At 43.1% G+C, this 57,671-nt stretch carries 40 protein-coding genes (1 of these 40 running past the window's edge); 20 read left to right on the forward strand and 20 right to left on the reverse strand.

Annotation, left to right across the window (positions count from 1 at the left end):
- Positions 1-236 precede the first annotated feature (236 nt).
- The 9 genes from der to T530_RS0104985 all read left to right on the forward strand — a co-directional run bounded on the left by der (position 237) and on the right by T530_RS0104985 (position 10,704).
- Positions 237-1,655: a ribosome biogenesis GTPase Der gene (gene der, locus T530_RS0104945; RefSeq protein ID WP_027728074.1), complete on the forward strand. Its 1,419-nt coding sequence runs from the start codon at positions 237-239 to the stop codon at positions 1,653-1,655.
- Between the two features lie 7 nt (positions 1,656-1,662).
- Positions 1,663-1,983, forward strand: coding sequence for a MerR family transcriptional regulator (locus tag T530_RS0104950; protein WP_027728075.1), 321 nt, complete (start codon positions 1,663-1,665; stop codon positions 1,981-1,983).
- The gene (locus T530_RS0104955; protein WP_027728076.1) at positions 1,980-3,263 is read left to right on the forward strand and encodes a small ribosomal subunit Rsm22 family protein; all 1,284 of its coding nucleotides are present in this window, start codon (positions 1,980-1,982) and stop codon (positions 3,261-3,263) included. The genes T530_RS0104950 and T530_RS0104955 overlap by 4 nt, the downstream gene beginning before the upstream one ends.
- Positions 3,264-3,633: 370 nt before the next feature.
- A complete protein-coding gene (locus tag T530_RS0104960) occupies positions 3,634-4,719 on the forward strand; it encodes a 6-phosphofructokinase (protein WP_027728077.1) in 1,086 nt (361 codons plus the stop codon).
- 18 nt (positions 4,720-4,737) lie between these two features.
- Positions 4,738-5,643 carry an alpha-hydroxy-acid oxidizing protein gene (locus T530_RS0104965; protein ID WP_027728078.1) on the forward strand — a complete coding sequence of 302 codons (906 nt, stop codon included), beginning with the start codon at positions 4,738-4,740 and terminating at the stop codon, positions 5,641-5,643.
- Between the two features lie 45 nt (positions 5,644-5,688).
- Entirely contained in the window at positions 5,689-6,000 is a 312-nt protein-coding gene (gatC, locus tag T530_RS0104970; RefSeq protein WP_027728079.1) for an Asp-tRNA(Asn)/Glu-tRNA(Gln) amidotransferase subunit GatC, read from the forward strand.
- Between the two features lie 2 nt (positions 6,001-6,002).
- On the forward strand, positions 6,003-7,499 hold the full coding sequence (gene gatA, locus T530_RS0104975) for an Asp-tRNA(Asn)/Glu-tRNA(Gln) amidotransferase subunit GatA (RefSeq protein ID WP_027728080.1): 1,497 nt from the start codon (positions 6,003-6,005) through the stop codon (positions 7,497-7,499).
- A 125-nt stretch (positions 7,500-7,624) separates the two neighbouring features.
- Positions 7,625-8,719: a 30S ribosomal protein S1 gene (locus T530_RS0104980; RefSeq protein ID WP_027728081.1), complete on the forward strand. Its 1,095-nt coding sequence runs from the start codon at positions 7,625-7,627 to the stop codon at positions 8,717-8,719.
- A 140-nt stretch (positions 8,720-8,859) separates the two neighbouring features.
- Positions 8,860-10,704 (forward strand): phosphoenolpyruvate carboxykinase (GTP), encoded by a 1,845-nt coding sequence (locus T530_RS0104985; protein WP_027728082.1) that lies wholly within the window; start codon positions 8,860-8,862, stop codon positions 10,702-10,704.
- Between the two features lie 425 nt (positions 10,705-11,129).
- On the opposite strand, the gene T530_RS0104990 is transcribed toward T530_RS0104985, so the two are convergent.
- Positions 11,130-11,963: a hypothetical protein gene (locus T530_RS0104990; RefSeq protein WP_027728083.1), complete on the reverse strand. Its 834-nt coding sequence runs from the start codon at positions 11,961-11,963 to the stop codon at positions 11,130-11,132.
- A gap of 163 nt (positions 11,964-12,126) precedes the next feature.
- Here T530_RS0104990 and T530_RS0104995 point away from each other — a divergent pair, with 163 nt between their 5' ends.
- Positions 12,127-13,284, forward strand: coding sequence for an ABC transporter substrate-binding protein (locus T530_RS0104995; protein WP_027728084.1), 1,158 nt, complete (start codon positions 12,127-12,129; stop codon positions 13,282-13,284).
- Positions 13,285-13,337: 53 nt separating this feature from the next.
- Here T530_RS0104995 and T530_RS0105000 read toward each other — a convergent pair whose 3' ends face one another.
- On the reverse strand, positions 13,338-14,774 hold the full coding sequence (locus tag T530_RS0105000; protein WP_027728085.1) for an RNA polymerase sigma-54 factor: 1,437 nt from the start codon (positions 14,772-14,774) through the stop codon (positions 13,338-13,340).
- Between the two features lie 164 nt (positions 14,775-14,938).
- Here T530_RS0105000 and T530_RS0105005 point away from each other — a divergent pair, with 164 nt between their 5' ends.
- Positions 14,939-16,291, forward strand: a complete 1,353-nt coding sequence (locus T530_RS0105005) for a DUF1015 domain-containing protein (protein ID WP_027728086.1) — start codon at positions 14,939-14,941, stop codon at positions 16,289-16,291.
- Positions 16,292-16,483: 192 nt separating this feature from the next.
- Here T530_RS0105005 and T530_RS0105010 read toward each other — a convergent pair whose 3' ends face one another.
- A complete protein-coding gene (locus tag T530_RS0105010; protein WP_027728087.1) occupies positions 16,484-17,701 on the reverse strand; it encodes a site-specific DNA-methyltransferase in 1,218 nt (405 codons plus the stop codon).
- A gap of 75 nt (positions 17,702-17,776) precedes the next feature.
- Between T530_RS0105010 and T530_RS0105015 the strand changes: the two genes are divergently transcribed.
- Complete coding sequence (locus T530_RS0105015) at positions 17,777-18,514, forward strand: hypothetical protein (RefSeq protein ID WP_027728088.1); 738 nt, start codon at positions 17,777-17,779, stop codon at positions 18,512-18,514.
- Here T530_RS0105015 and T530_RS0105020 read toward each other — a convergent pair whose 3' ends face one another.
- A complete protein-coding gene (locus tag T530_RS0105020) occupies positions 18,515-19,519 on the reverse strand; it encodes a LacI family DNA-binding transcriptional regulator (protein WP_027728089.1) in 1,005 nt (334 codons plus the stop codon).
- Positions 19,520-19,638: 119 nt separating this feature from the next.
- Between T530_RS0105020 and T530_RS0105025 the strand changes: the two genes are divergently transcribed.
- From T530_RS0105025 to T530_RS0105050, 6 genes are all read left to right on the forward strand, one after another.
- A complete protein-coding gene (locus T530_RS0105025; protein WP_027728090.1) occupies positions 19,639-20,523 on the forward strand; it encodes a carbohydrate ABC transporter permease in 885 nt (294 codons plus the stop codon).
- Positions 20,524-20,573: 50 nt separating this feature from the next.
- Complete coding sequence (locus tag T530_RS0105030) at positions 20,574-21,473, forward strand: carbohydrate ABC transporter permease (RefSeq protein WP_038073788.1); 900 nt, start codon at positions 20,574-20,576, stop codon at positions 21,471-21,473.
- 105 nt (positions 21,474-21,578) lie between these two features.
- Positions 21,579-22,907: a sugar ABC transporter substrate-binding protein gene (locus T530_RS0105035; protein WP_027728092.1), complete on the forward strand. Its 1,329-nt coding sequence runs from the start codon at positions 21,579-21,581 to the stop codon at positions 22,905-22,907.
- A 135-nt stretch (positions 22,908-23,042) separates the two neighbouring features.
- Positions 23,043-25,361: an alpha-galactosidase gene (locus T530_RS0105040; protein ID WP_027728093.1), complete on the forward strand. Its 2,319-nt coding sequence runs from the start codon at positions 23,043-23,045 to the stop codon at positions 25,359-25,361.
- 270 nt (positions 25,362-25,631) lie between these two features.
- Entirely contained in the window at positions 25,632-26,657 is a 1,026-nt protein-coding gene (locus T530_RS0105045; protein ID WP_081773668.1) for a tetratricopeptide repeat protein, read from the forward strand.
- Between the two features lie 129 nt (positions 26,658-26,786).
- Complete coding sequence (locus T530_RS0105050) at positions 26,787-27,032, forward strand: TIGR03905 family TSCPD domain-containing protein (RefSeq protein ID WP_027728095.1); 246 nt, start codon at positions 26,787-26,789, stop codon at positions 27,030-27,032.
- Between the two features lie 97 nt (positions 27,033-27,129).
- Here T530_RS0105050 and T530_RS0105055 read toward each other — a convergent pair whose 3' ends face one another.
- From T530_RS0105055 to T530_RS14660, 10 genes are all read right to left on the reverse strand, one after another.
- On the reverse strand, positions 27,130-28,308 hold the full coding sequence (locus tag T530_RS0105055) for a phosphoribosylaminoimidazolecarboxamide formyltransferase (protein ID WP_027728096.1): 1,179 nt from the start codon (positions 28,306-28,308) through the stop codon (positions 27,130-27,132).
- Positions 28,309-28,384: 76 nt separating this feature from the next.
- Positions 28,385-29,122, reverse strand: a complete 738-nt coding sequence (locus T530_RS0105060; protein ID WP_027728097.1) for an IMP cyclohydrolase — start codon at positions 29,120-29,122, stop codon at positions 28,385-28,387.
- A gap of 104 nt (positions 29,123-29,226) precedes the next feature.
- On the reverse strand, positions 29,227-30,129 hold the full coding sequence (locus T530_RS0105065; RefSeq protein WP_027728098.1) for a glycerol-3-phosphate acyltransferase: 903 nt from the start codon (positions 30,127-30,129) through the stop codon (positions 29,227-29,229).
- Positions 30,130-30,199: 70 nt separating this feature from the next.
- Positions 30,200-32,302, reverse strand: a complete 2,103-nt coding sequence (locus T530_RS0105070; RefSeq protein ID WP_027728099.1) for a methyl-accepting chemotaxis protein — start codon at positions 32,300-32,302, stop codon at positions 30,200-30,202.
- Between the two features lie 80 nt (positions 32,303-32,382).
- On the reverse strand, positions 32,383-33,732 hold the full coding sequence (locus T530_RS13580) for an MATE family efflux transporter (RefSeq protein ID WP_038073791.1): 1,350 nt from the start codon (positions 33,730-33,732) through the stop codon (positions 32,383-32,385).
- 95 nt (positions 33,733-33,827) lie between these two features.
- Entirely contained in the window at positions 33,828-35,285 is a 1,458-nt protein-coding gene (gene mnmE, locus T530_RS0105080; protein WP_027728100.1) for a tRNA uridine-5-carboxymethylaminomethyl(34) synthesis GTPase MnmE, read from the reverse strand.
- 13 nt (positions 35,286-35,298) lie between these two features.
- Positions 35,299-37,668 (reverse strand): putative glycoside hydrolase, encoded by a 2,370-nt coding sequence (locus tag T530_RS0105085; RefSeq protein ID WP_027728101.1) that lies wholly within the window; start codon positions 37,666-37,668, stop codon positions 35,299-35,301.
- Positions 37,669-37,856: 188 nt separating this feature from the next.
- Positions 37,857-39,284, reverse strand: coding sequence for an HD-GYP domain-containing protein (locus tag T530_RS0105090; protein ID WP_027728102.1), 1,428 nt, complete (start codon positions 39,282-39,284; stop codon positions 37,857-37,859).
- On the reverse strand, positions 39,271-40,416 hold the full coding sequence (locus T530_RS0105095) for a hypothetical protein (protein ID WP_027728103.1): 1,146 nt from the start codon (positions 40,414-40,416) through the stop codon (positions 39,271-39,273). The genes T530_RS0105090 and T530_RS0105095 overlap by 14 nt, the downstream gene beginning before the upstream one ends.
- 16 nt (positions 40,417-40,432) lie before the next feature.
- Positions 40,433-46,453: an Ig-like domain-containing protein gene (locus T530_RS14660; RefSeq protein ID WP_051537837.1), complete on the reverse strand. Its 6,021-nt coding sequence runs from the start codon at positions 46,451-46,453 to the stop codon at positions 40,433-40,435.
- A 130-nt stretch (positions 46,454-46,583) separates the two neighbouring features.
- Between T530_RS14660 and T530_RS0105105 the strand changes: the two genes are divergently transcribed.
- Entirely contained in the window at positions 46,584-47,348 is a 765-nt protein-coding gene (locus T530_RS0105105; RefSeq protein ID WP_038073794.1) for an NAD-dependent protein deacylase, read from the forward strand.
- Positions 47,349-47,410: 62 nt separating this feature from the next.
- Here the strand turns inward: T530_RS0105105 and T530_RS0105110 are convergent, their stop codons facing one another.
- The 4 genes from T530_RS0105110 to T530_RS0105125 all read right to left on the reverse strand — a co-directional run bounded on the left by T530_RS0105110 (position 47,411) and on the right by T530_RS0105125 (position 52,631).
- Positions 47,411-50,431, reverse strand: a complete 3,021-nt coding sequence (locus T530_RS0105110; RefSeq protein WP_027728105.1) for a hypothetical protein — start codon at positions 50,429-50,431, stop codon at positions 47,411-47,413.
- Position 50,432: 1 nt separating this feature from the next.
- Entirely contained in the window at positions 50,433-51,074 is a 642-nt protein-coding gene (locus T530_RS0105115; protein WP_156011546.1) for a hypothetical protein, read from the reverse strand.
- A gap of 11 nt (positions 51,075-51,085) precedes the next feature.
- A complete protein-coding gene (locus tag T530_RS14665; protein ID WP_051537838.1) occupies positions 51,086-52,204 on the reverse strand; it encodes a C40 family peptidase in 1,119 nt (372 codons plus the stop codon).
- A 106-nt stretch (positions 52,205-52,310) separates the two neighbouring features.
- Entirely contained in the window at positions 52,311-52,631 is a 321-nt protein-coding gene (locus T530_RS0105125) for an isoamylase early set domain-containing protein (protein ID WP_027728107.1), read from the reverse strand.
- A gap of 230 nt (positions 52,632-52,861) precedes the next feature.
- On the opposite strand from T530_RS0105125, the gene metK reads away from it, so the two are divergent.
- Positions 52,862-54,061, forward strand: a complete 1,200-nt coding sequence (metK, locus tag T530_RS0105130; RefSeq protein WP_027728108.1) for a methionine adenosyltransferase — start codon at positions 52,862-52,864, stop codon at positions 54,059-54,061.
- A gap of 39 nt (positions 54,062-54,100) precedes the next feature.
- Here metK and T530_RS14670 read toward each other — a convergent pair whose 3' ends face one another.
- Both T530_RS14670 and T530_RS0105140 read right to left on the reverse strand, forming a co-directional pair.
- Positions 54,101-56,128: a SpoIIE family protein phosphatase gene (locus tag T530_RS14670; protein WP_051537839.1), complete on the reverse strand. Its 2,028-nt coding sequence runs from the start codon at positions 56,126-56,128 to the stop codon at positions 54,101-54,103.
- Between the two features lie 26 nt (positions 56,129-56,154).
- A protein-coding gene (locus tag T530_RS0105140) for a DMT family transporter (RefSeq protein ID WP_027728109.1) crosses the window boundary here: on the reverse strand, positions 56,155-57,671 show its 3' portion. Its footprint extends 352 nt past the window's final position; 1,517 of the gene's 1,869 nt are visible here — the last part of the coding sequence; its start codon lies beyond the right edge, outside the window — the gene reads right to left on this strand; its stop codon occupies positions 56,155-56,157.

A 57,671-nucleotide genomic window follows, 5' to 3' on the forward strand; every position in this document is an offset into this window, starting at 1 on the left:
AAATACATCTGAACTACAGATAATTTGAAATTTACATCGAATTTTCTTTGCATTTTTCCTCCAAAAGTGTCCAACTTTTGGGGTTCAGTTCAAATGCGACTTGGTGTTGGAACTGGCCTGATAATCCTATATAATAGTAAATTATGGCAAAGAAAAAGCAAAAACCGGATTTTAGTAAACCGAAGGCTGCGGCTCAAGATGAAGAATTGCTGACGACTGAAGAAGAGCCGGATTTTATTGACGAAACTACTCAGGACATTAAGTTTAAGAATGGAATTGCGCCGGAAGATATGGAATATGAGGGGCTGCCGACCGTTGTAATCGCGGGGCGTCCTAATGTTGGAAAATCTACTCTTTTTAACAGATTTTTGAACAGACGCGTGGCGATTGTAAATGATCAGCCGGGCGTTACTCGTGACCCTGTTGAAACGACTGCGATTATTAATGGACAGCCTGTGCATCTTGTTGATACTGGCGGATATAAGTTGACTCGGGATATCGGTACTAAAGAGGCGGAACTGGACGACTATGTTGTTGAAAAGTCTCTTGAAATGATTGAAAAGGCTGACGTTGTAATTCTTGTGCTGGAAGCGGGCGTTATTACTGGCGAGGATGAAGAGTTCATTCTGAAGATGCGTCCTTACTGGGGCAAGATGATTGCTGCCGTTAACAAGACTGAAGGCGGAAAGAACGAAGCAGAAGCCTGGAACTATGCTAAGTACGGCTTTGAAAATCTGATTTTTATTTCGGCTGAGCACGGCGACCGTGTTGGCGAACTTGCAGATTTGATTACAGACCGCTGTGATTTTTCCCGCGTGAAGGTGCTGAGCGCTGACCGTCCGATTAAAATTGCGATTTTGGGAAAACCGAATACAGGAAAGTCTACTCTTTCTAACCGTTTGACTCATTCGGAAGCTTCTATTGTATGCGACTACGCAGGAACTACCCGCGACGTTGTTGAAGGTGAGTTTGAGTTTGGCGGAAAGCACTTTAAGGTTCTGGATACTGCCGGAATCCGCCGAAAGGCCCGCGTAACTGATGATGTTGAATATTACTCTGTAAACCGTGCCATCAAAACTCTGGATGAATGCGATATCGTATTTTTGATGATTGATGCCGTTGAAGGTCTTGCTGAGCAGGATAAGAAAATCTGTTCGCTTGCATTTGAAAAGGGCCGAGGAATCATCTTTGTTTTGAATAAATGGGATTTGCGCGAAGAGCAGGGTACAAAGGCAGAAAAAGCTACCCGTGAATGGATGAACATTATGTTCGGTCAGATGGATTTTGCTCCGATTTTGACTTTGAGCGCCCTTCACGGAAAGGGAATTAAGGATTTGCTTAATACTGCAATTTCTTTGTACGAGCAGCTTACACGTAAGATTCCTACTCCTAGCCTTAACAATGCCCTTCAGGACTGGCTGGAACGTTATCCGCCTCCTGCAAGTAAGACTGCGCATTTTAAGATCCGCTATATGATTCAGGCTAGCACAAACCCTGTAAACTTTATTATTTTTGCTACACGACCGGAAGTTGTGCCGGAAACTTATATCACTTACTTGAAGAACAGAATTCGCGAGGATTTGGGCTTTGACCAGATTCCGGTGCAGCTTGAAATGAAGGGCAGCCGAACTAAGTGGGAAGAACGGGAAAAATAGTTTTTCTATGGAATATACAATCGGGCAGGTTGAAGACCTTACAGGAGTAAAACCTCACGTTTTGCGTTACTGGGAAGAAGTTGTTCCTGGCTTTACGCCGCAAAAGGATTTAACCGGCCGCCGTTTTTACACTCAGCATGAGGTTGAACTGATTTTCCGCCTGAAATATTTGATTGGTGAAAAAAAATTTACTGCGGAAGGGGCGGGACGTCAGATTTTAGAAGAAGCTCAGGCGGTTCAGGACAATGCAGAATTGATTCATATGATACGACAGACACGCGCTGAACTTTCGCAGCTTTATCTTGCCCTTAAGGGAAATTCTAAATGAAATTTGAAGTATTAAATTCACTTTTTTCTATTAAAAAGGATGCTTCGGAAAATGCTGGTGCAGCTTCCGGCTCGCTTTCAAAAGCCCAGTTACAGGCAATAGAAAATTTTGATAAGACAATTCAGAGCGTACGTCCTCTAAACAGCAGACAGATGCAGGCTTTACCGGATAATATTGCAGCACTTTCTCACCAGCTTACTGATGAACGCGGAAGCCGCCGTCTTGGCTATATGAATGAAAATGTGCAGCTGAGTGCTTACGTGCGATATTTTACCTGGTGGAATCTTGTGCGCCTTACAAGGCTTTTTTCTAATTTGCAGGAAGAGGCTTTTCCTTGTGAGGCGGCTTCTGCCGATGAGACAGCGTATTCTTCCGACGCCAGCATGGCCTGTCTGGATTTGGGAAGCGGACCTCTTACTCTTGTAACTGCCCTCTGGATCAGCCGTCCGGAATTGCGTAACAAAAAGCTTACCTGGTACTGCCTTGATTTGTCGCAGGCTGCCCTTACACTTGGCGAAGAGCTTTACATGTCTGTTGCAGCCCAACTTCCGCCCTCGGACGAAAATGCCCCGGCCCACTGGAAAATCATCCGGGTAAAGGGAAGCTTCGGTACTTTTATTAAAGAAAAATGCAGCTTTATTACCTGTGCCAATATGTTTAATGAACTGGATCAGGGGGCGAAAATGCCGCCGGAGTTCCAGTCAAAAAAATATTACGACCAGCTGTCGGCTTATGCGGCTGAGAATGCAAAATTTCTGCTTGTTGAGCCTGGCGTTCCAAAGGCTGCCAGAACTCTTTCTCTTCTTCGCGAGCGATTTATTAAGGCTGGCTATGAAGTAAAGGCTCCTTGTCCTCATGCTCTGGAATGTCCTATGAACGGCTTTAAGTCTTATACCGGCAGTAAAAACAAGTGGTGTAACTTTGCCTTTTCTACAGAGGACGCTCCTGCACGTCTTCAAAAACTTTCGGTAGCTGCAAAGCTTCCTAAAGAACGGGCTGTTTTAAGTTTTATAAGCGCGGTAAAGGCTGAAGGAAAGGATGAAAAGCCGGGTACGGGCAAAAAGAACTCTTCACTGTTGCTTAGAATTACTTCTGACAGCTTCCGTCTTCCAAAGAACCGCACAGGTTACTATGCCTGCAGCCGTCTTGGACTTACTCTTGTAAGCAGCGAGCAGGGCGACAGTCTTAATTCAGGTGATTTAATCCGCGTGGAACTTTCTAAGCCTGTTGAAAATCTGCCTGTGGACTACAAATCCGGTGCAAAAATCATTCATATTTAGCAGAAAACCGATTTCCTAACGGTCGTTATTTAGCATTACACGTTAGTTATTGAATAACTTTGGTTACTTTTTGAATAACCATGGTTATTTAGCCTTTTCGACTCTTGCAAAATCACTCAAGTTCAGTAAAATTATCTTAGAATATATTTAATAATGATTTAATAATATTTTAATTAAAAATGTAATTTATCTTTGAAAAGTTCAGGTTCTGTTCTTGAAAGAACACTATTTCAAAACAGCAACGATATATGATAGTGAGGGAGTTTAATAGGGGGAGATTCCTTCGGGAAGGGTTAAAATCCGAAATAGCCACGGCTGTTTCGGATTTTTTTTTCTTGCACCTTGTTTGTTGTCTGATATAATTAAGCCTATGAAAACTACTCCTGTAAAAACAATCGGAATTCTTACTTCCGGCGGCGATGCCCCTGGCTTGAACGCCGCAATCAGAGCATTGTGTCTTTCTGGAAAGGAAAAGTACGGCATGAAATTTGTGGGTATTCGTAACGGTTACCGCGGATTGATTGACGGTGACTGTTTCAAAATGGACAACATGGACTTTTCGGGAATGATTTCTCTTGGCGGTACCATTCTGGGTACTTCTCGTGTTAAGCCATTTAAAAATCCTGTGCCTGATCCAAAAACCGGGCTTTTGCCTGTTGAAGGAATAAAGGAAACCTTTAAAAAGTTTAAGCTGGACGCTCTTGTATGTCTTGGCGGAAACGGAACAAACTCTACTGCGGCAAGACTCAGCGAAGCGGGCTTTAATGTAATTGGTCTTCCAAAAACGATTGATAACGATATTGCCGAAACTGAGGAGACTTTTGGTTTTCATACGGCGATAGATGTTGCAACAGCTGGAATTGAAGCCATCAGAACTACGGCGCGAAGTCATTCCCGTGCAATGGTTGTTGAAATCATGGGGCATAAGGTTGGCTGGCTGGGACTTAATGCGGGAATTGCTGCCAGCGCGGATGTAATTTTGCTTCCGGAAATCCCTTATGACATCAAAAAAATCGGAAAATTCATCAATGAAAAGCGTGATGCAGGGCAGAAATACTTTATTATTGCCTGCTCAGAAGGCGCTCTGGATCTGGAAGAAGCGAAACTTGGCAAAAAGGAATTCAAGGCTGCCCGTGCTGCAATGCCTCAGTCGATAGGATTCCGTGTTGCAAAGGAAATTGAAGCAGAAACCGGCTTTGAAACCCGAACTTCTGTACTTGGTTACATTCAGCGAGGTGGTTCACCGGATGCTTACGATATGCTGCTTGCAACAAAACTTGGAAGTGCCGCTGCAGATTTCCTTGCAGACCGTCGTTTTGGAAACCTTATTGGTATTCGCGATGGACGTGTTGCAGGAATTCCACTTTCTTCTATTATTGATAGGATTAAACCTATTCCTCTTGATGATGATATGCTTGCTGCAGGTCGTTCTCTTGGCATTTGCTTTGGAGACTGATTTTGCTAGAATAATCATATGAACAGCAAGGGTGAACTCAAATGCCGCCGTTGTTCTGAATGCGCTGGTTTTGGATGTATAGACCAGCTGCCAGGCTTGGGCGGCCTTTTTCATAATAAGAACTTTCAGTTGAACTGCTCGGCCTGGAAAGATTTGCAGAAAAAGGCTGAGGCCCAGGGGCAGCTTGAAGAAATCAAAAAAATCGAATTTTCTCTTTCGCAGATTATGTGTGCCCCTGTTACCGGCAGCCAGGAAAATATAGGCTACGAGAACGAGGGCGATTTTTATTTTCCATATTTTAATTTTTCCCGCCAGGCAGGTTTTGGAGTTTGCGTTGGCGACGGCTGCCCGGACGAAAAACTGAAATTTGGCATTGAAGCGGTAAAGAAAATCCGTGCGGAATTTGACCCGGATTTTAAGGCTGCATTTTTTCTTAAGCCTTACCCGCAGGAAGTGCTTTTTGAGCGGTTGAAAAAGGTTATTCCTTATGCCAGTCATATCGGAGTGGATATTGATGCTTACAATATTGTAACTATGAGAAATAAGGTGCATCTGGAAAAGAAAACTGCGGGGGATTTAAGCGAGCTGCGTGATTTTGCAAATAACCTTGCAGGAAGAGAAATCCCTTTTGTAATTAAAGGCGTTTTTACAGATGAAGATTTGGCTCTGGTTCGTGATTTTCTTCCTGAAGTTGCCTTAGTTTCAAATCACGGTGGAAGAGTAGAAACTAGGGAAGGCAGCAGCGCAGATTTTCTTGTAGAACACGCTGCCGAATTGAAAAAATCCTGCAAGGAAATCTGGGTGGACGGTGGTATCCGTAATCGTTTAGACGTGCAGACTGCCCTTTATTACGGCACTTCCCGCGTTCTTATTGCCCGTCCTATTATCCGGGCTGTCTTTGACGGTGAAAACTTTCGTCTATAATTTGAGTATTTATTAAAATCCTACTATTTACTATAATAGCACATTATGGCTACTACTCATAAAAAGATTGATCAGGAGACTCTTGAAAATCTCCTTTATTTGTCACGTCTTTCTCCGGAAAGTACCGACATGGAAACTCTTAAAAAACAGGTTGATGAAATCGTAGGATATTTTGAAATCCTTTCTAAATACGACGACAGCGAAAATCCTTATGACGCATATCCTTCTACCCAGGTTGAAAAGCTTCGCGGTGACGAGGTTGTGGAAGGTCTTGAAATCACAGATGTAAAGAAAGTATCAAAAGACTTCATGGATGGATATTTCCAGGTACCAAAGGTACTCGGAGCGGGAGCTTAATTATGTACTATACTATAAATGAAACTCGCGATGCCTTAAAAAAAGGCGAAACAAGCAGCGTTGAACTTGTAAAAAACGCTGTAGAAACTTTCAACAAAGATAAATCTGCCGCAATTCCTTTGAACGCCTTCATCGAAATGTATGATGATGCTGTAGCAAAGGCAGAAGCTGCAGACAAGGAAATTTCAGAAGCAAAGGCTGCCGGCACTTTGGAAGCCCTTTACGAAAAAAAGCCTCTTCTGGGAATTCCTTTTGCAAACAAAGATAACATTTCCTGCAAGGGTACCCGTCTTACCTGTGCTTCAAAAATCCTTGAAGGCTATGTAGCACCTTATAGTGCAACTGTAATCAATCGTCTTGAAGCTGCCGGAGCTATTCCTCTTGGCCGCTGTAATCAGGACGAATTTGCCATGGGTTCTTCTACCGAATACTCATGCTATGGCCCAACCCGTAACCCAATCAACCGCGAATACGTTTCCGGAGGTTCTTCGGGTGGTTCTGCTGCCGCTGTTTCTGCAAATCAGGCTTTGTTCGGTCTTGGAACAGAAACTGGTGGTTCAGTTCGTCTTCCTGCTTCTTACTGCGGAATTTACGGACTTAAACCGACTTACGGTGTTCTCAGCCGCTGGGGCGTTGTAGCTTACGGTTCTTCCCTGGATCAGGTTGGTATTCTTGGTCACACTCCAGCTGATATTGCAGAACCTCTTTCTGTAATGAGCGGCGTAGATATGTATGATGATACATCAGCTGATTTGCCGGATTCTGCTTCTTTGAAAAATCTTAAGGCTTTGAGTGATGATGAGTTCAAGACTCTTAAAATCGCCATTCCAAAGCAGTTTATGAAAACTGAAGGTGCTGACCCTGAAGTTATCAGAGTATTCAATGAAACCCGTGCCTGGTTCGAAAGTAAGGGTGCAAAAATTACAGAAGTAGACCTTCCGATCCTTGATGCTTCAATTGCCGCTTACTATGTAATTGCCCTTTCAGAAGCTGCTTCAAACCTCAGCCGTTTTGACGGAATCCGTTATGGCCGCCGTGTTGATAATTCTAAAGGCTACGATGAGCTTTATGTTGATACCCGTTCTGAAGGTTTTGGTCCTGAAGTAAAACGCCGTATTATCATCGGAAACTACGTTCTTTCTGAGCAGTTCTCAGGCGATACATATAAAAAAGGCATGACAGTTCGTGCCCGCATTCAGCGTGAAGTTGCAAAGCTTTTTGAAGATTATGATCTGATTATCAGCCCAACCTGTCCTACAACAGCCTTTAAGCTTGGTCAGAAGGTTGATGATCCGCTTGAAATGTATTTGAGCGATATGTACACCGTTTTTGTAAACCTTGCCCGAATACCTTCTATAAACGTTCCAGCCGGAAAAACAAGCAAAGACGGAATGCCAGTCGGCATTCAGTTCGCCGGCGCTATGTTCAGCGAAGCAAAGATTTTGCGCGTAGCACAGAAATGGGACGAAGATCACCCTAAGTGCGGAATGCCTGTTTAAGCAGGTGTTGCGGGCGGCGTTTGAGCCCGCAGAGAGGGTAGGGCGCAACGAAGTGCGACCGCAGGGGGAGACTTCCCCCTCCTTACTATAACCTGAAACCTATAACCTAAAACCTGGAGAAATTAATGAAAGATAGATTTGAGATTGGACAACCATTTGAAACTACTGTAGTTGCTGTTGCCGGCGACACTGTTTTTATTGATTTGAGTGCTAAATCAGAAGGTCTTGTTGATGCCGCTGACTTTACTGATGCTGACGGAAACGTAACTGTAAAAGAGGGTGACAAGGTTACCGTTTACTTTACAGGCGACGTTCGGGGCGAAATGCACTTTACTGCAAAGCTTGCAGGACAGAAAGCAGATTCTTCTATGCTGGAAAACGCATTCAAAAATCAGATTCCAGTTGAAGGAAGCGTAACCGGCGAAATTAAAGGCGGATTTGAAGTAAAAATCGGTTCTACTCGCGCCTTCTGCCCTTATTCACAGATGGGCTTTAAGGATAAAAAAGAGCCTTCTTACTACATTGGCCGCACAATGACTTTTGTTGTAACTGAATACAAGAATGACGGAAAGAACCTGATTGTTTCTAACCGTAAAATCGGCGAAAGTGAATATGCAAATAAGCTTGGTTCCCTTGCAAATCAGATTACAGAGGGTGCAGTTCTTGAAGGAACTGTAGAAAGCCTTGAAAAGTTCGGTGCTTTTGTAAACGTTCTTGGTTTCCGTGCCCTTTTGCCAATCAGCGAAATGTCTTTGGACCGTGTTTCTGACCCTGCTGACGTTGTAAAAGAAGGCCAGAAAATCACTGTTAAGGTTTTGAAAGCAGACTGGAAAAACGAACGCGTTTCAGTTTCTTTGAAGGCTTTGATTGCTGATCCTTGGGAAAATGCAGAAAGCCAGTTCCCAATCGGAACAAAAATTGACGGAAAAATCGTTCGCATTGCAGACTTCGGCGTATTTGTAAATCTTGCAAGCGGAATTGACGGTCTTGTTCACATCAGCGAACTTGAAGGCGTAAAAGCCGGAACAAACCTCAAAAAAGTTTATTCTGTAGGCCAGAGCATGAGCGTTGTTGTAGAAAAAGTTGATGCCGAAGCAAAACGCATCAGCCTGAAACCAGCCAGCAGCGCAGAGCAGGACACAACTGCTGCAAGCTATCTTTCAAGCCAGAAGGACGACGGCGAAACTTACAATCCGTTTGCAGCGTTCTTCGCTAAATAATGACAGGGCGGTTTGACCGCCCTTTTTTATTTTAAACCTAGTTTTCTTCTATTGAACTAGCCCTAAAAAATCGTTAAATTATATTCGAAATACTTCGGTTTTTTTTGAAAGGCCATGGTATAAATTTTAAGGAGTTTTAAATGACAGTTAATGACATTAAGAATGCCAAGATTAAAGCTTGGATCGAAGAATGTGTTAAAATGTGTGAACCTGACAATGTTGTTGTTGTTGATGGTTCTAAAAAAGAGTATGACGAATTGATGCAGAAATGTGTTAAAGCTGGTCTTGCTACTCCACTCAAAGCTAAAGAAAATTGTTTCTTGTTCCGCTCTCTTCCTAGCGATGTTGCTCGTGTTGAAGCTCGTACTTTCATCTCATCTGTAAAAGAAGAGGATGCTGGTCCTACAAACCACTGGATTGATCCAAAAGAATTGAAAGCTACAATGAAGGGACTTTACACAGGTTGTATGCACGGTCGTACAATGTATGTAATTCCTTTCTGTATGGGTCCTCTTGGTTCTCCAATCGCTAAATACGGTGTTGAACTTACAGACTCTGAATACGTTGTATTGAACATGGACATCATGACACGTGCCGGCGAAAAAGTTTGGCAGTATCTTGATGACGGATTTGTTCCATGTCTTCACTCAGTTGGTAAGCCACTTAACAATGGTGAAACTGACGGTGGTATCTGGCCTTGTGCTGATGTTGAACACAAATACATTTCTCAGTTCCCAGAAGAGCACCTCATCTGGTCTTACGGTTCTGGATACGGTGGAAACGCTTTGCTTGGTAAGAAATGTTTTGCTCTTCGTATTGCTACTGTTATCGCTCGTGAAGAGGGATGGCTTGCAGAGCACATGCTTATCTTGAAATTGACTAACCCTAAGGGTGAAGTTAAATACGTTACAGGTGCTTTCCCAAGTGCCTGCGGTAAAACAAACCTCGCTATGTTGATTCCTACTATCCCTGGATGGAAGGTTGAAACTGTTGGTGATGATATTGCATGGATGAAATTCGGAAAAGACGGTCGTCTTTACGCTATCAACCCAGAAGCTGGTTTCTTCGGAGTTGCTCCAGGAACATCTGCTGAATCAAACAAGAACGCTCTTATTTCTGCTGAAAAGAACACTATCTATACTAACTGTGCTCTTACAGAAGACGGTGACGTTTGGTGGGAAGGAATCGGTTACCCTGCAAAAGGTAAGCTTGTTGACTGGAAAGGACAGACTCGTGATGCTCTTCCAAAAGACAAATCTCCTAAGGGTGAAGAATTTGCTCATCCAAATGCACGCTTTACAGCTCCTGCTAAACAGTGTCCATGTATCGCATCTGACTGGGAAAGCCCAGAAGGTGTACCTATTTCTGCTATTTTGTTCGGTGGTCGCCGCCCTTCAACTGTACCTCTCGTACACCAGGCACGCTCTTGGAACCACGGTGTATTCCTTGGATCTATCGTAGGTTCAGAAATCACTGCTGCTTCTACAATCAACGCTGCTGAAGTTGGTAAGATTCGTCGTGACCCATTCGCTATTCTTCCATTCTGTGGATACAACATGGGTGACTACTTCCAGCACTGGATTGACGTAGGTGCTAAGGCTGATCAGGACAAGCTTCCTAAGATCTTCTACGTTAACTGGTTCCGCAAGGACGAAAACAATGCTGATCTTCCAGGCGGATTCATGTGGCCAGGATACGGTGATAACAGCCGCGTTCTTGCATGGATCTTCGACCGCTGTAACGGCGTAGACAATGCTGTAGACACACCAATCGGACTTATGCCAAAAGAAGGTGCTTTGAATACAGACGGTCTTTGCGACTGCTACAAGAAGACTCTTCCAGAAATCCTCAAAGTTGATGTTGAAGGATGGAAGAAAGAAGTTGCTGACATCAGAAACAATCATTATCCAAAATTTGGTAAACATTTACCAAAAGAACTTACAGCTATTCTCGATGACCTCGAGAGCCGCTTGAACAAGGCTTAGTTGTTGCAAGTTTGCCGAAAGGCAAACTTGGTAAGTACGCGAAAGCGTACGACTTTCTGACGTTCATTAGGAGAAGCCCTGCAGAAATGCAGGGCTTTACTATTTAACAGCGAGAACCACTATCCTAAGTTTGGTAAACACTTCCAAAAGATGCCGATAATAGGAAATGCGTTAAAAACAAAGCTGCGACAGCGGGTTTGTTTAGCATTTTCCTTTAAAAAGGCTCGGTGCGAGACTTGCGAGCACCGCTTACAGCTATCCTTGATGACTTGGAAGCTCGCTTGAACAAAGCATAAGCTTAGTGCTTAATGATAGATCCTCGGGTCAAGCCCGAGGATGACATTGCTCAACTTAGGTTGAGGATGAAAAAGAAGCCCTGCCGGTAACGACAGGGCTTTTCTTTTTAACTACCTAAATGTTTGGAATTAATAAGCGGTTCCGGAATCGGATGAGCCGGCGGTGATGGTGATGGAAGTAAGTTCGGTACCAGAAGCGTCGACGATTTTTATTGGGGCGGGTTCGGTGAAATATGTTACGACATTATTTTCATCTGTTTTAATTTTTACGTATTTTCCAACTAGACCGCCGCAGGTTATTGTTTTTCCCTGTAATGAAGTTGGTATTTTAAATTTTTTGTCTTTTTCGAGTGCTACATCAATTTGATAAGCAGCAGCACTTCCATTTGCTCTTAAAATTATAGAATCTTGCAAATTGCTTTTATATTTCTTAAATAATGAAACATTATTTTCATCTAAGCCGCCTATATCATCTTCAGAAATTGTAAATCTATATGGGTCATTAGCATCATATTTTAAAACGGCTGTACCAACATTATATGTTAAAGGTTGAGAAGATGCATATCCTTCTGAGATAGTTACTTCACTTGTCCAGGCTGATATATAGGAAATATTGCTTTGTTTATAAACAAATTTATATTTATATTTTTCTGTTTTATAAACTAATGTATCTGTAAATGAGGGAAGATAATTATAGCTTTCTTTTGGATAAATTGTTCCAATATGTTTTTCAGAAGCACCTGTTGCAGATGTTTGAATTCTGTAAACGAAGATTTCTGATATATCTAAATTCAATTTATTTCCTATGAGGATTGCTGATTTTTCACCAATTATAACTGATGGTGCATCTACAGATATTTGATTACCAGATGCAGCTTCATCATTATCAACAAATTTACAGCCTGTAATCAAAATTAGAGAAAGACTTGCAATTATAGAAAGAAAAGGTCGAAATTTTTTCATATATTAAACCTCTGTTAATATCGGCAGAAAAGGGGGAAAACATTAAAAAAATGTCAGGCGGAAAATTTTTAAGAAATGAATATCCCGGATTGTATTTACACGCAAAAAAAAATTAAGTATTATTAAAGAGATTAAATAAAATTAAATTTTTGGAGGAAAATTTATGAAAAAATTGGCAAAAGTAATGACAGCTGCTGTTGCAGTTCTTGCTATGGCTTCAGCTCTTTCAGCTGCAAAACCAAAAGCAAACGATGCTAAAATCGGTTTTGTTGGACCTCTTTCTGGTGGTGTAGCAGTTTACGGTACTGAAGCACGTGATGGTGTTCAGCTTGCTGTAGAAGAAATCAACGCTGCCGGTGGTGTTCTTGGTCAGAAACTTGTACTTGTTTCAGAAGATGATGAAGGTGACCCGGCTAAAACTGTAAGCGCATTCAAAAAGCTTGTTACACAGGATAAAGTAAAGGTTCTTGTTGGTTCTTTGACATCTGGTTGTACAAAGGCTATCACAGACCAGTCTCAGGCTCTTAAAGTTCTTCAGATTGCTCCAGCTGCAACTGCAGAAAACATCACAATCGATGCAAAAGGAAACACAATTCCTTTCGTATTCCGCGCTTGTTTCATCGACCCATTCCAGGGAACTGTAGGTGCTAAATTCGCTGTAGAAACTTTGAAGGCAAAGAATGCTGCTGTTCTTTATGATATCGGAAACGACTATTCAGTTGGTTTGACAGACAACTTTGAAAAGACATTCAAGGCTGCTGGTGGAAAAGTAACAAAAGAATCTTACTCAACTGGTGAAAAAGACTTCAACGCTATCATCACAAAGATTAAGAGCGTAAATCCTGATGTTGTTTACCTTCCAGATTACTACGCAACTGTAGCTTTGGTTGCTAAACAGCTCCGTGCAAACGGTGTAACATGTCCTCTCGTTGGTGGTGACGGATGGGATGGTCTTACAGACAACGCTGGTGATGAAGTTTTGAACGGTTTCTATTCTAACCACTATGCAACAGATGCAGATTCTCCTGCTGTTAAAAAGTTTGTAGGAAACTTCAAGGCTAAGTTCAACCGCGAACCAACTTCTTTCGCTGCTCTTGCTTACGACTCAGTTTACATGCTTAAAGACGCTATGGTTAAGGCTGGAACAACATCTGATTCAGTAAAAATCCGTGCTGCTTTGGAATCTAATGTTGGTGATTACGTAACAGGTCACCTTACATTCGATGCAAAACACAACCCTGTAAAATCAGCTGTAATGCTCGAAATGGTAAAGAAGAACGGAAAACTTACAACTGCTTATAAGACAACTGTTAATCCATAACTTTAATTTAAGTTGATTGAAATCCTGCGCTCTTTTGGGTGCAGGATTTTTTTTTAACGGCGGAAGGAGTTTTGAAGGCCGAGTTGGGCGCGGTATTTTGCCACGGTTCGGCGGGCAATTTTAATGCCCTCTTCCGCAAGAAGTTTAGCCAGTCCATTGTCAGAAATTTTTTTGCCCTGATTTTCCGGGGCTGAAATGATTTCTGACATTTTTGATTTAACGGCTTCTGCCGAGATTAATGAATTGTCGTCGGAAGCAACGCCGGAAGAAAAAAAGTAGCTTGCCGGGAAAAGTCCGAATTCTGTCTGAATGTACTTGCTGTTTTTTCGGGCGGTCATGCGGGAAACTGTTGAAAGGTGAATGCCTAAAAAATCTGCAATCTGCTTGCGGGTGAGGGGAGCAATGTTTCCGGGACCTTTTTCAAAAAATTCCAGCTGATTTTTAACTATAGCACAGCCCTGCAGTACAATTGTGTTCTGGCGGAAGAGGATGTTATTTATAAACTGCTTTGCGGCTTCGATTGTCTGCTTATCGTAGTCAGCTGTCTGATTAAGGCGGATTTCAGGAAGGACGCCGGAAGCATATTTTATCTGAAAGTGAAAGTCTTTTTTTGGAACTGCAATTTTTCCGTGAGAAAAATCATCGGCGGGAATAAGGCCGCTTTCCCTTGTGACAGTTAGAACAATGTCTGGCAGGGCGGCTTCAGAAAGAGAAGTTTCCCAGGAATATTCGGAAGCCGGATGAGGATTAAGATGCAGAATATATTGAAGGGCTTCACTTACAGACTGAGAATTAATTTTTTCATCATCGATTGGAAGTTTTTGCGAAAATTTTTTACTGTGCCACTCTGATAAAAAGCTTTTTACTTTTCTTACAATCTTTTCGGGCTCTGGAGGATTTAGAAAATCAAGGTGACCATCCAGAAGGAAGAGGGCGAGGGGAGAAGCATCTCCGGCGATTTTTGCCTGAACAAAAAGGCTTTCTTCCAGCGTTCGGCAGCAGGTTCCAACCGGATCCATATTCTGAATGCGGGAAATACAACGCTCAAGCATGGCGCGGTTTTGGAGAGGGCGGCTTTTATCTAGTAATGTTTCCGGTGCCCTCATTGAACCGTAACAGCCGGTTTTATCAAGATTGTAGATGAGTTTTTGTGAAAGATCGTATTCATCTGGCGAGAGGCGCATGGAATTGAGCTGGTGCATTAAATGCTGCTGCAGGCTTTCGCGGCTGTCTTCCCGGTTTTCTAGAAGGGCCTGATAATCCTGGCTTTTGAACTGAGCTTCGCCTTCCCATTCGCTGCCCTGCTTCTTTGCCTGCGGATCACGGACTATTTCAAGGGCTGGATTTTCATTGGCAACGCGGTAAATTTCCGAACGCAGTTCTTTTGTTGGCATCTGAAGGATTTTCAGGCCGTAGACAAGATTCTGCGAAAGGCGCATTACCTGTTTTTGAGACTGGGTTTGTGTATTTTTGATAGCGAAATCTTCCATTTGTAAAAAGCGGTAGGCTATGGAGCAGTGCCGGAGGCAGCGACCGGAACGGAGTGAGGACGCCGAGGGTTACCGAGCTGCGGAACAGCCGGCCGTGATGCGATGCAGCACGGAACCGCCCTTATATGATAGCACATTTTGTGCCAAATCTGTATAATTTCCGCATGAAAACGATTAATGAGCTGGGACTGCGCGTGCCCGAAATTCTTTTACCGAAAAACATTGATTTGAAGAGCTGGTCTGTGATTGCCTGCGATCAGTACACACAGGACAGGGATTACTGGAAGAAGGCTGCAGAAGCGGCGGGCGGGAAAGCCAGCACACTTAATCTGATTTTGCCGGAAGTTTATTTGAATGACGGCGATAAGGCTGAGCGAATTGACAAAATCCGTCAGACGATGAAGTCTTATCTTAAAAGCGGCGTTTTTGATGAGGCTCGCAAGGCTTTTGTCTATCTTGAACGCACGACTGCTTTTGGACGCACCCGCAAGGGACTTGTTGCTCAGATTGACCTTGAAACTTATGAATGGAAGCCTTTTTCTAAGGCAAATATCCGCGCGACTGAGGCTACGATTGTTGACCGCATTCCTCCGAGAAAGGAAATCCGCAAGGGGGCGCCGCTGGAGCTGCCTCACATCATGCTGCTTGTAAACGATAAGGACGGACTGCTGGTAGAAGGTGCCGGTAAGCTTGCTCACGACGGGCGGGCAGCGCTTTATGACGGCGAATTGATGCAGAATGGCGGAAAGATTACCGGCTGGGCGCTTGAGACTGCTGGCGACCTTGAATATATTACCGGCGCGCTTAATAAGATTGCAGACGCTAACCGCGCGGCTGACGGCTCGACCTTCCTTTTTGCGGTGGGCGACGGAAACCATTCTCTTGCTACTGCAAAGGCTGTCTGGGATGAATATAAGGCTGAACTGCTGGCCGGCGGTGCCAGCGAGGCTGAGCTTGCTGAAAATCCTGTTCGTTTTGCGCTGATTGAAATTGTAAACATTTATGATGCAGGGCTGACATTTGAGCCTATTCACCGTGTAATTTTTAATGCTGATATTGAAGGGCTGATTAATAAACTCGGCGGGGCACTTGACGGCGCTTTGCGTGAGGTGGCTTCGGCTTCTGAACTTGAGGCTGCGGTAAAGGCAAGTAAGGCTGACTTCGGCTTTGTTTACCTTGATAAGGATGGAGTTCAGAAGTATCAGCTTTTGCAGACTAAGATTACAGAGCTTGCCGTGGCACGTTTCCAGCCGGTAGTAGATGAATTTCTGAAGGAAGCTGGCGCTGGTGCGGGGGCAGACGGCGCTAAGCCTGAAATTGACTATATCCACGGAAGCGAAGAAGTTTTCCGTCTTGGCGCTCAGAAGGGGGCAGTTTCTGTGCTTCTTCCACCGATTGCTAAAGACAGCTTCTTTGAAACGATTAACGGTCGCGGACCTTTACCACGCAAGAGCTTCAGTATGGGCGAGGCTGACGAAAAACGTTTCTATCTTGAATGCCGTAAACTTTTCAACTAAAAAAAAGCGGTGTGCAATCTGGCAAACTTGCACACCGCTTAATCCACCGGCGATGCCGATGTTAGCATATTAATAGTTTTTATAAGAGCCTGTTTTAAGTTGTTAGTAGTACCTAACTTATAATGTTAGTTTATACTAACTAACAAAGACTGTCAATCAGTTTTGAAAAAATTTTAAAAAAATTTGTTAATTTTATTTTAAGGTGAGGAAAAGAACTTTTTCGCCGGTTTTCTGGCAGACTGCTTCAATTCGCCTGCGGCAGAGGTCGCTGATTGTGATGAGAGGATTTCTCATATTAGGTTCCGGGATTTGAACTAAAATGCAGCGGCGGTTTCCCCCGTCTTCGCTGTTCAGGTTTGCAAGGGCTTCAAAGGTCGTTCCGCTTCCTGCAAAAAAGTCCATAATCAGGGCATCTTTTGGCTGCTGTGTGATTTTTATCAGGTGTTCGATTAAATCAACCGGCTTGGGGTTATCAAAAAGCTGCTTTTCCCCTAAAAGGTCGTCCAGGTGACGCTGGGCGGCGCGGGTTGATTCAACAGTATCAATTATATTTTTAGGAATAATTTCCGTTTCTTCGGAATTGAAGATTTTTATGCGGGGTACCTGGTCGTATTCAGGCTTTTTTCCAAAGTAGATTTTGTCTGTAGCAAGCAGGGTTTCCATTTCTTCAAGGCTTACAAACCACTGGCGTTTCCATTTTTTTCCGCTTGGAGATACAAGTTCATAAAAATTCTTGTGCTTGGGATTAGAGCGTTTTTCTGTAAAGGAAATGCTGCCGGAAAACCAGTTACCGCGGGGGTCATCATCCGGGTTGGATTTTGCCCAGTCCGTAACTTCAACGTCGCAGAAGGCGCCAAGCAGGCGTTTATTTTTTGCGTAACAGAGGGTGTGCTGCTGCAGGGTGCGGGACCATCTGTCCTTTTTTCCCTTTCCATGAAGCCACATAAAATCATTTACGAAATTTTCTTCGCCAAAAATCTGATCGCACAAAAGTTTGAGGACGTAAAGTTCACTCTGGTCGATTGCGATAAAAATACTGCCGTTGTCGGCAAGAATCTGGCGGGCAAGTTCTAAGCGGCGCTTCATAAAACTGAGCCAGGTTGAATGGTTATCCTGACTGTTCATAAAGCTGTCGTTGTATGCGAAGGAATTGCCGGTGTTGTATGGCGGATCGATGTAAATCAGGTTGACTTTGCCTTCCAGATGGCCTGAAACGATTTTCAAAAAAGGATAATTGTCACCTTCTATAAAAAGATGGTCTTTTGAATAGAGAAGATTTTCGAATTCTGACGGCGAAATGTAAATAGGAATAATATTATTGTTATCCTGATCTCGGTAAAATTTGAGTTTGGAAACTTCCTTTTCGTCATCAAAAGGTTCTGTTATATCATCCCAGGTCAGCTGAGTCATATCTTCATTATAAAGAATTTTTTATTTGCTATAAAGCAATTAAAGTGTAATATGATAATAAAGAGGATTTTGAACATGAAAAAAATAACTTTGTTTTTATTTTCACTGATTTTTGCAGCCTTTATATATGCGGATGAAAACGGGAAGGTTATTTCTGAAACTATTAATAAAAATGAAACTGTTCTTGTTCGAAAGCATGTACAGACTGTTGAAATTGGTGAAAATATTGATGATTTTCAGCGTGAAATACACTCTGGAATAAATGAAAAAGATGTTGTCTTCACTTTGAAAGAAAATGACTTAATTGAGATTTCTGAAATCTGGTATTTGATACCTAAAAATGGAAAGAAAAGTGATGTCTGGCTTAAAATTACATTTAAGAATGCAACGGGCTTTATGCACTATGAGGATAGCCGGATTAAAACGACCTGTATGTCGATGGATCCATATCGTGATGGCACCTGGGAGCTTTTGGAAACATTTGATGATGGCTGGACTTCAAGAAGAATAAATCAGGCTCTGGCGGTTTATTCTGATGAAAATGAGGTTGAATTAAGGGACAGACCGGGAACTAAAAATTCCCAGGTTATCGGTTATATTCCAAGCAGTAAGAGAAATATTCTGCTTCAGATTAATCTTGAGATTGATGCCGTAACCGAAGAAACTGAAAAAAAGAAGGGCGGAGACCATTGGGTGCACACCAGCTGGGATGGAAAAAGCGGCTGGGTTTATGCAGGTTCTTTGACGGCAGAACGCGGCGGTCCAAAGCTCTGGACCCCGGAAAATATTCTTAAATGGAATTTAGGCTGGTAATTAATTAAGCTTGCGGCATGAATCTCTTATTACCAGTTCCGGTGTAATTGTGATATGGCGCGGAGTCTTATCAGTGCCGTTCATAGCGTAGTCCAGTAAGTCCATAGCGGCGATGGCTACGCTTTTTATTTTCATGTCTACACAGGTCAGGTTCATGCTGTCTGCAAGGACAGTGTTGTCGTGGCTCATTATGCTTACGTCATCAGGCACGCGGAGTCCAGCTTCTGTGAGTGCGTTGATTGTTCCCATTGCCATAATGTCGTTGGCGCAGAAAATTGCTGTAGGGCGGTTGCCGGCGGCAAGATAGGCTGAGACAGCTTCTTTTGTAGTTTTAATTCCGTCAATAAAGTCTGTGCGTTCTACTGTGATGAGGTCACCTGGGGCAGGCGGATATCCGGTTTTTGTAAGTTCTTCCTGCCAGATTGTCTGCTTGAGGGTGTAGGAATAACCTTTTTGGCCTGTGACGTAGGCAATCTTTTTGTGGCCCAGTTCCATAAGGTATTCCATTGCAAGTTTCATTCCCTTTTCCTGATTTACGCTGATAGAGTTTACTTCTATATCAATCGGGATAGAGTGAATCCATACAAGAGGCATTCTTCCCGCTATTCGTTCATAAAGTTTGAGCTGGGCTTCTCCATCCTTTGGTTCGTGAAGAATTACACCGTTGATTTTTCGGCTAACAAAATCCAGTAGATAATTGTATTCAGATTCTACGCCGGAACAGCAGCCTGTATAGCAGGTCATTTTGCGTTCTCCGCAGAGGTTTACAACGGCTTCTGAAAATTCAGCTGTATAGAGATTACTGAAAGAATGAGTCAAAACGGCAATGGATTTTCCCTGACCGTTAATAATTTCCTTTGAAATTTTTGAAGGTACAAAGTTCTGCTTTAATACCAGGGCCTCCAGCTTTTTTCTGGTTTCTTCCTTTACAGGCCCGTTATTCAAGAAGCGGGAAACAGTTGCAATGGAAACGCCGGCTTCTTTTGCTAATTCAGTAATCGTCATGGCTTTATTTTAAGGTCAAACCTAGCAAATGTAAAGCAATTTGTAAAAGTTTTCAAAATTAATGTAAATTTTTACATTTTTAACTTTACAATTTACAAATCTGTGTTAAAGTTAAAATTATGAAGACTAAAAGTTATAAATTCAAAAGGAATCTCATTGCTTTCAGCTTTGTTGTTCCGTGTCTGGTGGGTTTTCTTCTCTTTTATTTAATGCCGACCATTCGTGGCTTGTTCTACAGTTTTACCAACTGGGATTTGTTCTCCAAGGCAAAATTCATAGGCTTTAAGAATTATCTGGCACTTTTCTGTGACAAGGATTTCTGGACTGCCATGAAAGTTACTGTCTGCTACGTTCTTTTGAACATTCCGCTGCAGACTGTTCTTGCCCTTATAATCGCTTTGATTATGAATAAGGCTGTAGGAAATTCTTCTTTGATGAAAGGAATCTTCCTTGTTCCATGGATCATGTCCAACGTCGTAGTTGCCCTTTTGTGGTTCTGGATGCTGGATCCTCCTGTTGGAATTATTGACGCTGTTCTTATGAAGATGGGCTTTGCCAAAATCAACTTTTTGACTGATACAAAAACAGCCCTTCCTTCGATTGCCATGATTAATATCTGGCGTCATATGGGTTACACTGCGCTTTTGATTTTTGCTGGTCTTCAGGGTGTTCCAAAAGAAATTGAGGAGGCTGCAATGATTGACGGTTGTTCTCCTGCCCGCCGCTTCTTCAGTGTTGTTCTTCCATATATCCGTCCGGTAATTGCCTTTGTAGTAATTACAACTGTAATCGGTTCCTTCCAGATTTATGATACAATCGCCATCACAACGAAGGGTGGTCCTGTAACTGCAACTTACGCAATTTACCTCTTTATCTATAAAAACGGTTTTGAAGCTTACAAGATGGGATATTCCTGCGCGGCTTCTATGGTACTCTTCGCTATTCTTGCAATGATTAGTGCTATTCAGATGAGAGTAATGAAGGCTAGTGAGAGTGACGCTTAGCAGCCTAAAAAAGCAAATTAAAAATGACATAAAAATGGAGTTGTTTAATTATGAATAGAATTGATAAATACAAGGCTGAAAGTGCGATTTCGCGGGTGCTGATTATTGCAGTGATAGTCCTGCTGCTTTTTATTACGCTCTTTCCATTCTACTGGGTTATCAGAACTTCTTTTACACCGCATAATTTGATTTTTGCGGAGTCTACAAAGATGATTCCGAGCACCTTGACCATGAAAAACTATGCGCGGGTTCTTGGACTTATTCCGGCTCAGGAAGCGATTGCGCTTGGTGGTACTGGTCAGCATGTAAACTTTTTGATTAACCTTCGTAACTCTCTTGTAGTTGCGATTTTGACTACAGTTTTCCAGGTTTTGTTCTGTTCAATGGCTGGATACGGTTTTGCCCGCCTGGAATTCCCGGGACGCAATAATATTTTCTATCTTATCCTGGGAGCAATGATGGTTCCTGGCGTTGTAATGATGATTCCAAACTTTGTCTTCATCCGTCAGCTTAAGCTTTTGAACACTTATGCGGGAATTGTGGCGCCGGCCTTCTTTATGACGCCTTACGGTGTCTTCTTCATGCGCCAGTTCTTCCTGGGAATCAATAAGGAAATTGAAGAGGCTGCCTACCTTGACGGCGCCGGTCAGTACAAGACTTTCTTTATGATTATCCTGCCTTTGATGCAGACTGCTTTGGTTACTCTTGCTGTAACAACCTTTATCAACAGCTGGAACGATTACATGTGGCCTTTGATTGTTGGTAAAAAAGAAGAGCTTCGTACTTTGACTGTTGCACTTGGTGTATTCCGTTCGCAGACTCCACAGGGACAGCCAGACTGGAGCGGTATGATGGCGGGAACAGTTCTTGCAATCATTCCTGCTATGATTATCTACAGCTTTATGGGAAAGAAAATCGTTAATTCAATTGGATTTAATGGTTTCAAATGAGTGAAGCAGCTGTGCTGCTTCTTGATTGATAGCAAGGCGTTAAGAAAAAAGCACTGCTTTTTTTAGCCTTACCAAATTTGTTTTCATTTTTTAGGAGGAAAATATATGAAAAAATGTATGTCTATTTTAGCAGGCGCACTTGCCGGCTTAATGGCTCTGAGTTTCGTTTCTTGCGGCGGTAAAAAAAGCAAGGAAGTAACTATCCGCTATCAGCTCTGGGATTCTGCTCAGCTCCCTGCTTATCAAGCAGCCGCAGAAAGATTCCAGGAAAAGAACCCTGGAATTAAGATTTCTATCGTTCAGCTTGGTTGGGATGACTACTGGACCGGACTTCAGACAGAAATGATTGGTGGTACTGCAGGTGATGTATTCACAGATCACCTTGCAAAGTATCTTGATTTTGCTAACAAAAATCTTCTTATCGATTTGACACCTTATATCAAACGCGACAATGTAGACACATCTATTTACATGAACGACCTTGAAAAACTCTGGCAGAGCCAGGACGGAAAAACTTACGGTCTTCCAAAAGACTGGGATACAATCTGTATCATTTACAACAAGCACCTTACAGATGCCGCTGGTGTAAGCCACGAAGAACTCAACAACCTTACATGGAATGCTAAGGACGGCGGAAGCTTCGAAAAGATGATTAAACGTCTTACAATCGATGCTAACGGAAACAACGGTCTTAGCCCTAAATTCGACAAGAAAAACGTTGTTCAGTACGGTTGGGCAATCGGACACAGCGATGACCGCGGACAGGCTCAGTTCTCTGGTCTTGCTTGCTCTACAGGCTGGATGTACACAGACGGACTTTATGATTCAAACTATCACTATGATGACCCACGTTTTGTAGACACAATCAAATGGATGAAGAAAATGCAGGATGAAGGTTTCTCTGCACCTTACACAGAAACTTCAAACGGTTATGCTTCACTCTTCAATGCAGAAAAAGCAGCTTTGGTATTCGACGGTTCATGGATGATTGGTACACACAAAACAAACGGTGTATTTGATGTTGGATTCGCTCGCCTTCCTGAAGGACCAGCTGGACGCAAATCTATGATTAACGGTCTTGGTGACTCAATCTGGGTTGGAACAAAGCATCCTGAAGAAGCATGGCAGTGGGTTAAGTTCCTTGCAAGCCAGGAAGCTCAGGACATCATCGGTTCTTACGGTGTTGTATTCCCAGCAATCGAATCTGGTGTAAACAATGCTTTGAACAAGTATGCAAGCAAGAACTGGGATGTATCTGCATTCACAGACGAAGCTAAAGCTCCAAACGGAACATTCCTTTACCCAATCGTAGACAACTCTGTAATGATTGGTCAGATTATGACACGTACTTTCGACCAGATTTTCCTGGGACAGAAAGATGTTGAATCTGCTTTGAAAGATTCTAATAAAGAGATTTTGAATCTGTTCAAATAAGTCTTTATAAGACTTAACATCTGTACAAAGAAAAGCGTGTCGGCGAACTGCCTAATGGTTCGCTCGTCACTTGCTTTTCTTTGTACAAAAATTATCGTTACAAAACAAACACGTTATAAAAATTTAGAGGATTTTATGAGCATTACGTTCAACAAAAAAACAAACAGTTTCTTATTAAATACGCCGTCTTCAAGTTATATTATCCGTATTTACGACAACAAATACCTTCTTCATGGCGGCTGGGTCTCACGAATTGAAGAGTGGGACGACGATGTATGCTCTATGCCTCTTCTTGACCGCGCATTTTCACCGGTTCCTGCAGAACTTCACAATAAAGCTGATTTTTCATTGAACTCACAGCAGCAGGAATTCCCTACAAGCGGAAGAAGTGATTTCCGTACCGGGGCATTTGAAGCACTTTGCGCAGACGGCACAATTGCCGCAGACCTTTTTTACGACTCACACAAAATCATAAAGGGAAAGCCTGGAATTAAAGGTCTTCCTGCAACATACGTCACTTCAGAAAGCGAAGCTGACACACTTGAAATCAATTTGAAAGACCCTGTTACCGGTGTTATGGTAAAATTAGTATATACAGTCTGGAACAATCGCGATGTAATTTGCCGCCACACGATTGTAAAGAATGACAGCAGCAAGGCAGGAGGCATTTATAAAAATCAGCCTGTAAAACTCCGCCGCGTAATGAGCGCAAGCCTTGATTTTATGACAAGCCGTTACAAAATGCTGCAGCTTTCCGGCGCGCACGCACGCGAACGCCACGCAATCTGGCAGAAGCTTATTCCCGGTACACAGAGCGTAGAAAGCCGCCGCGGAACTTCAAGCCATCAGCATAATCCATTTATTGCCCTTGCTGATTACGAGGCAACAGAAACTAGCGGCCAGGTATTCGGCTTTAATCTTGTTTACAGCGGAAATTTTGTTGCAGGCACAGAAGTTGACCAGTTCAACATGAGTCGAGTTCAGATTGGAATTAATCCTTACAATTTTGAATGGGAACTTGCAGCCGGTGAAACTTTTGAGACCCCGGAAGTTGTAATGGTTTTCAGCAACAAGGGACTTGGAGAACTCAGCCGCACTTATCACGACCTTTACCGTGACAATATGTGCCGCGGCCCATGGCAGAAAAAAGAGCGCCCGATTGTAATCAACAACTGGGAAGCAACTTACTTCAACTTTAATGCAGAAAAACTCTTTAAGCTGGCTGACCGCGCCGCAGAAGAAGGAATTGAACTTTTTGTTCTTGATGACGGCTGGTTTGGAAAACGCGACGATGACCGTTCTTCGCTTGGTGACTGGTTTGTAAATACAAAAAAACTCACCGGCGGACTGGAAGAAATTGCAGAAGGAATTCATAAACGCGGGCTTAAGTTTGGTCTCTGGTTCGAGCCGGAAATGATTTCTCCAGACAGCAATCTTTACCGCGCTCATCCGGACTGGTGCCTCCACATCGAAGGCCGCGACCGCTCACTTGGACGCCATCAGTCAGTCCTGGACCTCAGCCGCGACGACGTTGTAGATTACCTTACTGAAACTTTAAGCAAAATCCTTTCTACCGTTGCAATCGACTACGTAAAATGGGACTTCAACCGTTCTCAGACAGAAGTTGCCAGCGCCCTCGCAAGCCCGGCAAATCAGATGAAAACCGCCCACAAATACTATCTGGGACTTTACCGCCTGCTTGAAAATGTAACCCAAAAGTTCCCTAACGTGCTCTTTGAATCATGCTCAGGCGGTGGCGGACGCTTTGACCCTGCCTTCCTTTATTACATGCCACAGTGCTGGACAAGCGACAACACAGACGGACTTTCGCGTCTTGCAATTCAGAACGGCACAAGCATCGCTTACCCTGCCAGCGCAATGAGCTGCCACGTAAGCGCGGTCCCGAACCATCAGACAGGCCGTGTAACAAACATCAGCGAGCGCGGACACACTGCAATGGCAGGAACCTTTGGCTACGAGCTTGATTTGAATAAATTAAGCCAGCCTGAACTCGACGAAATCAAAGATCAGGTTGCCCTTTACAAAAAAATCCGCTCTACAGTACAGTTCGGCGACCTCTACCGTCTGCGTTCTTCATGGGATACCGTAGCCCCAGCCGAAAGTACCGCCTACACAGCCTGGAACATCGTTTCCAAGGACAAAAAGCAGGCTGTCCTCACTCTTGTATGGCAATTTGCCGAAGGAAACCCGGAACTCCAGCTTATCAAGCTCAAGGGTCTGGATCCAAAGGCTAAATATAAATTGACATGTTCGCAAAGTGCCACAATCCGCGCACACCTTGCCGACTTCCCTTTCCCCCTTCCGGAAAGCGCATTTGCACCGTTCCCAGCCGGCACCGCTACCTCCGGCGACAAGCTGATGAACGTTGGCCTCTACCTCCCGTACATGCCACAGTACGGCGGCAGCGTCCAAATCGTGCTTGAGCAAATCTAAAACTCAAATCCTAAATCAGGGCTGCCTCACCACGGGCAGCTCTTTTTTTCTGGGCGCATCCTGAGCAATCCTTGCGGCTTGCTCAGGTCGGGTGTTACGCGGCTCGGTACCCTCGGCGTCCTCACTTCGTTGCGGTCGCTTGCTTCGCAACCGCTCCATACCCTTGCGCGGTTTACCAATAGAAAATATTGCTTAAATAAAGTAAAGTTGTCGGTGTAAAATAATGTTAGACTGACAAGCCAATGGGCTGTTTAAGCAAGGAAAAGAGAAATGAAAAAAATTGTATTATTTTCGATTATATTAATGAATGTTTGTATATGTTGTTTTGCTAAAAACAAAAATTATACAATTGATAAGTATGAAGAATTAGACAAAAGTGAACAATACAATTCAATTATTGCTTCAATAAAAGAAATAGATGAATCAAACTATTCCGCTTCAGAATATTATTATTTAGGGCTTGCTTATTTCAGATTGGAAAATGATGCTGAAGCTCAAAAGTATTTAAAAATTGCAATACAAAAAGCATCGAATTTCGCTGCAGCATATTATTATCTTGCAGGAAGTTGCTTTTATACAGAAAAATATGATGAAGCTATATCATATTATGAGAAATGCATTGAACTTGATAAAAAGCATTCAAAAGCATATAAAATGCTTGGAGTAATTTATGAAAATTCAGGAGAATATAATAAAGCACTCACGAATTATTCAAAATTTTATGAAATAGAAAAATCTTCAGATGCTACATACAGAATGGCTTATATTCTTTATGAAATGAAGGAATATAAAAAAGCAAAACCATATGTAGAAGAATATTTAAAATATGATAACAATTCATTTTCCATGAATAACCTGATGATTCTTATTTTATATTCTCAAGGTGAATACAAAAAAGTAAAACAATATGAAGATCAGATAAAAAATGTATGGAAAAATTCAAATGACGAAAGTATAAAAAGACAAAATTTCTTTATAATACACTCTTTTGAGTATAACGGATTTAATGTAGATGTATATGAAAAGTTTGATCAGAGTGGAGATTTTTATTATCCGTTGACCTGCAATGTAAAATTAAATAATAAAATAATAAAAACAGTAAATCTAGAATATGATACTGTTACAGCAGAATTCGGACATCCATATTTATTGGGTATTGATGAAATAGAAACAAACACACACAGAACAAGTGAAATTGGTTTTAAGGTTTATCCTGAATTTGATGTTTTTATAAAATATGTAAAACAAGTTTTAGATAATAAAGTATATTTTGGTGCTTCAAGCAGCTATAATTAAAAAACAGTCTAACATGCACTTCAAATCGGATGTCGGGTCAAGCCCGCCACCGTTTAAGCGCGTAGTTATGTGGACGCCCGCACTGGGGCGCTCCAGGATAAGATATATTATGGAAAAGGAAAAATCTCTATGAAAGAAGTAACTTATAAAACATCCGGCGTTTGTGCCAGAGCAATTCATTTTACACGCAATGATGACGGAACTATAACTGACGTAAGTTTTGACGGCGGCTGTAACGGAAACTTAAAGGCTATTTCTAAACTGGTAGACGGCATGAAGGCGGAAGAAATTGCTGCAAAATTAAAAGGAAATATCTGCGGCTTTAAGCATACCAGCTGTGCAGACCAGCTGGCAAAGGCACTTACAGAAGTGTAAGAGTCGGCAAGCATAGCTTGCCTCTGAGGCGATTTATCGATAAAGCTAAAACAGCCCGCTGCCGCAGCCTGTTTTTTAACGCTTTTTCGATTTTAGCCTAATGATGGAACAAACGGATTCCATTAAAACACATTGTCATGTTGTAGTCGTCGGCGGCCTGGATTACCAGGTCATCGCGAACTGAGCCGCCTGGCTGAACAACAGCGGTTACACCAGATTTGTGAGCGCGCTCGATGTTGTCGCCGAACGGGAAGAAGGCATCGCTTCCAAGGGCAACATTTGTGTTTTTGCTGATCCATTCAGCTTTTTCTTCGCGGGTAAATACGCTTGGTTTTACCTTGAAGATGTTCTGCCATTTACCTTCGGCAAGAACGTCCATATATTCTTCACCAATGTAAACGTCAATGGCATTGTCGCGGTCAGCGCGTTTAATGCCGTCTACAAACTGCAGACCCAATACTTTTGGCGACTGACGAAGCCACCAGTTATCAGCTTTCTGACCTGCAAGGCGGGTACAGTGAACGCGGCTCTGCTGTCCGGCACCAATACCAATTGCCTGTCCGTCTTTTACAAAGCAAACTGAGTTAGACTGTGTGTATTTCAAAACAATCAGGGAAATGATGAGGTTGCGTTTGTCATCTTCGCTCAAAGTTTTATTCTTTGTAACGATGTTTGAAAGAGCCGACTGCTCATCAATTTTAAGGAAGTTGTGTCCCTGTTCAAAAGTTACGCCGAATACCTGCTTCTTTTCGAGCTCGGCAGGCTGGTAGTTTGCATCAATCTGAATTACAAGATAATTTCCGTTTTTCTTAGCCTTGAGGATTTCCAAAGCCTTGTCTGAATATGAAGGGGCAAGAACACCGTCGCTAACTTCTTTTTTAATCAAAAGGGCAGTAGCTTCATCACACTCATCAGAAAGTGAAATAAAATCACCAAATGAACTCATACGGTCAGCACCGCGTGCACGGGCATAAGCGCAGGCAAGAGGAGTAAGCTCAACGCCGTCAGTAAAGTAAATCTGCTTTAAGGTGTCGCTAAGTGGAAGTCCAACAGCCGCACCAGCTGGGCTAACGTGCTTAAAGCTTGTTGCTGCTGGAAGTCCTGTAGCTTCTTTAAGCTCTTTTACAAGCTGCCATCCGTTAAGTGCATCCAAAAGGTTGATATAACCTGGTCTTCCGTTCAAAACTGTAATTGGAAGGTCGGTTCCGTCATCCATAAAAACCCGCGCCGGTTTCTGGTTCGGGTTGCATCCGTATTTAAGTTGTAATTCGTTCATGGTAGGAAGATTATAAGAAAAACGCGATTTTTTCAATCAGAGTGAAGAAATTCACCCTGATTGAAGTTTGACAGGCTTATTTATTTTTGTTGATGATTTTCTCTTCGTATTTGTCTGTAGCAATTTCTATGAAGCGTACGAAAAGTGAAACCTTGTTGTCTTCATTTAGTGAAGCCCAGAGTTTATCTGCAAAGGCATTGATGTCTCCGCCCTTTGCATCGATTGTAACTTTTACAGGCTCGCCGCTAAAGCTTGGAAGAGGATTTCCGTCACCCTGGTAAGTGTGGATGTAGCGTCCTTCACCGGCTGTAGGATTATCATAATCAAAAGTCTGGCGCAAAGTGCAGTCAGGATTTCCGTCATCGCTCTTAAGAATCGAAAGCGCGTAGCGGAGTTTTCCGCCCTCTGTATCAAGAAGGCTTGAAATGCGAGGAGTATAGTTTGGAGCATCGTGCTCGTACTTGCGGCTCAGAAGTGACTGTTCAAAAGAAAGGCCTTTTTTCATGCCGTCAAAAATTGTGTCAGTCTGGTCACCGTTTGTAACGATTGTCTTGCTTCCAAGCTGACGTACAGCTGCATAAATGATAAGGCTTGGGTCACCGGCAATCAAACTTGGGTCAAATGCCTTTGTGCGGATAACTTCACTTCCGTTCTCGTCTTCTACAACAAAAATACGGTTGCGGCTTCCTGCAGAGCGTCCCATAGTCCAGTAAGCGCTAACAGCATATTTACCGTCTGCACTGAGTCCGGCAACAATTCCACGACCAGGATAGCTTACGCTTCCTGCCTCTTTGTACAAATCAACAGCTTTCATTTTGTAACTCCAGAATGTGTGTCATTATCGGGCTAGACCCGATAATCTTTTCTGCAAGTATACATGTATAGTTTGTCGTGTCAAGCACGACAATGACAAAAGTGTTATTTGCGGCTTGCTTCAACCTGATTATGAATTTCGTCCAAAACTTCCATTACATGGTCGATTGTCTTCTGCTTTGGATCAGGATCATCAGCCGGAACTTTTGCAAGAACTTCGTTACGGAACTGCTTACAATTGATAACTGGGCTTGCTGTTAAAGTTACAGTATCCTGCTCACAAATATCAGAAAGCATATCATCAGGGCTTTCAGGGTTAATTCTGAGGGCATTTCCGTTGATTGAAACCAGAATCATGCAGTCAAAAAGACGAAGGTAGCTGTCGATTTCACGAAGTCCGCGTTTTGTTTCAGGTTTTCCCGGGCGATAGCGTGTGCCGCTTGGGAATACAAGAATTACCTGACCGCGCTTTTTACAGCCGTCCATTGCCCGCATTGCAGCAAAGTTAATTTTGCGCGCTCTCTGTTCTTCGGCTGCCAATTCCTCTTCGCTTACTTTCTTGTCTTCAAGTGCATTAAGACTGCGGGTAGGGTAAATTACAACGCGTGTAAAGCCTTCTGTAAATGCGCGTACAGCAGGGCTTGCTTCATTAAGCTTCATTCCGGCAACAGCAACGATACGTGAAGCAAAATCCTTTGCCCATGGTTCGCCCTGTTTTTCCAGAAGATAAAGAATTGCAGGCAAATCAAGATTTGTATAATGCTCCATAAGGATAAGTCCTGATTTTCCTTCCTTTGTTACAGCGTCATAAAAAGCTTTAAAATTTTCGATGTTTCCCAAACCTGAATCCGGCTTAAAATTGTCGTCCAGAAGTTTGTACATGTATTTGCGTGAATCAAGATTTGCTTCTTCGTAAACCTTTGTTTCATCGATTTTTGCAGCTGCTTTAGAAAGTTTCATGATTTCAGCAAAAACGCTGCCGTATTTTTCTTTTAAGGTCTGACCCATTACTATCCTCTTATAAAAAGTGAATGAATTATAGCACTTTTGCTTTATAAAAAAAACTATTTATTGAAATTTACACCTTAAACAAATCAATTTCACCACCAATCTTATCAATAGAACTGTTCATAACTCCAGAAATCTCTGAAAGGGCAGTTCTTGTTTCATGGATTTTTTTGGCGCCGATAGACATCTCGCTTATGCTGTCCTTAATTTTTGCAGTGGCATCCTGAAGGCTCTGAACTTCATTAAGAATCTGCTTGTTGCCCTGTTCCATTTCGGCAGATGCAGTGCGGACTTCCTGAGTACTGTCATTCATCGTGTGAAGGGCGTCACCTATCTGCTGGCTGCCGACCTGCTGCTCTTCCATTGCCCCCTTAATCTGGCGGACAAGCTCATCCGTTTCGTGGATTTTGTTCGTAACAGCCTGGAAGGCCTCGCTTGATTCAACAGAAGCCGCAACAACCGCCTCAATTGAAGTACGGATATTTCCAAGCTGAACTCCGATATTCTTTGACTGGTCGCTTGAATTTTCAGAAAGCTTACGGATTTCATCTGCAACAACGCTGAAGCCCTTTCCTGCTTCACCGGCATGAGCGGCTTCGATTGCGGCATTCATGGCAAGAAGGTTTGTCTGCTCGGCAATTGCAGAAATAACGGTGTTTGCATCCTGAAGCATTTCCGACTGCTCTTTAATCTGCTCGATTTTGCTGTTTACATCCTGCTGTTTTGCAGAACCGTTCTGAGCGTTCAGTTCAAGCTGTTCAAAAGAAACTGCCATTTTTTCTACAGTCTGATTAACGCTGGAAATATTTCCAATCATCTCTTCAACGGCAGCAGAAGCCTGAGAAACCTGAGAAGTCTGATTTTCAATCATTCTTTCAAGGGAAGTGATATTTGACGCAATCTGATTGATTGCGCCGGCAGTTTCATCAACGCTGCCCGACTGATTGATAATCTGCTTATTTACGCTTTCGATGTTTGCAATAATTTCGGTGATTGAAGCGGCTGTATCCATAGTGATGTCATTCATGTCGTTGCCGGCACCCTGCAAATCACTTTTGGAATTCTTAATCTGGCTGATAATCGAATGAAGCTTTTCAGTAAAGCCGTTAAAGCCTGTTACAACGTCGCCTACCTCGTCTTTAGAAGAAACCGAAAGACGCTGGGTCAAATCCGCATTTCCAGAAGAAATCTCTGTAATAGCGGCCTTTAATCTTCTGAGCGGTCTGATAGAAAGTCTGATTACAATGCCGACTATCGAAATGAAGATAAAGGTCATGATAATTACGGCAATGATAATAGAAATAATCAGCGGTCGAAGGCGTTCCTGGAAATCTGAAAATGGAACCGAGCAGGCTGCAATCCAGTTTGTATTAGGAATGCGCTCAAATACCGACATCCATTTTTTGCCGTTATCAACATAAACATCGCTGCCGGTAACGCCAGAAAGCATGAGGCTGAGGTGGTCTCCAAGTGAAGTTCCCTGAGTCTGCTTTTCTATGGCGCCGACATCCTCAACGCCAACTTTCCAGTGGTCTTCATTTGCAAGAGTAATTTTTGTAGCCGCACTGATTACATAAGGATTTCGTCCCTTTGACATTGGGTGTTCAAGACACAAATCACTGAGACTGAAACCATTTACCCTACAGTAGACAATGTTAATTACATTGTTAGAAAAATCTTTTACAGGGTAAGAATATACCATATAGACTTCCTGTGTTTTTGAATCAACCGTTGGGTCAGTAATGGCAAGACCTTCTTTTACAGTCTTGGTGAAATATTCTTCTGAGGCGGCCGAGAAAGAAAGTCCATCTTTTGCAATTCCATTTCCCTTCATATCAAGAACAGCTACATCAAGATAGTTTTTATCAAGAGAAATTGCCGTGCGGACAATGGTATTTTTTTCTTCCAGTGAAACAGAAGGGCTTCGTAGTTTTTCATTGAGGGCGAGAGTCTGCAGCATTCGGATTTCGCGCTGATTGTTTGTATCCATATCCTTTGCAACAGAAGAAACAGAATGAAGCAAATCTTCATACATCATCTCCTGCAGGGCTCCAGAAGATTCCTTGCTGACAAGAATTCCCAGTATAAAATTGGATAACACAGTTCCGATTAATACAGTAAAAATAATCTTAAAACTAAGACTTGACGTGAGTTTCTTAAATGGATTTTTCAAGGGCGTCTCCAGTAAAAATTATAATATTACATTATAATTTTACACCAAAAACGCCAGAATGCCAGTTTAAAATTTTACCCCTAGCGAATCAGAGATTTTGTCATCCATCGCTTGCTGATCCAGCGGAATACCATCACGATTCCTCGGGTAGTTTCGTCAAGTCCTATTCCAAGCCAGCAGCCCGCAACGCCCCAGCCCAGCTTGAGTCCTAAAAGCCAGCTGAGGAAAACCATAATGCACCAGTTGGAGAACATTCCGTACAAAACCGGGAAGCGGATATCGCCGGCCCCCTTGAGTCCGCCAATCCAGATCAAATTGAGGGAACGGCCGAATTCAACGAGGATAGAAAGAACAAGAAGTCTTCTTACAAGTTCAAAAACCTCCGGCTCGCGGGTAAAAAGATGAATAATAGGTGTGTGAAACAGATTGAAAAGCAAAATCAGCGAAACTGAAACCGAAGTTGCAACTGCTGACCAGCCGAACATTTTTTTGTAGGCAATCTGGCTTTCTCCGGCGCCAACGTAGTAGCCCGCCTTAATCTGGCAGGCGGCACCCATTCCGATTGCAACGATGTAAACGTACTGGCAGATTGAGCGGGTGAAAACCTGAGCCGACATTGCGTAAGTTCCAAGCGTAGAAATAATCGCCATGATAACGATTTGTGAAAGGTTGTAGGAAAGACTTTCGCTGGCAGTTGGAATGCCGACAGAAAGAATGAGCTTGTAATATTTTGCCGTAGTTTTTTTCCAGGCGCGAAGGTCAAAGCAGACATCCTGCTTTCTGCGGATAATATGCTGAAGAATGATGCAGGAAACAATCATTGATACAAGAGAAGCACCCGCAACACCCTTTACGCCCAAAATCGGCAGTCCGAAGAAACCGTAAAGAGAAAGAGCGTTACCAACAACGTTGATAATATTGGCTATAATTGTTACATACAGCGCTTCCTTTGTGTGACCATAGCAGCGTAAAATTGCCGACTGCAAAAGGCTGAGGGCATTAAAAATTGCACCAAAGCCGCAGAAAATCACAAAATACTCGTGGGCGGCAGTGCGAACCTCATCTTCCAGAGTGTAAAGAGAAAGAAGCTTGCCGGTGCCGGTAAAAACTGCGATTGTAAGGAGAACTGCAACCCCGCTTATCATTGCGGTACTTGCGCAGGAAATGGCGTTGAGCTCTTCCCGCGATTTTTCCGCCCCGATAAACTGAGCCAGAACGATAGAAGTTCCGGTTGCAATTACGCTGAAAAGCAGCAGCAAAAAGAAGTTATACTGAGCCATGAGTCCGACGCCTGCAACCGCAGTTCCTGAGTAGGAGCTGAGCATGATTGTGTCTGCCGAAGCAACAAGGATTCGGAAAAGCTGTTCGAGTACCAGCGGAAGGCAAAGCTTTCGCATTGGCAGAGCGCCCTTTGATATTTTGTCTGACATGTTAGAGTCCTCCTAGGCTCAAGCTTTGCGAAGCAAAGGTTGTTAGCACGGTTCGGTTCATCCGGAAGTTGGTGTTTGCCTTACGACCGTGCGTATTACTTACCCACACAAAAGTTTGCGAAAATACTTCCAAGCACATCGTCCGGGGTAATCTGGCCGGTTACTTCGGCAAGGCAGTCCAGAGCCTCTTCCAGATCCTGAACAACGGCGTCCAGAGTGTAGTTATCGTCAGCAGAAACCAGCGCGTGTTTAACGTTTTCCAGAGCCTCGGCAACAGAATCCCGCTGGCGGGCCGAGCCAAGTCCAGCCTGTTCGCGGTCGGTAGTCAGTCCCGAAGTTAGGATTTTTGTGATGTGGGCAAAGAGTAAAGGGATGCCCGTGCCAGTTTTGGATGAGATTTGTACCTGGAATACAGAAGGAGGGATACCGATAATCGAAGAAGCGTTAAGACCGACAGTCCGTTGCGACTGTCGGTTAGCTTCATCGATAGAAAGGTTCGGCAAGTTATACTTGCCGTGCTCGTTATTTTCCACCTTATCGCTCTTTGTCCAAACGACAATAAGGGGCTCCTTGCAATTTTTAATGAAGTCCTCGTCTTCCGGGGTCGGAGTTGTTGTGCTGTCTATAAGGTAAAGAACTACGTCAGCGTCGCTGGCAAGGTTCCGGCTGAGTTCAACGCCCTGAGCTTCAATTACATCGTCAGTTTCGCGAAGGCCTGCGGTATCAAAAAGACGGACAGGAATTCCGTTAATACTTGCCCAGGATTCCAGCCAGTCTCTGGTAGTTCCTTCTATATCACTTACGATTGCACGTTCTTCCTTCAAAATTGCATTGAAAAGCGAAGATTTTCCTGCATTTGTGCGGCCTGCCAGAACTACGCGGGCACCGTCCTGATAAAGCTTTTCGCCCTTCCAGCTGTCTGCAAGAATCTGCAGGCGGTCGCGGGCAAGTTCAATGTCCTTGCGGTCAAAGGTGTCGGCAATTGTTTCTTCATCTTCCGGGTATTCGATTTCTACTTCAATTGCGGCAAGAGTGTCCACAATCAGCTTTTTAATGCTGTCGATTTCTTCAAAAAGGGAGCCCGAAAGGCGGCCGACGGCGTGACTGCGGCCTGCATCTGTGTGGCTGTCTATAATTTCTTTTACGGCTTCTGCCTTTGTAAGGTCGGTTTTTCCGTTGATGTAGGCGCGGAAGGTGTATTCACCGCGCAAAGCCTGGCGGAAGCCGCTTTTTAGCATGAGATTCTGTATTGCAGTGACAACGGCAGGGCCTCCGTGGCAGAAGATTTCAACCATGTCTTCACCGGTGAAGGATTTTGGAGCCCGGTAAACGGCCAGCATAACCTCGTCGATTTTTTTACCATTATCAACAATCCAGCCGTAAACCAGCGTATTGCCCGGGGCATCTAAAAGTGCCTTAGGGCGTGAAAAAACTTTACTTACAAGCTGAATGCAGTTCTTGCCGCTGACACGAACAATGCCCAGAGCTGCGGGAGCCAGGGCAGTTGCGATTGAGGAAATTGGTTCTTCTGGTGTGTATGAGCCGATTGTCATGCAGCCATTTTACTTACTTTGACTGCAAAATGGGAAGAGCCGGAGTCATAAGAAATGGAAAATAACCGCCTTTTATGTCTTCTTCCAGGGACTGAGGCAGAATTGTATCCAGAATCGAAAGACCGGTGTCCACGAACTTTGGTTTTTCGGCAAGTCCAAGGGCTGGCTTTGGTACAGTTTCTGCGGCCTCAGGAGTTTTTCCAACGTAAGGCTCGCTGCCTACGTCCGGCGGAGTTGTGGTGTAGTCGCCGCCGTTGTTCCAGCACATGTAGCCGCGGTTGATTGAGTCGCGGGTTCCGTAGAATTCGCGGCGGATGTAGTCAGAGTTGTAGTAGAGGCGGTCATAGCTTACGCCCAGGTAGAAGCTCTGAATCCATGGGCGGATGATAGCACGGTTGCGGCACAAAATTGTATTGCGGTAAGAGCCGTAATAGTAAATGCGGTAAGTGCGGTCTTCTGCCGGCGGATAGTTCATGAAGGTCTGCTCGAAGTGGCTCGGGTAGAACATTGGGCCGATTACGTCAACGTATTCTGCCAGCATTTCGGCGTCCTGGCCTGTGCGGGTACCTGAGCGGTACCAGCCGTTTGCACCGTAAATGTCGATGCCGATTGGCGCGTCGATGTTTTCGCGGGCGTATGAGAGGAAGCTGATGAGGGCACTTTCCTTGTCCATGCCGGGAGACTTCCAGCGGTAGGTGGCGTTGCCCAAATTGAGGCCGTCTGTCGGGAAACGGATATAGTCGAACTGGATTTCGTCAAAGCCGCGTTCAATAAGTTCTTTTGCAACTTCGATATTGTATTCCCAGACTTCTTCTGAATATGGGTCTACCCAGTTTTCGTCGTAATAGCCCATCTGCTGCTCGCCGGTCGGGTTTCCTTCTTCGTCCAGAACATCTTCCATGCCTTTTGTTCCAAGCCAAGGCTTTTTAAGCTTGTAATCCCAGACTGCATATTTTCCGCCTGCGTAAGAAGCCAGTGAGCGGTCTTTAAAGGTTACGATGCGGGCAACCATGTAGATATTTTCTTTTTTGAACTGGCTGATAAAATCATCCAGATTGATTGCGTACATTGAAGTTTTTGCTTTTGCCAGTACGTCAGGATTTTTTGAATCGTAGCGGAGAAGTCCGTAATCATCTTTCATATCGATTACAAGTCCGTTCATATGGCGGTCTTTTACTGCGCTGATGTACTTGTCGATTCCAGCCTGATTGCGGCACTGGTAAGCCGAAGCGTAAATGCACTTGCGGCCGTTTGCAACTTCTGCGTATGGGGAGTTTACAGTGCCAGGATAAAGGAGCCAGAGCTCGTTGAGCAGAATGCCTTTTGCAAAGCCGCTGCGTCCTGTCGGAATCCAGGCAGTGTTTATCATGCCGGGCACTTTTGAAAAGGCTTCGTTCCATTCGGCAAAGCGGGCTGGTACACCCGGCGAGGTCAAAGATTCAATATCAACTGAGCCGAAGCCTTCCAGGGTTGAGTAAAGAATTACATTGTCTATAGAAGTAAGTCCGTCGATTGTTGCGGCTGGAGTTTCGCCCCTGTAAATGAGTTCAGCCCGCATTGCGTCCCAGTTGAAGCGGTAAAGGCGGGGCAGATAAGTCTGGGAAATATAGATTTCTGTGAAAACTGAACCGTCTGCACGGGTGCGTATAATAGGGAGAATGTCTGCAATTTCGTCCGGAGAGCTGAGTGACGGCATGATTTCAAAGCCGGCAGATACGTCGTTCCAGGCTGGATTTTTTCTGTCCGGGAAAATATAACTGAGGCCGAAAATCGGGTGGCTCATAAATACGACAGTTTCGCCCTGAATTGTGGCAACGGCAACTGCTTTTATGCCTGGAGTATTACGGCTAGTTGAGCCCAGTGACTTCCAGGAATGACCGGCGTCTGTTGAATAGAAAACATTGTCTTTTGTGGCAGTTACAAGCTGATTGTTGTTAACCGGGTTTACGCAAATATCCTTAAGCTCCTGAATTTGTTTTTCAAGCGAGGTCTCTTTATCCTTGTATTTTTTGATTGTCAGGAAGGATAGTCCGTTGTTTCGCTCTTCAAAATGTTCCAGGTCTGAAGTGAAGATTATGCCTTTGGAAGTTCGCATAATCCAGGCCGGGGCAGGGTGTTTTTTTTCTGTTGCAACATGGATTTGAATTATCTGGTCTACGCGTCCCTCAGTCCAAAGCGGAATGGCGCTGTTATTTGAGGTGATTTTGAAAAGTCCGTTGTCGGAACCTACGATGAAGTGTGAAAGGGTAGAATCTTTTTCGTTTATTGAGAGGACACGGTCTGGTAACTGATAGAGAGGTTTTACGCTCTGGGAAGAGGAGTCCTGTGCGAATGCTGGTACGTTTATAAATAATAAGCCGAGTACAATGAGTAGTATAGTCATATTCATTGTATCGGCAAATAATTTCGTTAGTTAAGTAAAAAAAATGGCAAAACCTTACGCAAAGAACCGCATTTTGCTACGCCGAGAACGCTGATTGGAAATTATTATACATTTCCAGCGTTCAATGATTCGCAAAACGCGAACCTTTGCTCCGGTTTTGCCTTTACCAAACTTCAGCTATTTTTTTCCTATACAATCTGCTCCAGAACGTCTACAACTGTCGGATCGTAGAACTGTGGCTGCTCGCGGAGTTTTGCGATTGCAGTTTCCTTATCCATTGTTTCGCGGTAGTTTCGCTTACTTGAAAGTGAAACGAAAGATTCTGCAACGTGGATGAGGCGGGCAATAAGAGGAATCTGGTCGCCCTTAAGTCCGTTTGGATAACCTGTACCGTCCATATTTTCGTGGTGCTTCATTGCAGCGTCTTCGAAAACTTCCCAGAATTTCTTTGGTACGAATTCGAGGTGCTTTTCTGAAAGTTTTACGTGCTCTTTGATAGCCTCTTTCTGCTCGTCAGTAAGGTTTGTTGCGGCAAGAAGTTCAGGGTCAATTCCAAGGAAGCCGGCATCGTAAATCATTGCGGCGCAGAAGTTAAGCATTGCCATTCCCTGTGGAAGTCCGAGTGCCATCGAAAGTTTGTAAACAAGTTCGCTGACGTTTTTAGAATTGTTCTTGCGGCCTGTAGCAGAATCGATTTTTGAACCGATTTCCTCACATTTAACTGCAAGCTGTTTAAGTTCTTCCTGATCTTCTTCGGTGAACTCTACGTCTGGAAGGCCGGTTGCCGGTTCCCAGGTAGAAGCGCCCGCAATTCTCATTGTAGGATTTGAACCGTAAATGTCTGTAATTCCGCCCAGCATGATGCGGTTTGTCTGATTCTGATTTGCAGCCAGCATCTTGAAGGCCTGAACATACTGGGCCTGCTGAACCTGCTGAGCCTTAAATCCTTTGCGAACAACAATTACGATGAGGGCAACAATAATGAGAATCAAAAGAGCAATTCCGACAATTGATAAAGTCAGAACTTTTGTCGAGCGTTTTGTTTCTTCGGCATTTTCTGAGAAGGCTTTTCCAAGGTTAGAGAAGCCTCTTTCAAAGCTTTCCTTAAATTCAGCCTGATTTTTGTTGCTTGCTTCAATCTGCTCGCGGATTGCATTTGTCTGCTCGGCATTTGCCTCTTTCTGTGCTTCAATCATCTGGTCAAACTGCTGCTGCTGACGGGCGCGGTCCTGAGCTTTTTCTGTAGTAGTTACCTGCGCTTCAATCTGGCGGGCAAGTTTTTTAATCTTTGCGTTTTCGATGTTAGGGTAACGTTCAAGATTTGTCTGCACTTCGATAAATGCCATTTCATCATAACTGTTCAAAAGCCGCTGCAATTTTTCTGCATAAACGGTGCGCGCAAAATAAAGAACATTTGCCTGTGAAGCTTCATCTTTTGCTACTGCAAGAGCCTGGTTTACATATTTGTAAGCCTCTTCAATGTTTTCCTGTTCGTAGGCAGCTTCAGCCTTGTCAAGAAAGCGTAAAGATAAATCTGTTGTAGCCGCAAAAGCAGTGAATACAAATGCCACAAAACTGAGAGAAAGAATGATTTTTTTAAGCTTATTTTCCAACATTTTCAGCTCCAATTGCAAGAATAATATTAGCACGGTTTTCAATACTACCGTCTTTTAAGAATAATCTGTCTTTTAAACCTGCATTAAATGTAAGTTTAACTTGATCTATACTTGTGAACGGAATAGAAAGATTTGCTCCCGCTCCTAAAGCCGCAGTTATATCGCTATAAAAGAGATGCGCCGGATAGTAATCCAGATTCAAAGTAAAGGCTGCCGGTCCGATTGGCAGACGTTCCAGCTGTACTCCCAGAGTCGGCGTATAAAAAGCATCAACTACTTTTTCTGTTTTTGGAGAATCATTTGATTTTCCAGTCTTAAGGGCTGTAAATCCGCCACGAATAAAGAAGTACTTAAATGATTTTGCCGGAGCCACTTTTCCTAAAATATCAAGATCAAGGAAGAGAGGTACTTTTGAATCTCCGCTGCCCAAGTCAAGGAAGCGGAAATCAAGACCAAGGTCTGTTCCCACGATTACGGAACCTACATCACGGTCGTAGGTGTAGTTTAAAGCGATACCATAATTGAGGGCATTTACGCCTGAATTCTGTTCTGTAAGAATTGAAACGCTGGCAAGTCCCAAACTTGCATACCAGCCTGAATCTTTTGTGCCGTTATCTTTTCCGGAAATGTAAACAGCTCCTCCGCTGGCAGTTTTTGACGAAACATACTGCTTATCAACACTGGCGCGTTTTGATTCTTTTTCCTTTTCAATGCGGGCAGCTTCCTTCTGACGGAGTATTTCCTGCTGTTCTTCATATTTTTTCTGATCTTCGTAAGCGTCCTGAATTGAAGAGTACATTTCAACTGCGCGATCGTTATCAAGGTTGTTTTCAATAACAATTTCAGTAGCAGTCATGGCAAAATCATAATCATTTGCAACAATCAGACGGCGGATTTTCTTTTCTGTGTAATTTTCTATTAAATAGTAGAAACGGTCATTCTGATTTTTCTTAAGAAGAGCGTTAAGTTCTGCTTCAGATTTATTTGCAAAAATTGTATCTATCTGTTTGTAAATTTCACTTATATATTCTTCGACCGCAAATGCACTGCTTCCTGCAGCAAAGAGAATGCTAATCGCTATTATAAAAACCTTTATCTTTCGTCTCGTACTTCTAGCTATATTTTCTATCATATTAAAAACTCTCTCCTTAGAAGATATTGGTTCTCAAACCAATTGCGAATTGAGGAACAATACTCTGGATTTCGACCGAGCTGGCAACGTCGGTAGGAATGAACCAGAGGGAACCTTCGAAGTAGAAGGCAAAGGTACTGAACATCTTTGCATTCTTTAATTTTACCTTCGGAAGTTCAATCTGTCCAACTAAAGCTGACAAAGTTTGCGTTTTTCTGCTCTGTGTAAGGTCAAACCAGCTGAATTGAGCACCAATTGCGGCGCTGGCGTAGAGCCATTCAAAATCTCGTCCAAAGAAATAGCTGAACGGAATTGAAACGATGTTGGCAAGAATCTTAAGGCCGAATACGTTTCCACCGTAGCGGGTACCTGTAGGAGCAATACCGAAGAGGTCTGAAACTGAGTCACGCTGTTCCTGAGTGAACTGTCCCCATTCTACCTGAAGTTTTACGTTGTCGTCAAAGAAGGTAAGACCAGCGCCCAGTTCAAAGAGTGTAGCACCCCAGAAGTGGAAGTCCAGATATAAGCCCTGAATGAAGCTTGGTACTTCGTAGGCGGCCTTATCACCTTTTCGCAGGGTAAGGGTTACGTCCGAAAGCTCAACGTTATCATTTGAAAGTCCGGAAACATCCAGAACCTGATTATAGCGTCCGCCGCGTTCAGGTGTAATCAATCGGATTGAAGGTTTTGTATTATCAACCTGAATGATTGTACGTGTAACCGCAATTTCGCCGTTTACCATTACTGCTCGGATAAGCAGGAAGTGATATCCTTCCGGCAAATCTTCATTTTCAATTCTGTATTCCCATCCCTGTTTTTTAGAAACCTGGATGAAGGTTTTTCCGTTATCAAAACTGATTTCAACTTTTGCAACGCGTTTTGCATCGGTTATTGCCTTCTGCTCAGGACTAACTTCTTTTGTTTTAGAAAGAAGAACTTCGTCCTCACTGATAGAATAACCGGCGCGACCATAAATGTAAGGGCGGTTTATAGCAAAATCACCGTAAGTAAAGTTGTCGATTGTAATCCATGGACCAACCGGACTGTAGGTAATTGTCTGCTCACGGGAAATGATTTCCTTTCCGCCTTCAAGAACTGTTCCAACCTTATAAGTATGAAGACCTTCTGTCATATTTTCCGGTCCCATATCGAACTTGAAGAATCCGCATGATGTAAGTTCTGTCTGAGCGATATTCTGGTTATCCAGATAGAGGTTTAAATGGTCAATTTTGAATTCGCCTTCCGACTGGCCGTAAATCGTAAAGAGACCGTTTTTGTGTTCGCCGTTAAGAGGGTAGAGAATGTCTACTGTTGCCGGCTGCTTGTTCTTATCCAGGTGGATATTGCGGCTTACGTTTGTAGCGTTTCCTGCCTTATCTTTTCCGGTTACTTCAATATTATAGAAGCCGTTTTCCAAATCTGAGATGTCGATAGTTTCGCCGACTACGCGGTCAATCTGAAGTTTACGTACAACGGAGCGTCCAGATTTATCAAGATTTCTGATTGTTGCGTAGAGCTCTGTGATTTCAACGTTATCGTAGGTAAAGCCCGAGAAGAAGAGGTTTCCTGTAGTTGTCGAATCATCAAGAGGAAGTTCAAGATTGATTTCAGGAGGGGCGTTATCAATATTGATGATACTTGAATAAAGTCCCTGAATACCGTACTTATCTGTAATCTTAAGGAATACAACCTGAGTTCCGCCGTTGATAGCGCGGGTGTCTACATCATAATGCCACTTTTCTGTTCCGATTGCGTCGTTGTAGCTGTTACCGCTGTCCAGAGAAACTTCAACTTTTTCGATACCGTTTTTATCGCTTGACCATCCGCTGATTGTAATTCTGTCGCGGTTATGAGTATCAATTGTCGGAAGTTCTACTGCACCCTTTGGCTCTTCCAAAGAAATTCTGAAGGTTCTTGTAGTTTCCGGTCCTTTTACTCCGTTAATATCAACTGCGTAAACTGTTACTGTATGCTCGTTATCAGTGAGGGAAAGCAGAGGAATGTCGATTGCAAAACTTGTTCCCTGTTCCGGCAGCTGAGTATAAGGATTATTGTCGATTTTATAGAAAATTGTTGAGTCGCCGTCATCATCATATACTACACCAGAGATTGTGAAGTCTCTTGTAATAATCTGCATTTCTTCCGGCACGTGGATTTCTGCAATTGGGAGATCTGATTCCTGATCAATCATAAAATCCCAGAGTTCCATAGATGATGTATTTCCAGCGTCGTCAGTAAAGAGGAAGGACATTGCATCATCAATAGGATTTGCTTCAGTTCCGATAAGAACGCTGGTCAACGGAGCAAGTTCAATAGGATTTTTTACAGGCTGCTTGCCTTTTACCGGTGGAGCCACATATTCAGCCTTGTTCAAATGTCCGTTATCTTTTATGTCAAAAACAATGAGGGTTTCACCGTTTACAATATCTTCAGGAGTAGGCACGATAACCGTAGCATCCGGAGGAGTAACATCCTTAAAGCAGGCTGTATGAACATAGCTTGTTTTTCCTGCAAAGTCAGTAGCGCGGATATCTATGCAGATAAGTCCGTCCGGGTCTTCCTTAAGACTTGCATTTGTGCTGAAGGTTGCTCCAGGATTTTTGCTTGGAGAAAGAGGGAATTCTTCCCAGGTTTCGCCGCCGTCAAATGAGTATTCAGCTTTTGCAATGCCGCTAGGATCCGCTGCAGTGCCACTTACCTTTAATGTGTTTCCCAGCCACTGGGCAAAAACCGGTTCTACCAGATTTACTACAGGCGCTGATGTATCTGCATCAAAATTAACGCGAGCCGATTCGTAGGCATTGCCGAACTGGTCGTGAACGCGAACATAAACGCCTGAATAATAGCCGTCTTTTTCTGCGGAAAGTGTGATAAGATTTCCGTCAGTTTCAATCTTAAGGCCTTCAGTTTTAGAAACAAGTTCTACACGAAGTGGTGCCATAAGATTTGCGTAGAAATAATATTTTGAAGAGTCAGAAAGAATGTAATTTCCGTTTTCTTCATCAAAGCCTGTGTTTCCTGCCGCAAAACCAAAGATTTTTTCAGAATCTTCGATAGACTCACGCGGGTAATCGCGGACAACGCTGACAGCGCCCTTTACAGTTTTAGAAAGGGAACCCGCTTTTACAGTTGCCGTAAAATTGTTTACGCGGACCGGCAGGTTTCCAAGAGGAATTTCAGCAATCCAGAGGTCTGGATTTTCCGGGGCTGGTTTTATAAGTCGGGCAGAGCCTGCCTGACGAAGGTCGCCGCCAGTAACTTCATCCCCTGTAATTTCGTAGCTTACGCCGCCAACTGCCACGCTTGATTTTATGTAAAGCTGAATTTTTGCAGCTTCCTTTACGCCGTAAGGAACAACTACCGGCATTCCGCTCAGGTAGTCAGCGTCATTTACTTTTGCAATATTTACTTCAAGGCTTGGAGCTTTTGCCGCAGTGTATTTTCCCACAACAGGAGCTTTTCCATCCTCTGCAAGTACGCTCATTGTAAGGGCGTTATTGCCTTCTGCCATTTCGGAGCGAGGGAAAATCATAAATGTATCGCTTTCTTCTGCAAAGTTGCCCTGATAAAGGCCTACTGCATACACATCAAGATCATCAAGCCAGCTGATTATCGGAGCCTTTGGAGAAGGAAGTTTTCCGTTTACTTCTTCAATTTCAGGAAGCTTTTCAAAGGCAATTGCATTGGCAGATTTATTTCCGCCTGCGCTTTCTGCAATGATTTCTATTACGTGAACGCCGTCTTCAAAATCCTGAGGATTAATTTCAAAAGAGAAATCGCCGCCTTTTGCAAGTTCGATTTTTACTTCTTCTTTTGCTTCTGTATGTACTGCGCCAATTAATCCAGCCTTGATTTCTGTAACAGCTGAAAGCACCTTGTAATAAGCCTTTCCAACTCCAGTTTCGCAGGTAATTTTACCCTTAACGGAAATCGGCTCCTGGCTTTTTATCAGCTTAGTATTTTCTGTTTCCAGAGCGATTTCCGGCAGGGCTGTATCAGATTTAAAGCGGATTACTTTTGACTCAAAAGTTTTTCCGTTATCTGCAGTGACGCGGATTTTTACGTCTTCAGAGCCGCCCACAGCGTCCCCTGCCACAAGCTTAATCTGATTGCCGTCAAGTTCGGCCTTTGCAAATGGGGTAGGAGGCACAAGTTCAACTTTCGTTGCATAAGCGCCAATAAAATATGCGCTTGCCGGGAATTCCGGATTATTGATGATTGTGCCGTCTTCATCAATTCGGCTGTCATCAAGAACAATAGAAGGCTCGCTTGCCTTTACGGTAGTTGTGTTTGTAACGTAAAGCACTCCGCGGAATTCAGAAACTCGGTCAGCAATATCGGTTGTCTGAATAACCAGCTGCAAAACGCCCTTAGGGAAATCCGGTGTAATCGGTAGGGTAATTTTCTGACTCAAAGAAGGCTTGGCAAAAGTGTCATCATAAGATGCAACGCCGTCTTTTCCCCATCTGATTTCCTTGTGAACCGATTTAATACCAACTGTAGAATTTGCAGTTACCTCAAAGGTTGACCCGCTTTCCGGGTGAACTTCCATTCCGTTTACAAAATCAAGGGCCTCTTTTCCGCTGCTGATACGGGCATCAGAGAATTCTGCTTCAAGACCAACTGAATAAAAGTTTACGGTTACAGGATTTCCTTCAATTCCGTTTTCATCGATACCGGTAACAGTTACAAAATGCTTACCTGTTTTAAGACCTTCCGGCAATTCCGGAGTATAAGAGAAAGCGCCCCTTGTTTCCTGAATAAAGGCTTCATCCTGATTTCCGTCAATCACGATTTTTACCGAAGCAAGGGCGTCATCATCTTTTGCAAAACCGCGTACAACAAAACTGTCACGGCCGCCAAAGGCCTGGTCTGGTGCAGGATTTTTAATTTCCACGACAGGCTTATCATTTTCCTGATTAAGAGGAATGTTACGAACAACGTCAGTGATGTTTCCAGCCCGGTCAACCGCATGAATAGCAAACTTAACGGCTTTTTCCTTCAAGCCGATTGTGTTCAAATCAAGTTTCCAGTAAGGGTTTCCTGGAATAAGCTCAAATTCGCCGCTTTCGTTCCCAAAAGTCCAGGTAAGCGAAGTTACCCCGATTTTATCTTTTGCGTAACCCGCAACCGAGAATTTTCCGTTTTTAATTTCGCCTTCCGCAGGGCTGACAATCTTTACGTCAGGATTTGTGTTATCAATAAAATAGAGGAAGGAATAGAGTCCAACGCTGGTTGTTTCATCAGTTGCGCGGAACCAGATAACGTTAGGCCCGTCATTAAATTTTTTAGTATCTAAATCAAAGGCAAATTCGCACTCAGAGCCTCTTTTTGAAAGTTTTTTCAGTTTCAAAAGGCTGAAGTGCTGGCCGCCGTCAGTAGAAACTTCAAGTTTTTTAATTCCGTTTCCATCAGTTACAAGACCTTTAAAATTCACTTTTCCAGAAACGAGCATACCCATTTCTTTATCGTAGAGGCTTGTTACAGGAAGTTTTCGGTCCAGTTTCCAGTTTACAATTGTCGGATTTCCTTCAATCTGAAGGGCATTTATATCGTAACCGATGACCTTGATTGTATGGTCACCTTCTTCAAGATTTGTCGTATCAAGATAATAAGACCAGAATTCCTTACCCTGAGCATCAACGCGGAGTTCACTTTCTCGCCCTTCATCAAGAATGAGTTTTACTTTTGCAACGCCGTCATCATCAACACAGGTACCTACAATATTAAGGTTTCCGCTAACCCTCATATCAGGATATGGGTTTGTAATGGTACAGACAGGAAGGTCAGATTTAGGATCGAGCCAGATATTATGAGGTCCTTCAACAGTTGTATTACCGCCCAAGTCTTTTGCGGTAATCAAAATATTATATTTTCCGTTCTTTCTTTTATCCAGATCAAAACTATCCTGCCAGCTATTTAAATTTTTAGCTGTAATGTTTTCAACTTTAGGCGATGTAAACTGGGCAAACAAAGGATTTGCAGCCGCGCCTGTCAGTGAGAACAAAATCAGAAGTTTTATAAGTCTTTTGAACATTTATTAAATACCTCTTAAAGAAAAATAAACAAAGAGAGTTATTTACTTATCGGCAGAATTGGTCTAATTTATAAGTACAAGTAAAAAGCTCAGGATTTAAGCAATTCGCTCAAATAAGAAGGAAGGTCTTATGCTAAGTAAAAAAAACAAACTTTTAGATAATATTTCTAGTTTACAAGAGGTAATAGATAAAAGCAAAAACATTGTGTTTTTTGGGGGCGCCGGTGTTTCCACAGAATCGGGCATTCCAGATTTCCGCAGTGTTGACGGCCTTTACAATATGAAATGGGCTTATCCGCCTGAGCAGATTATCAGCCGAACCTTCTTTTACGAAAATACCAAGGAATTTTACCGCTTCTACCGTGAAAAACTTTTGATTAAGGGAGTGGAACCGAACGCTGCCCATTACAAGCTTGCGGAGCTGGAAAAAGCTGGTAAGCTTAAAGCCGTAGTTACCCAGAATATCGACGGGCTGCACCAGAAGGCGGGAAGTAAAACAGTTTACGAGCTTCACGGAAGTGTCCTGCGAAATTACTGTGAATACTGCCACGCTTTTTATGATGAGAAGATTATCGAAGAAAGTGCACATGCCCCTGACAAGCTGCCTCACTGCACAAAGGAAGGCTGCAAGGGTCTCATTAAGCCGGACGTTGTTTTGTATGAAGAGGGCCTTGATAACGACACCATCAACAACTCGATTATGGCAATCAAAAATGCCGACACCCTGATAATTGGCGGAACTTCGCTTACCGTTTACCCAGCCGCCGGCCTTGTTGACTACTTCCAGGGAGAAAATCTTGTCTTGATAAATAAAACTGCCACCATGCAGGACAGCCGTGCGAGCCTGGTTATCCGCGGAAAAATTGGCGAAGTGCTGGGACAGATTAAGGTGTAGGGGGAAAGCCTTCCCCTACCGATTATCGAGCGACGGGGCAGCACTTCGATACACCTCCCCGCTTAAAAGTTCATCGAAAATCCCAGTGCCCCATAGCCGTAGCTTTTTGCGTTTCTTACCGCTACGCCCGCTTCAAAAAAGGATTCCGTCTTAAAGCGGTAGTTTGCCGTAATTCCGTAGTTAGGCGTAATTCCAGCCGCTACTTTTAAGCCGAATAAGTGTTCCAGCGGCACCTGATCGCCAAGTTTTTTAAGATAATCTTTCAAATCAAGAATTCGCCACTTGTCATCGTCGTGAAGCTCTGAATAACTGAAGCCGAGCTTATAATGGAAAATAAGTCGTGCGTCATTAAAGAAAAGAATTCCGGCTCCCTTTTGAATACCAATTCCAAAAAGAATACTTTCAAAATCTAAGGTCACGGCATTAAATTCCGGGAAGCCTTCAGGTTTCAGACTGCTCAAAATAGAAAAATCAGCGGTCTTTGTTTCTGCAAAAAGGTGAAGGCTGAGTGTCGAAGGCAGATTGAATGTTAAATTTAAAGTATCACGAAGAGGAAGCAGGCGGGGAAGAGCAACCGATGCTGCAAATCCCAAATCATTATAGAACTCGTATTTGTCCAGCTCGTAACGGTTATTGGCGTTATAGCGGCTTGTGAAAATTGCAGCTAAAGAAAAGCCTCCGTCTGAATAATTTCCGTCTCCGCACTTATGAATGCTGCTGTAGCCTGCGCTAATGGACTCCAGTCCGTAAAAATAATTCTTGCTGCTGTCCGAATAAGCCCAGCCGATTCCAAGCTTTTCGTACTTGCGTTTTGCCTGGGCCTGAGTCAGGTTAGAACGGCCGTAGTGAAGCAGCATGGTGTCGCTTAAAATCACTTTTGAAATACGACCAAAGGGAATTGTAGAAGTTATTTTTCCGCTTGCCCGTGCCTGCTTCCAACCAGCCTTATCAAATTCACTGAAGCCTGAAATTGAATACTTAAAAAGCTTTGTAAAAGTTCCGCTCTGGTATTCCAGCTGAATTCCTGCCGAATTAGTTATTGGACCATAGCCCATTGCAATTATAAAAATGCCGGAAGTCCATGGACTCAAGTTCAGATAAGATGCAGAAAGCGGCATAAGATATGAAGTTTTCTGCCCGTAATTGTAGGAGTTTGAAGTAAGCGAACTCAGCGGATAAAGGGAACCGCGCAAAAAGTTCATTCGATTATAGGGTTTTGAGTTAAGTTCTCCTTGCACCGGAGCCTTGGCCTGCCCAAGAGTAAATTCAGGCCTTCTGATTTTTACGGCTTTATTTCCTGAAAGTCCGTCCGAAAGGGCTCCTTCATCATTTTTTATAAAAATCCTATTCTGGCGGAAGAAGTTTCCTATATAAAAAATCTTTCCTTCCATAAAAACCGGATTAAAAATACCGCCCGAAAAATCAGATTTTTCAAAGCTGAAAGTTTTTGTCTGCAAATCATAAGAGGCCAGACGAGGCATTGAGCCCGGCTCTGTGTAAGTGAATAAAAAACGGTTTGAAACTTCATCGTAAGAAATGTATCGCGCCACTGTATTTCTTCCAGGAATGGTAGTGAAAAGAAGCTGTCCCCTGATATCATATCCGCAAATCGAATAATCCAGTCCTGATTTTTTGATGGCAGCGAATGCAGGTCCTGTTGACTCTCCTGTCCACAAGGTTGTCTTTTCACCCTGTAAAGAACACATGCTCTGGAAAAGATTTCCCTCAGGAAGTTCAAAGGCTGCTGTTTCTGTAAATCCTGCCAGATTGCCTTTATCGTTCAGCTGCAGCTTAAAAGTGGCAATTTTCACTGTCGGTGATTTGTAAATCTGGCAGACAAGATAATATTCTCCATCATGCAAAAGAATCAGCGCATCGTGAACATTTGTAAGTTTCGGCAAAGCCTTAAAAGTGCCGTTTTTTCTGTCATAAATCTGAAGTTTTGATTTTGTTGCTGCCGCCCTCTGGCTCATAATCTGAAGGGCAATAAAGCGTCCGTCGCGGGAAATATCAGCCTTTTCCATCTGCTGCAGGGTAAAAAGTTTTTCTGGAGAGATTTCTTTTTCTCCAGAAAGCTGGGCCTTATCAACAAAATAAAGAGAGCTGTTTTTTGAATTGATATAAATTAAGCCCTCGTCACATTTTTTTAGATTTTCGTAAATTGCGCCGGAAGAGTTTGCCACAGAATAATCAGATAAATCAGGTTTGAAAAAGTCCTTTGCAAGTCCGCTTTTCACAGGATTTTTGTCAGCGCTGTCTACGCTCACGGCAAAATCATTTTCAAACTCTTTCCATGCCGAGCGAAGACTCTGCCCGAATGTTTTTTTGAAAGCCCCGCTGACTGAAATCGATTTTAAGTTACAGAGCCTGTACCAGAAGTCAGCATATTTTTGAATTCCGTATTTGTCCTGAACCCACTGGTAAAAGGCTCCGTTAAATTCGTAAAAGCTTCCAGCCGGATATTTGTCTGAAGCGCCCTGAACGTCGCTGTAATAAGGAAAGAGACCTTCAATTTTTGCCTGCTTAATCTGGTGCTTTGCAAACTCGCTGTTCAGGCGGCCCTCTCCTGTGATGCTTTCGCTTGCAACGGCGGCTCCTTCCGCCATTCCACGGGTAACGGTAATCGAGCCTGGATAAAATTCATCACCAAAAACAAGGCCCAGTCCTTTCCAGAAGGGATTCTTCATATTATAGGTGACAGAATGCGTGATTTCATGCCAGAAAGTTCCCAGAATCGTGTCTTCAAGCACCTGAAGGTTATCTGTCGGGAAGGTATCGTAAATTACGATGTGATTATATGGATAGGAAGACCAGTTTGCATTAAACTGCTCGACTTTCTGTGTGATTACAAGGGGCATGCGGTACTGAGGTTTAATTCCGTACTGAGCGGCGGCCTCTTCATAAATGCGGTCTGCATTTGCAATCAGGATTCTGGCAGTTTCTTCGTTTTCCTGTGCATAAATCAGGTCAAACCAGGTAGTTTTGTAGACTAAAATCTTTTTACAACCGCTTACTGCTCCATCATAGGCAAAAAGTGAAAGGAGTGTAAAAAAGGTGAAGATGATGGAAAATATTTTTTTCATATTAAAGGGAAACTTCTATATTATTTTTAAGGGTAAAGAGACTGGGGAAGAAAATAACTTTTTGAGTAGAATTTTTCTTTTTGTTTCTAACCTGAATGTTCAAAGAGCTTTTTGAAATTTCATCTGCAAAATTCTGTCCGTAAAATGATGCAATTAATTCAAGATAGCCGTTTTCGTCCAGGGATGCAGTTTCTTCATCATCCGCAAGGGCCGGAATCAAGAAGATGTCAAAAACGGCTGCAATTTTTTCACTTGAACCATGATAAAAATCCCGGAAGTTCTCTGGAGTAAGCTTGAAAGTGATGACGTCATTTTCTGCAGTGGCAATCAGGTTATCAGGCGGAAGAATGCCTTTTACAATAATTCCGCCTTCCTCTTTGTGATAGGCCTCGACATTTTTGAAACCTTCTTCTAAAAGTCCCTGCCTCAAATCATCCATATTCAGTTGATTAAAATCGGTTCCAACGCTTTCAAGCAGTTTCTGGATTGCGCCGTTCTGTTCAAAAGTGCAGTCCAGCTCAAAAGCGATTGAATTGTCTTCCAGCAGGGTAAAGGAAGCTGTGTTTTTGCAGGAAGCAAAAGTCACAGCGAGGAGAAAAAGGCATACAAAAACAGAAGGAATTGCAGATTTTCTTTTTTTCATCTCTTCCTGCATTAATGTACAAAGCTGCTTAAAGGCAAACTTACGCGAACGCCTGTAAACATAACAAGTCCGGCCGAAGCTGATTCAAGGAAGTTCAAGGCTGCGTTATCTGTATTGTTGAAAACAGAATAGCTTATGTCCTGAACAAATTGGATTCTAGCATCTTTTATAGAGAAACTTGGGGTAGAGAATACAACTCCGATTGTTCCCGGAAAAACAGATGCCTTAATTGTCTTGTCTGAAGTAACAAGATGGGCGTCGCTGAAGGAAATTACAGGACCTGCATAAAGGCGGACATATTCACTCATTGTTGCTGTAAACATGATTGGAATCTGGAATACATCCTGACTGAAGTTGATTCTTGCTCCAAGGGCAAGTCCCGGCTCCAGGAACCATTTCTTATAGCGGGCGTTAATCTGAATATCAACGGCGCGGAAGCGGAACATAAAGGAGTTTGGCGCAATTAAAGACCAGCCGGCATTTGTGCTGGCATCAAAAATTATGTTGTTTGTTAAGCTGTTGCCGCTGCGTGAAGCATGAACCTGGCGAGGATGCTTTTCCTTTTCTTTTGCGTCCTGAGCAATTGCTTCCTCAATCTGCTCTTCAGTTCCGGTTCCTGACTTCAAGAACTGGCCGGTTGCAACGTATTTTCCCTTCCAGTAAGTCTGATTAAGAGAAGAAATGATTACGCCAGTGTTTTCTCCGTCGCTGATGGCAGAAATGAACTGACCGTTTCCAATGTAAATACCAACGTGGGAAATATTTCCGGTGCTGTTGGTCTTAAAGAAAACAAGGTCACCAATTTCGCGGCTCTTGTCCGGCACGATGCGGCAGTAGCTGTAAATTGCCTTTGCGGTTCGCGGAAGCTGAATTCCAACTGATTCGCGGGCAACATAATAAATCAAACCTGAACAGTCAAAGCTGTCTGGTCCCACGGCGCCCAAAACGTAAGGGCAGCCTACATATTTTTTAGATTCGGCAACAAATTTTTCTCGTGCTACCTGTGCCTGGGCAGGTGTAATATCTTCTGCACAAAGTTTCAGGCTGCAAACGCTGAAAACAAGGAGAAGCAGAAATAAAATCCGCTTTCCAAAACTATCTGATACATGATTAAAACTGGTTTTCTGCATATCTATATTTTCGAAGAATTATAAGAATTCATTAGCTGTTTAGAAAAAAAAGGGCCGTCCCTTTTCAGGACAGCCTCTTCCTTTTATGTTTACTCTGCCGTTCGGCTTAGAAATCTTTTTTAGTAACAACTACAGAGTTATCGGCATTTGAATATGGAGCTGGAATGTATTTGTCTGCCTTCCAGTCGTTTTCCCATCTTGTTCCATCAAGAAGATAACGGAACTGATATTCACGCTCTGAATCAAGTTCAATCTTAGCAGTAAAAGAACCGTCTTTTGCCTTCTTCATAGGAGTATCTGTGCTGCTCCAGCTGTTGAAGTCACCAACTACATTAGCTTTTGAAACATCTTTAGCTGCTTCTGGTGAAACAGAAAAAGTCACAGTACATTTTTTACCGTCTTTAGAAAAACTCTTCTTCAATGCCATTTGAAGTCTCCAAGTACGTTGTTATTTATATAGTGTTTTGGCGTATTTTAACATTTTGTTTTGTTTTTGTACATATCAACATACGAATTTATTTGATTATTATTGTGCAAAACGTTAATATAAAGCTATCACATCAGTGAAAACACTTCAATCCGCCGATTTATCCAAATTGCAGGGCGGAAATCGTGCTCGTATGAGTTGCGAAAATCTTGCTAAATAGGAGACATAATATGTCTATCTTATCTAACAATCACTATTTATTTACTTCTGAATCTGTTGGTGAAGGTCACCCGGATAAACTTTGTGATCAGGTTTCTGATGCAGTTTTGGATTACTGCCTTTCTCTGGATCCTGATGCTCACGTTGCATGCGAAACTTTCTCTTCTACTGACTTTTTGCTGGTAGGTGGCGAAATCGGATTTTCAAAAGACATTGATTTGAAGGATTTCAACCACAATGTAGAAAAAATTGCCCGCGGAGTAGCTCTGGACATCGGTTACAATTCAGCTGATGTTGGTTTGGACGGCGCAAACTGTCTCTTTATGAACAGACTTCACGCTCAGTCAGCTGATATCAACCAGGGTGTTGTAGGAAAGGGTCTTGATGAATACGAAGGACAGCAGGGTGCCGGAGACCAGGGTATGATGTTCGGTTTTGCCTGCAATGAAACTCCAAGCCTTATGCCAGCTCCAGTTTACTATGCTCACCAGATTTTGCTTCGCGCTCACGAACTTCGTCATGCTGGAAAAATTGCATGGCTTCGTCCTGATGCAAAATCACAGGTTACAATTGAATACGACGGCTACAAACCGGTTCGCATTGATACAGTTGTAGTTTCACACCAGCACAATCCTGATGTAGATTACGACACAATCAAAAAGACTTTGATTGAAGAAGTAATTAAGCCTGTTCTTGAACCAACAGGACTTTTGGATGACAAGGTAAAATACTTTATCAACCCAACCGGTAAATTCGTTATCGGCGGCCCGGACGGAGACTCAGGTCTTACAGGACGCAAAATCATCGTTGATACTTACGGTGGTATGGGACGCCACGGCGGCGGCGCTTTCAGTGGTAAAGACCCGTCTAAAGTTGACCGCTCAGCTGCATACATGGCACGCTACATTGCAAAAAACATCGTAGCTGCTGAACTTGCAGACCGCGCAGAAGTTGAACTTGCATACGCAATCGGAGTTCCATTCCCAGTTTCAATCATGGTTGAAACCTTCGGAACTGAAAAAGCTCCACGCAACAAAATTGAAGAAGCTGTAAAGAAGGTTTTTGACTGCACACCAGCAGGAATCATCAAGACTTTGAGCCTTAAACAGCCGCTCTACCGCAAGACTGCTTCTTACGGACACTTTGGTCGCGAAGGTTTCCCTTGGGAAAAGACTGACAAAGTTGAAGAACTTAAAAAAGCTGTGAAATAAGCAGAAAGGGCTGTCCAAAATGAATGGGCAGCCCTTTTTTTATTCCTTAAGGATTAATTGCAGCATTGTAATATCGTCGAACTGCTCGGCGTCCCCTACAAAGGCATCAATTGACTTACGAAGCGCTTTACAGGTTTCCGGGGCAGTAAGTTTTTCTGTGCCCTTCATGGCAGCCATAAGGCGGTCATCACCGAAGAGTTTTTCGTTGGCATCAGTTGCCTCTGTAACACCGTCAGTATAAACAAGCAGGCGGTCGCCTTTTTCCAGAGTGATGGTATGCTCTGTGAAAGGAAGTCCTTCCATTCCGCCGAGTACGAAGTTAGGCTTTGTCTTAACAAAGGTGAATTCTCCATTGTGATAAAGAACCGGGAATGGGTGGCCGGCATTTACAAAGCGCAATTCGCCTGTGCTCAGGGTAACAATTCCCAGCCAGCAGGTTACGAAAAGACCGGTTTCATTTCCCTTACACAATTCATTGTTTGTGCGCTGGAAGATTTCAGAAGGAGAAAGTCTCTGAATACTGTGGGTTTCCAGCAAGGTTTTTGCAATTACCATGAAGAGGGCTGCAGGAACACCTTTTCCGGAAACGTCACCTACAACAATCATAAGGTGGTCGTCATCAAGAAGCAGGTAGTCATACAGGTCGCCGCCAACCTCTTTTGCCGGGTCCATAGTTCCAAAAAGGTCGAATTCCTTGTGATCCGGGAAGGCAGGGTAAATCTGCGGCAGCATATCTGCCTGGATTTTTGTTGCAACGTTGAGCTCGGCGCCGATTCTTTCCTTTTCTGCCGTAACCGCAGTTAAATCAGCAATATATTTTTGCAGAGAAACGGACATCGCATTTACGCAGGAAGCAAGGTCTCCGATTTCATCATTTTCAAAGGCTCTTGCACGGCGTTCAAAATTACCCTTACTGATAATTTCAACATCTTCAACAAGGGCTTCAATAGGACGGGTAAGAGTCTGAGCAAAACTCTGAACAACTGCAGAAACAATTGCAATTATTGAAAGCATGAGGAATGCAAAGAATATAATTGCAAATCTGATATGACGGGCCATATCAGCTACAGGTTCAAGAACAGTCTTCTGCGGTATGCAGATACAGAATTCCCAGTCTGTAGACTGTAAAGGAGAATAAGCGTAATAAACGTCATGAGAAGTAAGTTCAACGGCATTTCCTTTATGAAGCATTTTATCACGGATAGAATCATCAAGGCTTTCATCATCATAAACAGAAGCTACAACCGGATCAGGAGAAATTGCGTTTCCCTTTGTGTCGATTAAGAAAGCGTAGGCTCCTTCAATGTCAGAAACGTCAACCGTTGCGTTATAGAGGTCGGAAATAAGAACATCCATGCAGACAACGCCTTTGAACTTGTTATTGGCATCATAGAATGGAGAGGCGCAGCTAATCATAAGGCCATGCTCGAAAGAGTCGGAATAAACGTCTGTAAAGCAGGTTTTTCCCGCATTTTTTGCAAGAACATACCATGGAGAGTCAAAATAGTCGTAATAAACTTCTGCAATTCCGTCGTTAGCCTTATCGTTATCAGAGTTAGGGTCGTAAGAAACCATAAAGCCGTTTTCTGTGGCAATGTAAATACTCAAAATCTTATCATTATAAGTATGAATAATCGGCTTAAAAATCTGCTCAACGTTTCCAAGCAGGTTCAGTTCTCTTTTTACGTCAATATACTTGTTCTTTTTACTTGCAAAGGTTCTCTGCAAAACCCAGGTGCCGCCGTTTTTTGCATCAGGAGGAAGGACTTCCTTTTCCTTAAACTGGGACGGATTTGTGTATATGTCGTGAATGTAATCTGAAAACTGAGTAGTACAATCCAGGAATTTTCCAAGCTCCGAATCCGCAAGCTTAGCCTTTCCTTCTGAGAAGGCATGAAGCTTCTGCACTGTTTGATTAAGCAGGGCAATCTTACTCTTTTTCTGAATACGAAGCATGCTGAAAACACCAATCAGACTTGTTAATAAAAGAGAGGTCATGGTGATTTTAAGAACCATAAAGTTTACTTTGTGGCGTATGGTCTTTCGTTTTTTTTCACTTATATCCATTTCTTAGCTCCTTGTACTATGAAATTCTATATTACTATGTGAATATTTGTTTCGTTTCTTTTTTTGCTTGTAAGAACAGATGCCCTCAAGGCCCTGTGACGGAGGATTTTTAATCCTGTCATGGAAAATGCGTCATCACTTGCTTTCATATGGAAAGGATTGTAAGGCTTACCCTTGTAATTAATGCGCACGGAAATTGCATTTCCAAAAACTATGCTGATATTTATGTTTGTTTCAGGTAATTCGTTTAGAATTCTGATACAAATCTCTTCTATACAGCTTTGAACTTCAAAAATACGTTTAATACCGATATTTTTTTCAGCTGCGGCTCCTTCAATCTGGTCATTAAAGATTGCAAGAGTCTGAGAATCTGAAGTTATGTTTCCGCTGCAATCCGGGTGGAACTGATATTTGGAAGGAATTGCCGCCTGTACATGAAGAAGGCTTCCAAAAAGAATAATCAGAGGAAGGGCAACAAAAATACCCATGCTTGTGTAGGAAATAAATACCGGAATAAAATCAAATTCTGAAGAAAAAATTGAAGCCAGCCAGGCTGCTATTAATGAAAGCCCTGTCAGGGATGCAAGGAAAATGACAAAATGTCGTTTCTTATTAAAGCCTACATAATGCGATTTTACCGTGCTGTGCCAGATGAGCCAGAGTCCTGTTCCGATAAAGAGATTACAGAAACATTCAGCCAGAAGAAGATTTGTTGGTGTGTCTATAATAAAGGATGTGAAAATGCAGCCAAGACAGCAGCCTGCGGCTCCCCAGATACCCCATAATAATCCTGTAGTTACAGGCAAGAAGTTTTTAAGGCCGACAAGGCTTTCGTATTCCAGGAAATTCATCTTTTGAACGATTAAATCCAGGCCCGCATATATTATGGCTATGGAAACTGCAATGTACCACCATTTTTTAAGCTCGGCAGCAAAATGTTTTATAGTGTCATTTATGGATTTTTTTTCAGATTTTGTCTGCGTAAGTTTTTTTATGCCCTTTCCAATTGCCGTGTAAACGGAGTTATCTGCCAGAAGAACACCCGCAACCATAATTCCCGCGCCAATTGCCCTCATCGGAGTGATGATTTCCTCATCTGTTCCAAAAATAAAGGCCAGAACAGGGGACATAAGCATTGTCATTATGATTTCGGTAGAAAAAATCAGGGATGATGTAAGAGGCGAAACATAACGCATGGCATAGAGCTGAACGATACTGTACAAACCCCGGATAAAAAGGCTGACATACAAAACACAAATCCAGAAGGACGGTTCAATGGACAGTGAGAAGGATTTGCCAAAGAAGATGACTTCGACAATCCAGCAGACAGCAGAAATTATAAGAGAAAAGAAAAGCTGTCCCATCGCAATAATTGAAGGGTTTGAACTTGCCGAATATCGTGAAATTGTGAGGATTGTAAGGGCAATTACAAGGTCTGCAAGTACAAGATATAAAACTCCTTCGCTCAAAAGGGCAGAGGCTTCGCAGTTCATCATAAAAAAGAGTCCGACAAGAACAATCGCAATGCCGGGAAAAGTTTTAA

Origin of the sequence: Treponema sp. C6A8, from assembly GCF_000619925.1 — a bacterium.
Lineage (GTDB): Bacteria > Spirochaetota > Spirochaetia > Treponematales > Treponemataceae > Treponema_D.

Coding starts and splice junctions, on each gene's coding strand:
- T530_RS0104950 (WP_027728075.1), top strand. CDS start 1,663: ATGGAATATACAATCGGGCAGGTTGAAGACCTTACAGGAGTAAAACCT.
- T530_RS0104955 (WP_027728076.1), top strand. CDS start 1,980: ATGAAATTTGAAGTATTAAATTCACTTTTTTCTATTAAAAAGGATGCT.
- T530_RS0104960 (WP_027728077.1), top strand. CDS start 3,634: ATGAAAACTACTCCTGTAAAAACAATCGGAATTCTTACTTCCGGCGGC.
- T530_RS0104965 (WP_027728078.1), top strand. CDS start 4,738: ATGAACAGCAAGGGTGAACTCAAATGCCGCCGTTGTTCTGAATGCGCT.
- gatC (WP_027728079.1), top strand. CDS start 5,689: ATGGCTACTACTCATAAAAAGATTGATCAGGAGACTCTTGAAAATCTC.
- gatA (WP_027728080.1), top strand. CDS start 6,003: ATGTACTATACTATAAATGAAACTCGCGATGCCTTAAAAAAAGGCGAA.
- T530_RS0104980 (WP_027728081.1), top strand. CDS start 7,625: ATGAAAGATAGATTTGAGATTGGACAACCATTTGAAACTACTGTAGTT.
- T530_RS0104985 (WP_027728082.1), top strand. CDS start 8,860: ATGACAGTTAATGACATTAAGAATGCCAAGATTAAAGCTTGGATCGAA.
- T530_RS0104990 (WP_027728083.1), bottom strand. CDS start 11,963: ATGAAAAAATTTCGACCTTTTCTTTCTATAATTGCAAGTCTTTCTCTA.
- T530_RS0104995 (WP_027728084.1), top strand. CDS start 12,127: ATGAAAAAATTGGCAAAAGTAATGACAGCTGCTGTTGCAGTTCTTGCT.
- T530_RS0105000 (WP_027728085.1), bottom strand. CDS start 14,774: ATGGAAGATTTCGCTATCAAAAATACACAAACCCAGTCTCAAAAACAG.
- T530_RS0105005 (WP_027728086.1), top strand. CDS start 14,939: ATGAAAACGATTAATGAGCTGGGACTGCGCGTGCCCGAAATTCTTTTA.
- T530_RS0105010 (WP_027728087.1), bottom strand. CDS start 17,701: ATGACTCAGCTGACCTGGGATGATATAACAGAACCTTTTGATGACGAA.
- T530_RS0105015 (WP_027728088.1), top strand. CDS start 17,777: ATGAAAAAAATAACTTTGTTTTTATTTTCACTGATTTTTGCAGCCTTT.
- T530_RS0105020 (WP_027728089.1), bottom strand. CDS start 19,519: ATGACGATTACTGAATTAGCAAAAGAAGCCGGCGTTTCCATTGCAACT.
- T530_RS0105025 (WP_027728090.1), top strand. CDS start 19,639: ATGAAGACTAAAAGTTATAAATTCAAAAGGAATCTCATTGCTTTCAGC.
- T530_RS0105030 (WP_038073788.1), top strand. CDS start 20,574: ATGAATAGAATTGATAAATACAAGGCTGAAAGTGCGATTTCGCGGGTG.
- T530_RS0105035 (WP_027728092.1), top strand. CDS start 21,579: ATGAAAAAATGTATGTCTATTTTAGCAGGCGCACTTGCCGGCTTAATG.
- T530_RS0105040 (WP_027728093.1), top strand. CDS start 23,043: ATGAGCATTACGTTCAACAAAAAAACAAACAGTTTCTTATTAAATACG.
- T530_RS0105045 (WP_081773668.1), top strand. CDS start 25,632: ATGAAAAAAATTGTATTATTTTCGATTATATTAATGAATGTTTGTATA.
- T530_RS0105050 (WP_027728095.1), top strand. CDS start 26,787: ATGAAAGAAGTAACTTATAAAACATCCGGCGTTTGTGCCAGAGCAATT.
- T530_RS0105055 (WP_027728096.1), bottom strand. CDS start 28,308: ATGAACGAATTACAACTTAAATACGGATGCAACCCGAACCAGAAACCG.
- T530_RS0105060 (WP_027728097.1), bottom strand. CDS start 29,122: ATGAAAGCTGTTGATTTGTACAAAGAGGCAGGAAGCGTAAGCTATCCT.
- T530_RS0105065 (WP_027728098.1), bottom strand. CDS start 30,129: ATGGGTCAGACCTTAAAAGAAAAATACGGCAGCGTTTTTGCTGAAATC.
- T530_RS13580 (WP_038073791.1), bottom strand. CDS start 33,732: ATGTCAGACAAAATATCAAAGGGCGCTCTGCCAATGCGAAAGCTTTGC.
- mnmE (WP_027728100.1), bottom strand. CDS start 35,285: ATGACAATCGGCTCATACACACCAGAAGAACCAATTTCCTCAATCGCA.
- T530_RS0105085 (WP_027728101.1), bottom strand. CDS start 37,668: ATGACTATACTACTCATTGTACTCGGCTTATTATTTATAAACGTACCA.
- T530_RS0105090 (WP_027728102.1), bottom strand. CDS start 39,284: ATGTTGGAAAATAAGCTTAAAAAAATCATTCTTTCTCTCAGTTTTGTG.
- T530_RS0105095 (WP_027728103.1), bottom strand. CDS start 40,416: ATGATAGAAAATATAGCTAGAAGTACGAGACGAAAGATAAAGGTTTTT.
- T530_RS14660 (WP_051537837.1), bottom strand. CDS start 46,453: ATGTTCAAAAGACTTATAAAACTTCTGATTTTGTTCTCACTGACAGGC.
- T530_RS0105105 (WP_038073794.1), top strand. CDS start 46,584: ATGCTAAGTAAAAAAAACAAACTTTTAGATAATATTTCTAGTTTACAA.
- T530_RS0105110 (WP_027728105.1), bottom strand. CDS start 50,431: ATGAAAAAAATATTTTCCATCATCTTCACCTTTTTTACACTCCTTTCA.
- T530_RS0105115 (WP_156011546.1), bottom strand. CDS start 51,074: ATGAAAAAAAGAAAATCTGCAATTCCTTCTGTTTTTGTATGCCTTTTT.
- T530_RS14665 (WP_051537838.1), bottom strand. CDS start 52,204: ATGCAGAAAACCAGTTTTAATCATGTATCAGATAGTTTTGGAAAGCGG.
- T530_RS0105125 (WP_027728107.1), bottom strand. CDS start 52,631: ATGGCATTGAAGAAGAGTTTTTCTAAAGACGGTAAAAAATGTACTGTG.
- metK (WP_027728108.1), top strand. CDS start 52,862: ATGTCTATCTTATCTAACAATCACTATTTATTTACTTCTGAATCTGTT.
- T530_RS14670 (WP_051537839.1), bottom strand. CDS start 56,128: ATGGATATAAGTGAAAAAAAACGAAAGACCATACGCCACAAAGTAAAC.